The organism is Streptomyces caeni (assembly GCF_042678285.1).
Classification (GTDB): domain Bacteria; phylum Actinomycetota; class Actinomycetes; order Streptomycetales; family Streptomycetaceae; genus Streptomyces; species Streptomyces caeni.
The window spans coordinates 1-56,360 of the sequence record NZ_JBHUDX010000072.1 but is presented as its reverse complement, the minus strand read 5'-3'; the positions used below and the strand labels follow the sequence as shown (position 1 = coordinate 56,360).

Below are 56,360 nucleotides of genomic sequence, written 5' to 3'. Positions count from 1 at the left end.
GGAGGGCTCCGCCGTGCTCACTTGGCCTCTGGCTCCAGCAGCTCCCGGCCGCCCAGGTACGGGCGCAGGATCTCGGGCACCCGGACGGAGCCGTCCGCCAGCTGGTGGTTCTCCAGGATCGCCACGATCGTGCGCGGTACCGCGCACAGCGTGCCGTTCAGCGTCGCCAGCGGCTGCACCTTCTTGCCGTCCCGCATGCGGACCGACAGCCGGCGGGCCTGGAAGCCGTCGCAGTTGGACGCCGAGGTCAGCTCACGGTACTTGCCCTGGGTGGGGATCCATGCCTCGCAGTCGTACTTCCGCGACGCGGACGCGCCCAGGTCGCCCGTCGCCACGTCGATGACCTGGAACGGGAGCTCGAGCGAGGTCAGCCACTGCTTCTCCCGCTCCAGGAGCCGCCTGTGCTCGTCCTCGGCGTCCTCGGGGGCGACGAACGAGAACATCTCGACCTTGTCGAACTGGTGTACGCGGAAGATGCCCCGTGTGTCCTTGCCGTACGTCCCGGCCTCGCGGCGGAAGCACGGTGAGAAGCCGGCATAGCGCAGCGGCAGCCGCTCCGCGTCGATGATCTCGTCCATGTGGTACGCGGCGAGCGGGACCTCGGAGGTGCCGACCAGGTAGAAGTCGTCCTTCTCCAGGTGGTAAACGTTCTCGGCGGCCTGTCCGAGGAAACCCGTGCCCTCCATGGCACGCGGGCGGACCAGGGCCGGCGTCAGCATCGGGGTGAACCCGGCCTCCACGGCCTGCGCCATCGCCGCGTTGACGAGTGCCAGCTCCAGCAGGGCGCCGATGCCCGTCAGGTAGTAGAAGCGCGAGCCGGACACCTTCGCACCGCGCTCGACGTCGATCGCGCCGAGCGCCTCACCGAGCTCCAGGTGGTCCTTCGGCTCGAAGCCCTCGGCGCCGAAGTCACGGATCGTGCCGTGCGTCTCCAGGACGACGAAGTCCTCCTCGCCGCCGACCGGGACGTCGGGGTGCACCACGTTGCCGAGCTGGAGCAGGAGCCGCTTGGCCTCCTCCTCGGCCTCGTGCTGTTCGGCGTCGGCCGCCTTGACGTCGGCGGCGAGCCGGCCGGCCTTCTCCAGCAGTTGGGCCTTCTCGTCGCCGGCGGCCTTGGGGATCAGCTTGCCGAGCGCCTTCTGCTCGGAGCGGAGTTCGTCGAAGCGGACGCCGGACGACCTGCGCCGCTCGTCGGCGGAGAGGAGGGCGTCGACGAGCGCGACATCCTCACCACGGGCGCGCTGGGAGGCGCGAACACGGTCGGGGTCCTCACGGAGCAGGCGAAGGTCAATCACCCCTCAAGGCTACCGGTGCGGGGTTGCGGCCCACGACTCCGTATTTCGATCAGCGAGGCATGTCCGCTATGCGGCAATTACCCTGTATGTCAATGAAAAGGAGTGCTACAACCCGCAAGGGGGCGATGGCCGGGCGTCTCGTTGACCCGACTTTCCTGTGGGGAGCGGGATTTGGGGTGCGCTTGTCCACAGGCATCCACAGTCGACCCAAGGTTATCCACAGGCTGTGCGGAAGATCTGTGGACTGCGGAGTTGATCAATCCGAATGGCCCGCGGGGGGCGCAGAATTCCCGGTTCAAACCGCTATTACATGCACTTTCGGGTGGAAAAGGGTCGCCCCGAAGTGTTGGTCGAAAGAAACGGGTGGACAACTGTGACGGACGGGGTGATGGACGGGCGGAGGAGTCGTAGGGAGATTTGTCGACCTCGTGATGCCATGTTGTCGACTTGTCCCCAGGTCGAGAAGCCCACCTGTGGATAACTTCTGTGGACAGCGAAAATCTGCAGGTAGGACCGGACGCCCTGACGCTGACAGTCTAGAACCGGCCGTCCTGGCAGCGTGCCACCCAGTCCGCAGCCGACACGAACTCGTCGTCCGACGTACCGGGCCGCGGTGCCCGCGCGTCGCCCGGCCCGATGTCCGCCCGCGGGTACGAGCCGAGGAAGCGCACCTGCAGGCAGATCCGCTTCAGCCCCATCAGCGCCTCGGCGACCCGGCGGTCGGAGATATGGCCCTCGGCGTCGATGCAGAAGCAGTAGTTCCCGATGCCCGCACCCGTCGGGCGTGACTGCAGCAGCATCAGGTTGATCCCCCGCACGGCGAACTCGCCCAGCAGGTCGCGCAGCGCCCCGGGGTGGTCGTCGCGCTGCCACAGGACGACGGAGGTCTTGTCCGCGCCGGTCGGAGCGGCCGGCCGGGCGGGCTTGCCCACCAGCACGAACCGCGTCTGCGCGTTCTCCGCGTCGTGGATCCCGGTCTCCAGCGCCTCCAGGCCGTAGCGCGCGGCGGCGAACTCGCCCGCGAACGCCGCGTCGTACCGGCCCTCCTGCACCAGTCGTGCGCCGTCCGCGTTGGACGCCGCCGACTCCCAGACCGCGTCCGGGAGGTTGTCCTTCAGCCAGTTGCGCACCTGCGGCTGTGCGGCCGGGTGCGCGGTGACCGTCTTGATCTCCGAGAGCTTGGTACCGGGCCGGACCAGCAGCGCGAAGGTGATCGAGAGGAGCACCTCGCGGTAGATCATCAGCGGCTCGCCCGCGACCAGCTCGTCCAGGGTGGTCGTGATGCCGCCCTCCACCGAGTTCTCGATCGGTACGAACGCGGCCTCGGCCTCGCCGCCGCGGACGGCGTCGAGCGCGGCCGGAACCGACACCATCGGGACGAGCTCCCGGGTGGCGGCCTCGGGCAGCGTACGGAGAGCGACTTCGGTGAAGGTGCCCTCGGGACCGAGATAGGCGTAACTGGCTGGCATGACCTCACCCTAATAGGCCCGGCGGGCCTTGGCTCGCCCCTGTGGAAACCGCGGCCTGCCTGGGCACATGTCCCGCCGCGGTACCCGTGACGGCCGCGGGTCCGCCGGACGGCCCGCCGGCCTTTGTCCCGTCCGTCCTTCTCTCATCCCTCCAGCAGCCGCTGCCCCACGTACTCCCCCTTCGCGGCCCCGCCCGGAGCCGCGAACAGGCCGCTCGCCTCGTGGCGGATGAACCGCGACAGCGCATCCCCCCGGTCGAGCTTGCGCTGCACGGGGACGAAGCCGCGCAGCGGGTCCGCCTGCCAGCAGACGAACAGCAGGCCCGCGTCAGGGGTCCCGTCCGCGTCGAAGCCGTCATGGTAAGAGAACGGGCGGCGCAGCATGGCCGCGCCCCCGTTCTGGTCGGGCCGGGTGATGCGGGCGTGCGCGGTGAGGGGCACGACCGGTTTGCCGTCGGCACCGGTCCGCTCCAGGTCCATCGCGGTCGTCTCGGTGCCGCCGCTGAGCGGCGCCCCGTCGGACTTGCGGCGCCCGATGACCTCCTCCTGCGCCCGCAGCGGGAGCCTCTCCCAGTCGTCGAGGAGCATGCGGATGCGGCGCACCACGGCGTACGAGCCGTTCGCCATCCACGCCGGGCCGCCGGAGGAGGGCACGAAGACGCGCCGGTCGAAGTCGGGCTCGGCCGGCTTGGGATTCCGTGTGCCGTCGATCTGGCCCATCAGGTTGCGGGCCGTCATGGGGTGCGCGGTCGCGCCGGGGGAGCGGTTGAAGCCGTTCATCTGCCAGCGCAGCCGCGCCGCGCCGCCGGCCTCCTTCTGGACGGTGCGCAGGGCGTGGAAGGCGACGAGCGCGTCGTCGGCGCCGATCTGCACCCACAGGTCGCCGTTGCTGCGGCGGGGGTCGAGGCGGTCGGAGGAGAACTCGGGCAGCGGGTCCAGGGCGGACGGGCGCTGCTTCTCCAGCCCCGTACGGGCGAAGAAGCTGTTGCCGAAGCCGAAGGTGATCGTCAGGGACGACGGTCCGGCGTCGCGCGCGACACCGGTGTCGTCGTGCGCGGCGGTCTCGCCCGCCATCAGCCGCTCGGCGGTCGCCGACCAGCGGCGCAGCAGCGCGGCGGCCTCCTTGCGGCCCGCGCCCGCCGCGAGATCGAAGGCGATGAGGTGGCCGCGGGCCTGGAGGGCGTCGGTGATGCCCGGCTGGTGTGTCCCGTGGAAGGCCACCCGGTCCGTGCCGAGCGACGTCAGGGGGACGGTCTTCTCGGAGGGCGTCGCGGCGTGTCCGGCGACGGCTCCCGCGGTGCCCAGCACGATCCCGGTGGCGCCGGCGGTGCCGAGGAGCCGGCGCCGGGAGATCGCCCCTTGGGGGGAGGGAGCGCCTGCGGCGGTCTTTTCGGGGGTGCCGTTTGCGGGGGCGGCCTTCTCGGCGGAGTGCTTCTCGCCGGGACGGCCCTGGCTCTTCCGGGGACGGGCGTTCTGGGAGGACGCGGGGGGCGTGGACTGGTCAGCCATGGTGAGGTTCAGCCGATCTGCGCGTTCTTGTTCACGGTCACTTGGTCGATGTCGGACGTCCGCACGGTCACCGCGATCCTCCAGTCGCCCGCCATGGGGATCTGCACGCCGCTCGCCGACCAGTGGCCGGTGGCGATGTGGTCGGGCACGACGGGCAGCGGGCCGATGCCTTTGGCCCCGAGCGTGAAGGCGACCTTCACCTCGGGGACGTCGAAGGCCTTGTCGTTCGGCCGCACCACGTAGAGGTGCATCTCGTTGGTGCCGGCGCGGGCCGGGTCAAGGGAGAGTTCCACGGTTCCCTTGCCGTCCTGGCCGCCGGTGTCGAAGGGGAACTTCAGTGCCAGGGAGCCGGTGGAGGGCTGGGAAGTGGACGCGGTGGCCGCCCTGGCCGCCTCCTCCGTGCGTCCCGGTTCGGTGCTCGTGAGCGCGGTGGTGACGGCGAGCAGCACGATCGCCACCCCCGCCTCGGCGAGCACGGAGCGGCGCAGCCCCGAACGGACGGGGTCGGCGTCCCGCATCCGCCGGGCCCGCGCCGTCGCCACCGCGGCCTGCTGCCGGGCCAGCTGGGCGGCGCGCGTGGAGCGCCCGGACGCGCCGGAGGCCCGGCTCCCAAAGCCGCGTTGCTTGCCGGAAGCCCCGGCGCCTCCGTTCTTGGCGGAGCCCCCGCTCTTCGCGGACGCACCGCTCCTGGCCGGGGACTTCGCCCCCGCCGACTGCTTCTTCTCCGCGGCGCGGCGACGTTCCGCCGTACGCCACGCCGCCACCGCGGACGCCGACGCCTCCGTCAGCTGCGCCGTCCAGCGCCGTGAGACCCAGGCGAGGCCGACGAGCACGGCGACCAGGCCGACCTTGGCGAGCAGCAGCCGTCCGTACGTCGTTCCGGTCAGTGCCGACCACGACCCGAGCTGGCGCCATGCCTGGTAGACGCCGGTCGCGGCCAGCGTCACGACGCCGGCGAACGCGACGCGCGAGAAGCGCCGCACGGCCGCCGTCTCGATCAAAGGGGCCCAGTGAAGCGCGACGAGCAGGGTCGCGAGGCCGCCCAGCCAGACGGCGACCGCGAGCAGGTGCAGGACGTCGACCGGCATCGCGAGGCCGCTCTGGAGGCCGGTCGAGGCGTGCTCGGCCATGGCCCAGGTCGCCGCCAGCCCCGCCGCCACGACGCTCCCGCCGATGGCCAGCCCGAAGGTGAGGTCCCGCTTCTCGGCGGCGAGGTCGGCGTCCTTCTCAGAGGCACCGCCACGGGACCGGCCCTTCGTGCCACCGGTCCCACGCGGCTTGCCGCTGCCGCCGGTCGCCTCCTCGCCGTCCGGGTCCCGTTTGACGTAGGCCCCGAAGAGCACCGCGATGAACAGCGCCCCCGCGGCGAGGAGCAGCAGCCGGGAGACGAGGGCCGCCCCCGACTTGGTCTGCAGCACCTGCCCCATCAGGGACAGGTCGAAGATGTCGGCCACCTTCCCCGAACTCGTGTACGAGCCGCGCAGGAGCAGCAGCGCGAGTGTCGCCGAGGTGATCGCCAGCCACCCGGAGACCACGAGCCGCTGTACGGCCCGGACCCCGGCGCCCCGCTGCCAGCAGGCGAGCACGAAGACCGCGCCCCCGACCAGGACGATGAATCCGGCGTACGAGACGTACCGTGCGCATCCGTAGAGCCAGCCGACCACCCCTCCGCCCGCGGTCAGGCCGGAGACGGTGACCGTGGTCGCGGACGGGGCGCCGACGGAGAAGGTGAAGGCGCCGGAGACCGGGTGGCTGTCGGCGGACACCACCTGGTAGGTGACGGTGTAGGTGCCGCGGGGCAGCCCCGCGCGCACCTTCACGCCGTACACCGTGCCGCTCTGATTGAACGCCTTGCCGGTGTCGACGCGCTGCCCCCTGGGGTCGAGGACGCGCAGCGAGTCGCCGGAGAACGCGACCTTCTCGGAGAAGGTGAGCGTGACCTGGTCGGGCGCCTTGTCGACCACCGTTCCCTGGGCGGGGCCGCTGCCGATCAGCGCGGCGTGCGCGGAGGCGGGCGCGGCCCCGCCGAACAGCGCGCCCGCGACGGCGAGCAGCAGCGTCAGCAGCCCGCGGACCGCCCGGACCCGGGCTGTGGGGCCGGCGGCCGTGCGGACCCTCCTCCGGACGCGCTCTCGGACGTCCCCGCCGGGAGCGATGGCCTGCGTCACGGTGATGCCTCCCTCAGTGTCCGGTCATCGGCTGGTACGTCGCCGACTTCACCGGCATCTCGACGGTCACCGTTCCGGACCTGGCGAAGTGCAGCTGCACCGACACCTTCTCGCCCTGTCTGGGCCTGTGGCCGAGCTTTGCGAACATCAGGTGGTTGCCGCCGCTGCCGAGGACGAGCCTGCCCTCCGCGGGCACGGCGAACGACTTCTCCTCCCGCATCGCGCCACCCGTGGTGGAGTGCAGCGTGATGTCGTCGGTCAGGTCGCTGGTGACGGAGGTGAGGGAGTCGGCACCGCCGGAGTTGGTGACGGTGAAGTAGCCTGCGGCCATGTCGCCGGTGACGGGCTCCGGCATGTAGGCGCCGGTGACCTTCAACTCGGGCTTGGCCGCGGAGGAGCCGCCGGAGGCGTCCGAGCTCCCGCAGCCCGTGAGCATCAGTCCGGCCGCTATCGCCACGGCGGGGAAAAAAAGACGGCGGTTCACGGGTTCTCCCCCTTGATGATCTTCGGAAGGTCCTTGATGTAGTCGTCGACGGTGGCGTCCTGGCTGTACAGCACATAGCCCGCGTCGGTCTTCGGTGAGAACGCGACGACCTGGGTGCCGTGGGTGGACACGATCGTGCCGTCCTTTTCCTTCGTCGGCGGCTCGATGCTGATGCCGAGGGCGCGGGCGCCGGCCTGGATGGTGGCGAAGTCACCGGTCAGGCCCACGACCTGGGGGTCGATGCCCTTCAGCCACTTGGCGAGGGCGGAAGGGGTGTCACGGTCCGGGTCGGTGGTGATGAACACGATCCGCAGCGAGTCCTTCTGCGCCTGGCTCAGCCGCTTGTTCGCCGCCAGCTCCTTCTTGGCGACGGCGAGGTTGTTCATCGTCAGCGGGCAGACGTCGGGGCAGTGGGTGTAGCCGAAGTAGACGAGCGTGGGCTTGCCCTTGGTCTCCGCGCGGAGGTCGTACTTCTTGCCCCGGGTGTCGGTGAGGACGAGGTCCGGCTTCTCGAACGGCTGGTCGAGCACGGTCGCGGCCTTGTCCGAGCCGTTCTCCGCGGAGACCTGGACGACGGGCTTGTCTCCGCCGTCGCCGGATCCGCAGGCGGAGAGGGTGAGCGCGGCGGCGGCGAGGAGGCCGACGGCCGCGAGTTTCTTCTTGCGCATGAAAAACGTCCCAGAGGTAGGGGGTCTCAGGAGTCGGTGGTACGTCGGCGGCCGGCCAGAACGCCGTACGCCACGCCCACCGCGCCCACGGCGATGCCCGCGACGCCGAGCGCGCGGGCGGTGGTGTCACCGCCGCCGGAGGCCGCGGACGGGGTGTCCCCGGCGACCGACGTGGCCGAGGCGTTCTCGGCCGTGGCGCCGTCGCGGCCGGTGGACGCGGCGGTCAGCTCCAGCACCGGGGCGGGGTCCTGGGGCTCTTCCCGGCCTTCCTGCTGCGGCTCGATCCAGCGGACGACCTCGTTGTCGGAGTACGTCTGCAGGGCCTTGAAGACGAGTCGGCCGGTGTCCTGCGGGAGCGGGCCGATCGAGAGCGGGAAATTCTGGAAGTAGCCCGGCTCGATGCCCTTGCCGGTCGCGGTCCAGGTGACCTTGGTGACGGCCTCGTCGATCGTCAGGCCGTGCACCGCGACCGGCTTGTCCAGCTTCGACTTGGTGATCCGTACGGTCCAGCCCTCGACGGGCTGCGGCATCACCGAGGCGAGCGGATGGTCGGGCGGGAGGCTGACCTCCAGCCGGGTGGTCGAGGCGTTGTCGCGCTCGTTGGGGACCTGGAAGCCGACCGTCGTGTATCCGCCCTGGACGGCCTCGCCGTTCGGCTGCACGCTGACGTGCGCGGACGCGGGTGCGGACAGGACGAGGACGGCCGACGCGGCGGCGGCACCGGCCGCGGCGAGGCGTGCGATGCGGGACGACGCCTTCGGGGAAGCCGAGATGGCCTTCATGAAGAGCACTCCACTCCGAGTGAGAGTCGGTGGGGAAAGGGGCGCGTGCTCGGGGGGCGGCCACGGCCGTGGTGCCTCACGGGCACGCGCGCGTGCCGCACGACGGCATCCCCTCCGCACGGACGAGTGGAGTGGCGCGTCGCGTCAGGCAGCGAGCACGTACGGAGTGGGGGAGGGCGGCCCGCGCCGGATCACCGAGTGCTGCAGGGCGGACGCCGGCGGCTTCGGCGGTACGAGGAAGGCGGTGCGGGGGGCGCGCGGTCCGGTCCCGGGCGCGCCGGGGAGCCCGCTCAGCAGGACGCGCACGAGCGTGAACGCCGCGCGCAGGGACCGTACGAGCGCCCCCTCCGCGAGCTCCTGCGCCGACAGCCGCAGGAGCCCCAGAAGCGCGATGTCACCGCGGCGCAGCACCCAGCCCGCGGCCACGGCCGCGAGGACGTGACCGAGCAGCATGGGCACGGACGGCAGCATGGACCCGGGACCGGCCATCGTCGCCAGGGCGTCCGCCGGGTGGTGCACGGCGGACGCGTCCACGCCCGTGTTGAGCCGCGCGTCGGCGAGGATCTTCTGGGCCCGCGCGGGAGAGAGCGCCGCGGCGCTGGTTCCGCACATGATGCGCGCGGCCCGTTCCACGAGCGTGGCGTCGGCCGTCGGCGTCGCGTGCCCGCTCATCGGCACGGCACCCCAGCGCTGCCCGAGCTCGAACAGTGTGTGCAGCAGGGTCTGGCCCACCGCGAGGAACGCGACGATGCCCGGCAGGGTCCGCTCCCGCCCGGCGAGCCCGGCGGCGACGGCGAACACGGCGAGGAAACCGGCGCCCAGCGTCCACACCGGAACCGCGGCGCAGGAGGCGAGCCCGTGCCCCGTCGCGGCCAGCACGACGCAGACCGCGGCGAACACCGCGGCCCGCAGAAACCGGAGATCGTATCCGGTGCGCGCCGTGCGCGGGAGGGGGGCACTCATGGCGGCCTCATCATCGCACTGGCCCCGCGGGCGCCGTACGGCAGGTCCGCAAGGCGACATACATGCGGTAATCGGATGGGCGATCCGGAAGATCATGTTGTGGCGCGGGCCACCTCCGCATACACCCCGTGCGGCCCCGGCGCATCCGCCGTATGGGCGGGATCTCATGGATCCTGCGAATGCCCTCGGGCATGCGTGGCAATACGTAACGGTATGTCGAGCCGCGGCCAGGAGGCTGGAGCATGAGCATCTGGTGGTCACTCCATCTGCGGCGCGAAGCTGCGAGCGTGCCGCTCGCCCGACGGCTCCTGATGGGCACGATGGAGACCGCGGGCGTCGACCCGGACATCTCGTACGACCTTTCCGTCGCCCTCAGCGAGGCGTGCGCCAACGCGGTCGAGCACGGCGGCGACGGCGCACACGGCGGTACGTCCGAGGCGTACCGGGTCACGGCCTACCTCGACGGCGAGAGGTGCCGCATCGAGGTCACCGACGCGGGCCCCGGGTTCCCCTCCGGCAGATCCCGCCCCGCGCTGCGCCCGGCCCGCGTCGACGCCGAGCACGGCCGCGGCCTGTGCCTCATCCAGGAACTCGCCGACCACGTCCACATCGGCAACAAGCCGGGGCGCGGCGGGGCGGTGGTCAGCTTCGACAAGATCCTGAAATGGAGGGAAGACTCCCCTCTGATGGCGGTCTAGCACCGGCGGTGAGGGCCAAGGGGCGGGCGATTAGGGATGTGACCTGCTGAAACGGGTCGCGCCGTGGTGTGTGGGTACAGGCGCGCGCCCTGCTCCGGTGGCCGCAGTCAGGCTGCGCGGGCACACGCAGGGCACATGCCGGAAGGTTTCGCCTCGGGCGGTGTGCCCTCGGGGTCCGTGGGCGCGGTGGCAGCGGTCGCCGTTGTGCCCGCTTGGGCGAGCGCCGCATCCATCGCCTTGCGCGTACGCGATTCGCTGTTCGGCATCAAGTGCGTGTATGTCCGCAGCGTGAAGCCGGGGTTCGAGTGGCCGAGGTACTCGGACAGCGCCTTGATGCTCTCGCCCGCATCGAGGAGGACGGACGCGTAGACGTGGCGGTAGGCGTGCATGCCGTCCTCGGGAGCTGCCGCGAAGCGCGGGGAGCCCTTCTCGCGTGGCGGGATGACGCCGACGGCGGCGAGAGCACCTTTCCAGGTGTACTGGTCGAAGATGCTGCGGCGGTACGCGCGCTTCTGCTCGTCGGTGAAGAGCAGCCAAGACGTGCGCTCCTCGCCGTCGGGCTCGGCCCACGGCAGCGTGACCTCGACCGGCGGGAACTCCTTCATGCGGGCCTTGAGGGCCTCGGCGAGCGCGTCCGGCATGGGGACCGTGCGGAGCCGGTTGCCCTTGGGCAGGGCGAACACCATCGTCGAACGGACCAGCTTGAAGTCGTCCAGGGCCTGGCGGTTGAACGCGTCGATCTGCCGGTCGACCACACCGGCGCCCTCAAGGGTGGACGTCATACTCGCCCCTTTCTTTCCGAGGCGTCTGGGCCGCGCAGTGCGCGGGAGACCTCGTCGGGGGAGTCCGCCGAGATGTGGACCGTCGTCACTTCGACGGCGTCGCCGTCCGCGAGGTGGACGAGGACCGGCGGATCGAGGTGGATCCTGACGTTGACCGATCCGCCGACCGAGCAGGCGAGGGCCGAGGGGTCGTCGGGCACACGTCGCAGCCCTCTTCCCTCGATGGTCCGCATGCCCCGCGAAGCCGAACGGACCGACTCGCGGGGCAGCACGATGTCTCCGAGGAACCCCGTACGCAGGGCGACTTGTGACGACGAAATGCTGTGGGGATACCGGGCCATGGTCGCCAGGACGCTGAATCCCAGCAGGATCAGCAGGGCTTCGAGGACCGCGTGGGCCGGCCGCGCAGGCGGAGGGACCATCCGGGAGACGAGGAAGGCCAGAGGGATCTCCGTCAAAGTCAGGACCATGACCATCTGGCGGACCTCAGGCGAATGCCTGATCCGAACAGCCTCCCGGACTCCCGCCTCCAAGGGGCGCCGCAGGACCCACGCCGCGAGGGACCTCGACAGCACCACCGCCTGGTTCCGCACGGGAGGCTTCGGTGTGACACGGATTTCCGGCAAGTCGGGCACTGCTCGGCTCCCGTCCGTGGACTGATCCGCGCGAGTCATGTCCGCCCCCGCCCGTCCTCAACTTGTGTACTCACCGTGCGAGCCCCCATTTTCACCTGAGTCTAAACAGTCGCGTGGCGACAGTAACCCGCGCATGATCCGCGTGCAACTGAGATGAAGAGTGAGTACCGTGATGTTTCACCTCGGTGGGAAGCCGTGGGGACGTAAGAACATCGCAAGTGCGGTGAGGGCGGAGGCCGCGGTGGACGAAGAGCCGGACGAGAAGCTGGCCGACAGGCTCAATCACCTTTTCGCGACGGTGCGGGCGAAAGGTGGCCAGGAGTACAGCAACGAACAGGTGGCCTCAGCCATCAGGGATGCCGGCACACCCATCTCCCAGAGCTACATCTGGCAGCTGCGCAAGCGGAAGAAGACCAACCCGACCCTCAAGCACCTGCAGGGCCTCGCCAACTTCTTCGGGGTTCCCGCGGCCTACTTCTTCGACGACGAGGTCGCCCGCAACGTCGACAGCAAGCTGGACTCGCTGCTCGCCGAGCAGGCCCGTCTCGCGCAAGCGGTCGACAACGGCGAAGTCCGGCTGATGGCTCTGCGGGCCGGGGAACTGTCTCCCGCGCGACGCAAACAGGTGATGGAACTTCTGGACGTCGTCTACAGGTTGGAGCAAGCGGAACACGGGAACGCCGAAGAGAGCTGACCGACCAGTCAGCAACATGGCAAGGGGGAACTCCACTGCACTCGCCGCTCGCTGCGTGGGACGGATGGTTGAAGGAACGCCGACTGCGTAAGAACTGTCGACGCGATCTTCAGGCTCTGGGCATCCAGCCGCCACTCGACGTCAACGAACTGTGCACCCTGCTCGGCAACAGACGCGGACGGCCACTGCGGCTGGTGCCCTACCCGCTGCCCGTGCCCGGCCCCTACGGCGCCTGGGTCGCAACACGCAGCGCCGACTACATCCTGTACCAACAGGAGACCAGCAAGGCCCACCAGGACCACATCATCCTGCACGAGATCGGGCACATCCTCGCAGGCCACCGAGGAGAGTCCGCGAACGACGACACCGAGAACGAAGGCTGCGCGAACGACTGCAGGCAGGGCGACCTCGAGGGGCCCGGACCGGACGCCGTCCAATACGTCCTGCGTCGCACCTCGTACGACGAGGCACGGGAGCGCGAAGCCGAGCTGATTGCCACCATCATCCTGGAATGGGCCTCGGTGCTCGACCAGGTGGCCCCGCCTCCCGTCGCGCAGCCTGACCTGCGTCGAGTCCAGACCGCCCTGGGCGACCGGCGGGGCTGGCTGTGAACCTGCGGATCACCGCCGCCTTGGTCGTGCTCCTGCCGGCTGCCCTGTGGAAGCTGTACCAGCTCTACAAGGCGCCCAGGGACCGCTCACTCTTCGCGGTCACCGTGTGCGTCGCGTGCACCGGGGTTTCCTTCTGCCTGGGGCTGCCCTCCGTCAGGCTGTCGGTGGACGCCGCGCTGGGGGCGGGCATGGCCCAGCTGATCTCGACGGTGCTGCTGCTCGATACCGCGTACTGGCTCATGTGCTTCTATCTGTGCTCCAGCACGGACCGGCAGCGTGCGCGTCGCCGCACCCGACGTGAAGGCCAGCGGGTGGGGCTCGTCGTGGTCGGCATCACCTGGGCCACCCTGAAGACCCAGGGACAGGCACACGGTTTCTCCTACTGGACCCCGGACGTGCACGTCCCCGAGGCCACCGCCCTCTTCACTGTTGCCGACCTCTACCTCATCTACGCGCTCGGGACCGCGCTGCGCTGGACCTGTCGATTCGCGCGCATGTCCACCCGGTCGATGGCGACTGGCCTGCGGCTGACCGCGCTGTCACTGAGCCTTATGACGGTCGCCGTCGCACTCCGGCCGCTCGCAGTCGTGATCTCCCGGTCCGGCGCCGACCTCCCGTCCGGCACAGCCCAGGCGAGCACCGTCGTGCTGGCCCTCTCTCTGCCGCTTCTGGCGGTCGGGCTCAGCTACCCGAGCATCGTCACCAGGCTGACCGCGCTGCGCCTCTGGCAGCACCGTAGAGAGTCGTACCGGAAGCTCCGCCCGCTCTGGACAACCCTCCATGATGCCTTCCCCGAAAACGCACTCAGACGTACGGCGGGCGGCCCCGGCCGCGAAGCACTATGCGTCCGCTCGATCCACCGTCGCTACTACCGGCGCGTCATCGAGTGCCGCGACGGGCTGGTCACCGCCAGCCCCTACCTGGTGATGCTGGGGGTCAGCGAGGACGCGCCCCCCGAAACCGTCGCCCGCGTGCTGCCCACGGCGCTGCGCGCATGCGTCACCGACCCGGCCGGAGCCTCTCCCGCGGTCGCAATGGCGCTGCCGACCGCCAACAGCCTCGATGCCGACGCCCGGCAGCTCGTGGCCGTGTCGCAGGCGCTGGAGGCCGGGCGTTGAGTCGTCCGCTGTCTCATCGGCGAGTGCGTCGCCGCGCCCTCGGCGCTCGCATACGAAACCACCGTCGGCGCTGCGACTGCTGATCTGCAGGCGATAGCCGCCCTCACCCGCCCGAGGGCCTACGCGGCCTCATCACCGCGCTGACGGCCGAGGCCGATCACGGGTGCGTCCTCGTCACCCGTTTCTTCACGTCGGCCAGAGGCATCCCCCGAGGACCCGGTCACCTGCAGCTCTCATACCGCGCTCGGCCTCAACTGGTCGGCGCGACTTGGCCTTGTCGAGTGCCCGCCAGGGTCTCCAACCGCCAATCCGGCCGACCAGGAACGGCGAAGTGCGCTGCAGCGATGCGGATGCATGACGCAGGTACCCACGGTGGCTCGCCTCGACGAAGCTGCCAGTTGACGCCCATGTATGCGTCGCACCGGTCGATGCCTGTCCAGGGCCCGGCATCACCGGGGTCGCGTGGCCTGCCACCTTCCAGCCGGACTGTTCATCAGCCGGTGGGGGGTCCTGATCCCCCTCGCGCTGGCCCGCGACACGAAACGCCGGGGTGAGCTGCGCAAGGCGGTCGACGGCGTGGACGGCGACCACCCCGACGACGTGCATCCAGATCACCGACCAGGACATCCTTGGCGGGCACATCCAGGGCACAGCGCAACGGAAAACACCACGGACCAGTGAGAACTACCGAGCGTAGTTTTCCCTGGTCCGCAGTGTTTTCGCAGCGAACCCGCAGGTCACCGCCCACCCCCCTCCAATTGATCCTGAAGTGGAAGAAGGACGCCCCTCTGGTGGCGGTGTAGCGAAGCCGGCGGCCGTGCAGCTCACCGGCGGGGGGCCGGCCGAGAGCCGGCGGGCCGCTCGCGCGAAGGCCGGGTACCCGCCGTCGGCACCCGGCCACGCACCTGCCTGTCAGCCCTTCACAGACGCCTTCAGGGACGCCATCCACGCCACGACCTCGTCGGAGCGCCGCGGCAGGGCCGCCGAGAGGTTCCGGCTGCCGTCCTGCGTGACGAGGATGTCGTCCTCGATGCGGACGCCGATGCCGCGGTACTCCTCCGGAACGGTCAGGTCGTCCGCCTGGAAGTACAGGCCCGGCTCGACCGTGAGCACCATGCCGGGCTCCAGCGTGCCGTCCACGTACGTCTCCGTGCGGGCGGCCGCGCAGTCGTGCACGTCCATGCCGAGCATGTGGCCCGTGCCGTGCAGGGTCCAGCGGCGCTGCAGCCCCAGCTCCAGGACGCGCTCCACCGGGCCCTCGACCAGGCCCCACTCGACCAGCTTCCCGGCGAGCACGCGCTGCGCCGCGTCGTGGAAGTCGCGGTACTTGGCGCCCGGCTTCACCGCCGCGATGCCGGCCTCCTGGGCCTCGTACACGGCGTCGTAGATCTTCTGCTGGATCTCGCTGTAGGTGCCGCTGACCGGCAGCGTGCGGGTGACGTCGGCGGTGTAGTACGTGTGCGTCTCCACGCCGGCGTCCAGCAGGAGCAGGTCGCCGGAGCGGACGGGGCCGTCGTTGCGCACCCAGTGCAGCGTGCAGGCGTGGGGTCCGGCCGCGCAGATCGAGCCGTAGCCGACATCGTTGCCCTCCACGCGCGCACGGAGGAAGAACGTTCCCTCGATGTAGCGCTCGCTGGTCGCCTCCGCCTGGTCGAGGACCTTCACCACGTCCTCGAAGCCGCGCACCGTCGAGTCGACCGCCTTCTGCAGCTCCCCGATCTCGAACGCGTCCTTGACCAGCCGCATCTCGGAGAGGAAGACGCGCAGTTCCTCGTCGCGCTCGGCGGTCACCTTGTCGGTCAGCGCGGCCTCGATGCCCGCGTCGTGGCCGCGGACCACCCGGACCGGGCCGGTGGCCTCCCTCAGCTTCTCGGGCAGTTCGCGCACGTCCGCGGCGGGGATGCCGTGGAGCTGCTCCGCCTCGGCGAGCGAGTGGCGGCGGCCGACCCACAGCTCGCCCTGGCCGGAGAGCCAGAACTCGCCGTTCTCACGGTTGGACCGGGGCAGCAGGTAGATCGTCGCCCGGTGGCCGCTCGTCCCGTCCGCGGCCGTCACCGGCTCCAGCACCAGGACGCCGTCCTCCGTCTGGTTGCCCGTCAGGTACGCGTACTCGACGGAGGCCCGGAAGGCGTAGTCGGTGTCGTTGGAGCGGGTCCTCAGATTGCCCGCGGGGATCACCAGGCGCTCGCCCGGGAAGCGGGCGGAGAGCGCGGCGCGGCGGGCGCGGGTCTCGGCGGCCTGGGCGATGGGCTGCAGGTCGTGCAGCTCGGTGTCGGCCCAGCCGGACTTCATGTTCTCGGCCAGCTCGTCGGACACGCCCGGGTACAGGCCGTTCTTGCGCTGCTTGACGGGCTCCTCCTGGGCAATCTCCGGGGTCTCCGGGAGCTCTTCTGCCACGGTCATCCTCCTAGATGCGGCACTGGACCCCGTCCATCGTACGGTCGTACGGGCGGGGCCCAGGGCGGAAGAGGAGCTACCGGATGCGCGCGCCGAGGGGCCCGGCGGGTGCTTGGCGGGGCCCGTCGGTGGCTTGGCGGGTGCTTGGTGGAGGCTCGTCAGCGGCTCGGCAGGGCTCGACGGGGCGGTCAGGGATCACTCGAACCGCGCCGCCAGCAGGATCACGTCCTCCGCGCCGTCCTCCCCCGGCCGCGGCGCGACCCGGCCGGATCGCGCCGCCGCGACGGCCGGCTCCTCCGGCAGTATCGCCCGCAGGATGTGGTCCACGACCGCACCCGGGTCGGTGCGCACCGGCCTCGGCACGCCCGCGGCCGCCGCGTGCAGCCGGGCGAAGGCACGGTCCATCGGGTCCCCGGTGCGCCGCAGCAGGCCGTCGGTGTAGAGCAGCACGGTCTCGCCGGGCTCCAGGGCCACGTCGATGCTCGGTGCCTCCCAGCAGGCCAGCATTCCCAGGGGCGCCGACAGCGAGGTCTCCACGAACTCGGTGCGGTGGGGACCGACCAGCAGCGGCGGGCTGTGTCCGGCCCCGGCCAGTGTCACCCTGCGCGTCGCGGGCTCGCAGTAGGCGAACAGGGCGGTGGCGGAGCGGGCGGGCTCGGTGAGCCTCAGCAGCAGCTCCAGGTCCGAGAGGACCGCCACCGGGTCCTCGCCCTCCATCACCGCGTACGCGCGCAGCGAGGCCCGCAGCCGCCCCATCGCGGCCAGCGCGCTGGGCCCCGACCCGGTCACGGATCCGACCGCCAGACCGAGGGCGGCATCGGGCAGCGGCAGCGCGTCGTACCAGTCGCCGCCGCCCCGCGGATCGGTGCGGCGGCGCGCGGCGAGCTGCACGCCGGCGATCCGGGGCAGCCGGGCGGGGAGCAGTTCCTCGGCGATCGTCCTCATGCACGCGCGCGTGCGGTCGGTCTCCACGAGCCGCGCCAGATGCTCGGTCGCGTAGCGGGCGTAGCGGGCGGCGAGGTGGCGTTGGCGCTCGACCGGCTCCGCGGGCTCGTCGTAGAGCCACACGGCGGCACCGAGCCGGCCGGCCGCCTCGGTGGACAGGGGGAGTGCGTAGCTCGCGGCGTATCCGAGCCGGGCGGCCACCTCGCGGTGGCGCGGGTCGAGCCCGTCCTCGGAGAGCAGGTCGGGCTCGGCGATCTCGCGCTCGCCGCCCGGCAGACCGTCGAGGATCCTGCCGTAGGACATCGAACTGCGCGGCACGGTCTCGATGTGCCCGAGGTCGGCGCGGGCCAGGCCCAGGCCGATCGTCGTGTCGGGGCCGAGACCGTCGTGGGGCTCCAGCACGACAAGACCGCGCCGGGCGCCCACGAGGGCGGCTCCGGCGCGCAGTAGTTCCTGGAGCGCTTCGGCGAGTGAGTCCGTGCGTGCCAGGCGTTCGGTGAGTTCGTGGAGGGTCGTGAGATCCGAGACCCAGGCCGCGAGCCGGTCCTGGAGCAGGGTTCCCGGGGCGACAGGGGCGTGCGGGGTGGCCGGAGGGACGCCCGTGGCGGCAGAGGTCGGCGTGACAGTGTGTGCGGGCGGGGGAACCATTGAATCGATTCCAGCCACTTTCGGAGGGTGAGGGGCGTTCATGGTGACCGGCCTTCGGACCGGTGCGTAGTGCTCGATAGCATCGCAAACCCCCATGTCAATCTGCGCCGCTAGCAGTGTCTCCACATGTACACGCACTCGTGAGGAGATGTCCAGCATTGTCCTGCTGAGATTCCTGGTGTCCGCGGGGTTCCCTTACTCTCTTACGGAAAAGCAAAGTTGGCCTAAAATAGCCTCGGGTGTCGCCCCATTGCGGTCGACTGGCCTTGTTCGACAGAGCGTCACAGCGGTCGTGATGGGTACGTACTCGGTGAAGGCCAGGGGTGGTTGGGACCCATCCGGAACCTGGCGCCGGACCCGGGCGTCTTAGCCACCGACGGCCGAGCCCCATCCTCCTCCGATGGAGGCGGCGAGTAGGAGCGGGACTGCGAATCGCCAGGCGCCGCCACCCCACGCCATGCCCATGATTGTGGTGGGTGCAGTGTGGACGCGGACGCAGCCAACGCTCGGCCCAGAGGGGTTCCCCCTTGTCCAAGACAGGGGTGTGATGCGCCAGCAGGTACGCACGGTGAAGTGATCGACACATGGTGTGACATGGTCCTCGGTGTTGCCAGGCGTGCAACGGAAAGGAACGAGCGCTCATGCGCGAGATCCTCGGAAGGCGACGCAGGCTCCTGTCCAGGCGGAACGGCGGGAGGCCCGAGTCGATCAGCGCGGCCCTGACCTTCGCGACCGCGTGGCGGTGGCCCGTTCTCCCGGGTGTGGCGCCGGATCCGCAGGGGCGAGCCCGCTGCGGCTGTCCCGACCCCGAGTGCACGGTTCCCGGCGCGCACCCGTTCGACCCCGGGCTGCTGGCGGCCACCACGGACGAGCGCATGGTGCGCTGGTGGTGGACCAACCGGCCCACCGCGCCGATCGTGCTGGCCACCGGAGGCCAGGCGCCCTGCGCCGTGAGCCTGCCCGCCCTCGCGGCCTCGCGCGCCCTCGCCGCGCTCGACCGGAAGGGCATGCGCCTCGGCCCGGTCGTGGCGGCGCCGCACCGCTGGGCGATCCTCGTGGCGCCCTACTCGATGGAGCAACTGGGCGACCTGCTCTATGCCAAGGACTTCGTACCGGGATCGCTGCGCTTCCACGGGGAGGGCGGCTATCTGGCGCTGCCCCCCTCCGAGACCGGCCATGGGGAGATCCGCTGGGAGCGGGCGCCGCTGCCCGGCTCCGCCGCGCCCTGGGTGCCCGATGTGGAGGCCGTGGTGGACGCGGTCGTCGACGCCCTCACTCGTACGGGTGTGAGCGCGCCCGAGTTGTAGGTGTCGGGCGCGCGGCGGAACCGGGCGCCGGTGATCGGCGGATATCTTCGGCTCATGCTGATTCGTCCTGGGGGGCACGGGAAACAGGAGCAGGAGACGGGCGTGCCGGGCCAGGGCCGGCCCGAGCCGCACAGGCTGCGCCTGTTCGCGCTCATGGGCGTGGTGACGGTCGTGGCCGCGCTGCCGCTCGCCGTGGCCTCCGCCGGGCCGGTGGGTGACGCGGACCGTGACGCGATCCGCATGCTCCCGCACGATGACGCGAAACGGCCGACCTCCGCCCCCTCCGCGAGGCGACTGGGCCTCGGTGCGGCCACCGCGTTCCGCTGTGGTCCCCAATTGTCCTCCCGGGAAGGCGTCGAGGCGCAGACCTGCGTCATGACACAGGACCGGGAGACCTGGGCGCGCACGTACTACCGCAACGCCACCGGCGGCCGGCTGATCTCCGTCCTGAGCTTCATGGGGCCCGGTGGCCGCACCATCGAGATGCGCTGCCCGGTGGCCGCGGCGAAGGACCCGAAGACCTGTGAGACACCGCGGCAGCGCGTCGCGGGCGCACCGAGCGCGTACTCGGCGGTCGTGGAGTTCGCCCGCAGCGACGGGAGCGGACCGCTGATGCTGCGCTCCGGAAGCGACGCGACCGGGCCGAGAGGACGGTAACGGGGCGGCATCTCAAGACAGTTGATGTCTCAACCCGTTTCGTCCACATGCGTGCACATGGAAAGACCCGGTTGCTGGCGACGGGGGATGCACCAGCAACCGGGCTAGTGGAACGGTAACAAGAGATCGGCGGTTCGCAAATTCGATCTCGGCTATTCGGACACGGATTTACCTGTCGCAACGGGTACTTGTGACGGGAGTCACCCGTGGGGAGGCTCCCGTACCGGCTGACCGGTCGGTCGGGCGATCTCCGGAGGTCAGCTCAGCGTCACCTGTCGGTTGGTCAGCCCGCCACGGGCCCGGCGCTCCTCGGCGGTGAGCGGTGCGTCCGACGCCAGCGCGGCCGTGAGGCGCTCGGTGAACTCGGCGGCCGGCTTCTCGACATCCTCCGCGCTCATCGTGCTCGGCAGGTCCCAGACCGGCACCGTGAGCCCGTGCGCGCGGAAGGACCCGACCAGGCGCGTGCCCTCGCCGAGGCCCGACTGCCCGGCCGACTGCAGCCGCGCGAGAGCGTCCAGAAGCTGCTCCTCCGGGTACGGCATGACCCACCGCAGATGGTTCTTGTCCGGGGTCTCGCACCAGTACGCGGCGTCGACACCCCTGAGCTTCACGGTGGGGATGGCGGCGGCGTTGGCCCGCTCCAGGGAGGCGGTCACCTCGGGCGTCGCGTTCTCCACCTCGGGGACCCAGAACTCGAAGCCGCTGTGCACGACTGGCTCGAAGGCGCCTTCGGGGTCCAGCAGGTCCTGGAGGCGCGGACTGTCGGAGGGTGCGCGGCGGCCCTTGACCGGGGAGCCCGGTTCGGCGGTGAGGGCACGCTGAAGGGTGTCCGCGAGGTCGCGGCTGAGGTCGCCCGACGCCGTGTCGTTCTGCAGGCCGAGCAGGACCGAGCCGTCGTCGCGGCGCAGCGCGGGCCACGCCATGGGGAGGACGGTGGCGAGCGTGACCGACGGGACGCCGTCGGGGACGATGCCTTCCCTGAGCTTCAGCTCGACGGTCGCCGCCGGCACCAGCTCGCGCAGCGCCACCCAGTCGCACTCGCCGGGAAGTCCCTCGAACGGGCGCTGCACCAGCTCGGTCGCCGCGTGCGCTGCGGCCCGGCCGTGACATGCCTTGTAGCGGCGGCCGCTGCCGCAGGGGCAGGGCTCCCGGGCGCCGACGACCGGAACATTCCCCTCGGCACCTGCGACGCGGGCACCGTCGGTGGACTGCGGGCGCTTGGCCTTGGTCTGGGGTCGCTTCTTGGCCATCGTGGGTGTCTCCCGGTTACGGCTCGTTTCGTACGGGCGCGAGCCTAGCCGCTCGTACGACGGTCGACGGGACCCTGTGGACAACGGCACCGCGTCGTCTGTGTGAGGTGTCCGCCGACGGGGTTCCAAGCGCCCGGCGGCAGTGCCCGAGAGCGGGCAGGCGGGCCGCGGGCGCGGCGGTGCGGTGCGCAGTGGTGCGGTGCGCAGTGGTGCGGTGCGCAGTGGTGCGGTGCGCAGTGGTGCCGGGCCGGGACGGGCGGCGGAGCGCCTCCGGAATTCCGGCCGTCCGTGACGGCGGCGTTCGTACGGACAGCCGTATGCACGGGCAGCCAGCCGTATGCACGGGCAGCCGGATGCGTGGTGCTTCCGGCCGAGTCGCCGCGGCGGCCGCCCGCCCTGACGCCGATTCAGACGTACCGTGCCGGCGCGCTCGTGGCGCCCGGTCGGAAGCTCTGGCCGGGCGCCCGGCCCGGAAACCCGCTCGGCACCTTGCTCGGGGTCTTGCCCAGGCGGCCCTTCGTGCCGGTGCGTAAGGCACGCCTCGCCCAGGACCCGGTCAGTCCAGGTCGTCGAACGTGTCGGAGAAGTCCAGCCTCGTCATCTCCGACACGGAGGGTGCCGTCACGCGCGTGGCGAAGTCGTCGCGCCGGTTCGCCGAGGCGGCGTCGTCCTGGACGATGACCCACACCGTGACCTCACCGTGGACGTCGTCCCGTACGCCCCAGTCCTTGGCCAGTGCCGTGATGATGTTCAGCCCGCGGCCGCCGCGCGCGGTGACCGAGGGCGTCGACGGCACCGGACGGGTCGGTCCGCCGCCGTCCGTCACCTCGACCGTGACACGTCCGGAGACGTCGACACGCCACGCGGCGCGCACGTTCCCGTCCCCCGCCAGGCTGTCGCCGAGTGGTCGGCCGTGGCGACAGGCATTGCTGAGCAGTTCCGAAAGAATCAATACGGCATCATCGATGACCGATTCCGACACTCCACCGGTACGCAGTTGTTCGCGCATCCGGTGCCGTGCCTCCCCCACGCCTGCAGGACCATGGGGCACGGCCATGCTTGACGACGTGGGCACCTCCTGTGCCACCACCAACGCCACCCCCGAGACCTCCTTCGCCCCACGCCACGGTGTGAATGCCCCCCTGGACCGGACCGGAAACCGACCCCCGTCCCGCTGCGGACGCACTCACACCGGTCGAACGCGGAACGAACGCGCCGGTGCACTCCCCGTAGTCGAGTGGCTCGATTTCCCTGCTTATGTGGGGGAATAAGGGGCGGGTGGGCGCGGGTCGCTCAGCGGCCGAGCTGGCTCAGCACCGCCCGCGGACGGTTGGTGATGATGGCGTCGACGCCCAGTTCGGCGCAGAGCCGCACGTCCTCGGGGTCGTTCACAGTCCAGACGTGCACCTGGCGGCCGGCCTGCTTCAGGCGCGTGATGTAGGCCGGATTGCTGCGCACGATCCGCATCGAAGGGCCCGCGATCCGGACACCCGCGGGCAGCCGCCCGTCCCGTAGCCGAGGGGAGAGGAACTGCAGCAGGTAGACCGTCGGCAGGGTGGGGGAGGCGGCCCGCACGCGGTGCAGCGACCGCGCCGAGAAGCTCATGATCCGTACCGACGACGCACCCGGGGACTTTGGGGCGTCCAGGCCGAACCGCTTCAGCAGAAGCAGCAGCCGCTCCTCGACCTGTCCCGCCCAGCGCGTCGGATGCTTGGTCTCGATGGCCATCTCGATCGGGCGTCCGGCGTCCGCGACGAGTTCGAGCAGGCGCTCCAGGGTGAGGACGGAGGTGTGCTCGCGGTCCTCCGGGCGGTGCTCCCAGTCGGGTTCCTCGTCGCGGCTCTTCCAGGAGCCGAAGTCCAGGGCGGCGAGGTCGGCGAGCTCCAGGGCGGAGACCGCGCCGCGGCCGTTGGACGTACGGTTGACGCGTCGGTCGTGCACGCAGACCAGGTGCCCGTCCGCCGTGAGCCGGACGTCGCACTCGAGGGCGTCGGCACCGTCCTCGATCGCCTTCCTGTACGCGGCCAGGGTGTGCTCGGGGGCGTCTTCGGAGGCTCCGCGGTGGGCTACGACCTGGATCGGGTGCTGTCGTGCGTGGGTCACGGCGACATGGTGCCACCGTCAAGGGGAACGTGTGGGACCGGAGGGCGATGCAAGAGCGTCGGGAAGGTGTCGGGGATGGGGAATGTTGTTTCATCATGTCCGATATAAAGGGTGGTCCGGGACCCACAGCCGCCGCTTATGGTGCCCTGACGCCCGGTGGGAAAAGCTTGACGGCGTACACAAAGACGTGCACAGCCGAAACGCGCCCGGCGCCGCCCAGGACGGACGAGCGCGAGCGAGGGCGACCCAGTAGACCAGCCGTGGAATGAGGAGAAGAGCTGTGAGCACCGAGAACGAGGGCACTGCGGTACCCCCGGCCCCGTCTGCACCTCCCGTGCCGGTGGACGCTCCTGCTTCCGCGCCGGGGGCGGTTCCCCAAGGCCACGCGCCCTCCGCAGGGGCCACCGGCCAGGCAGCGGGGAGCACTTCGCCCGCGGGCGGCGCACCGTCCGCCCCGGGCGCTCCGCAGCCGGAAGGCGCGCCGACCGCGCAGCTCCCGCCCGTGCCTCCGGGACATCCCGGGGCCTCCCCGGCTGCCGAGGCGGGCTGGCCGCCGCCTCCGCCGGCCACCCCCGCGTACACGGGAGGCGGCGGAGCGGGCGGCGCCTGGGGCGCCTCGTACCAGGACCCCGCCCCGAAGCCGAAGAGGGGCCGCGGCGGGCTGGTCGCCGCGGTCATCGTCGCCGCGCTGGTCGCGGGCGGCGTCGGCGGCGGCATCGGCTACCAGCTGGCCAGGAACGACGACTCCACCGGCTCGACCACCGTCTCCGCCGCCACCAGCGGCGGTGATGTCAAGCACACCACCGGGTCCATCGCGAACGTGGCCGCCAGCGCGCTGCCGAGCACGGTGACGATCGAGGCCGAGAGCACCAGCGGCCGGGGCGGCACCGGCACGGGCTTTGTCTTCGACACGCAGGGACACATCGTCACCAACAACCACGTCGTCGCGGACGCGGTCGACGGTGGCAAGCTCACGGCGACGTTCCCCAACGGCAAGAAGTACGACGCCGAGATCATCGGGCACGCGCAGGGCTACGACGTCGCCGTCATCAAGCTCAAGAACGCCCCGTCGGACCTCAAGCCCCTCCCCCTCGGCGACTCGGACAAGGTGGCGGTCGGCGACTCGACGATCGCGATCGGCGCGCCCTTCGGCCTGTCGAACACGGTGACCACGGGCATCATCAGCGCCAAGAACCGCCCGGTGGCCTCCAGCGACGGCAGCGCCACCAGCAGGGCCTCGTACATGAACGCCCTGCAGACGGACGCCTCGATCAACCCGGGCAACTCCGGAGGACCCCTTCTGGACGCGAGCGGCGCGGTCATCGGCATCAACTCGGCGATCCAGTCGACCAACGGCGGCGGCCTGGGCGGAAGTGGCCAGTCCGGCTCGATCGGCCTGGGCTTCGCGATCCCGATCAACCAGGCCAAGTACGTCGCCCAGCAGCTGATCAAGACGGGCAAGCCGGTCTACGCGAAGATCGGGGCCTCCGTCTCGCTGCAGGACAGCACCAACGGGGCGAAGATCACCGACCAGGGCGTGGGCGGATCGGCCGCGGTCGAATCGGGCGGCCCCGCGGACAAGGCGGGCCTGAAGCCGGGCGATGTGATCACCAAGCTCGACAACAGGGTGATCGACAGCGGCCCGACCCTGATCGGCGAGATCTGGACCCACCAGCCCGGCGACAAGGTCACGGTCACCTACGAGCGTGACGGCAAGTCCCACACGGTCGAACTCACCCTGGGCTCCCGCGTCGGCGACAGCTGACCCTCGCGGCCGGTCCCCGGAGACCCGGGCGCCCATACGGCCGTTCCCTTCGTCCCCGTGCCCGCCGATCACGGCGGGCACGGGGCGGGCCGCCCGAGAGGCCTCAGCGGGCCCGGCGACATGGAACCGCATACCCGCTGGTCAGCGATCCTCTGGCGCCCGGGTCCACCCCGGCAGCCCGAAGGACCTTGGCCACGGTGATCGCCTCGTATGGGCAGCTACCCCGGTCGCCCTGGCGGGGGACGCTCGGAAGCCCCGGGATCCCCCGCCTGATCAGTACACCGGCCATGATGACCCCTCCCGTGATCATTGCTGAGAGTTGGTCTCCCATCGCGTTGGGCGGCAATGGTCGTGGTTGCTCGACCGACAGGTTGCGCTGGGTTCGTCCGGTAAAGATCTTCGATTCAGTGGGACCGTGATCGGCTGTTGTCCCTCCCTTGAGCGGGGCTCCTCGCCGGGCCCAGTGGCCTGGGTCAGTCGAAGAGGGCCAAGACTCCGATCACCCAGACCGCAAGGAACGCAGAGGCCCCCACCAGGCAGCCGATGCCTGCCAGCACACCGCTGACCGACCAGGGTCCGGAAGGCGCCTCGTACTCCTCCTCCAGGGCGTCCCGGTAGGAGGCGGGGTCGTCCCAGTCGACGGGGTGCCCCAGCTCCTCGGCGCAGGCGGTCCGCACCGTGACCAACTGCCCCTTTGCGAAGGAGGTGGCAGCCATCGCCTCCGGGCCGCGCCAGGCGAGGGCCTTCATCCGCCACCCGGGAGACCCGTACCGTGCCTCGAAGGCGGCGGTCTCGTCGGCGTCGCGGTCCTCTTCGAGGTACATCCAGCGTCCAGCCTCGGCGGCATCGCCGTAGAGCCGATACACCTCGGCCAGACGCCGGCGGAGCGTCAGGTCGTACGGGAAGGACGAGACGAGACCGCGCAAACGTTGGCGCGCGACGGGAACCCGGCCAGCGGCCAGGTCTGCATCGACTCGGGAAAGGGTCTCTCTCAGGGGCATGAACGCATGATCGAATACGGTGGTGACCGGTGTCGAACCGGTTTCCCCGCTCGGCACGCACTCGTTCTCGACAGTGCCGGCTGAGCCTCACTGACAGGACACCGCCATTCGCGGGACAGCCCTCAGACGCCCATGCGGCAGCATGGGGGCGCCAACCGCTGCGACCGTGACCGTCGCCCTCAGGAGCGGAGCAGGGCCAGTGGACCCCGTGCGGACCACTGACCCCGCGCGAAGCCCGAGGCCGGTACGCTGTACCCGCTCCGCCCCTGGTGGGCCGGGGCGCAGGTGGGTTGCCCGAGCGGCCTAAGGGAACGGTCTTGAAAACCGTCGTGGCGCAAGCCACCGTGGGTTCAAATCCCACACCCACCGCGCATGTGAACGGCTCCTGACCAGTACGTATGGTCAGGGGCCGTCGCCGTGTCCGCTGCCCGCCGGGCACCGCTGTTCCCCCTGGTTTCCCGCTCGATCGGGCACGGATGGGGCACGCCGGGGGCACGGGTCCGGAGGACTGTCCGGCCGCCGGTCCACGGCCCGTCAGCGGTTGATCGGGATCTCGTAGACGATCTCGCAGTGCGCGGCGGGTACCACGATGTCCGCCGTCTCCACCGGGCGGCCGTCGTCGCTGTAGTACGTCCGCCGGATGTGCGTGACGAGCCCGGCCTTCTGGATGCCGAGCAGGGATGCCTCCTCGGCGGTCGCCTGCCTCGGCTCCGGCTGCTCGACGGCGTGGCTGACGGTGACCCCGATCGCGGCCATGCGGTTCACGACCCCGGCGCCTGCGTGCGGTCCGCCCTCGGGGAGGACGACGAGAGAGCCCGCGGTGAGTTCGTACGGCTCCCAACTCGTCGACAGCTGCACCGGCCTGCCGTCCGCCAGGAACTCGTACGTCGTCCGGACGCACAGCTCGCCCTCGGCGATCCCGAGCCGCGCCGCGATGTCGGCGGGCGCCGGCACCTTGGCGTCGGTCCGGCTCTCCCAATCGCCGTGCCTGCCGACGGCCTTCATGTCCGCCCGGAACGGCGACCCGGTGGGCTGCTCACGCGCCGACGACCGCACAACTCGCACCCGTTCCCGGGGCTCCGCGACGTACGTGCCCGACCCGGCGCGGCCTTCCAGAACGCCCTGGGAGATCAGCAGCTCCTGTGCCCGGCGCACCACGTTCTCGCCCACACCGCACTCCTGGCCGATCTGGGCGCAGGAGGGCAGGCGGTCTCCCGGCTCCCACACGTGCTCCGCGATCCGCCGCCGGAGTTCGTCGGCGATGCGGAGATAGGGCGGCTGCTCAGGCATATGGAAAATCTAGTCCACTAGCTCTAATCTAGTTAACTAGCTTCACTCAAAGTGATCGCTCGTGACGGAGGCTGCCTGTGCCCGCTTCGGGAGTTAGCGCGGCGGCCCTCGCCGCCCGGCTGTCCGCCCTCGGGCTGTCCACACGAGTGGAGGAACACCCCCGGCACACGTCGGTCGAAGCGGAGGTGCCGGAAGCGCTCTCCGCCGACGCCGAGTTATGGCGGCGGGTCCTGGACGTGGTGGCTGAGGCCGACCGGTTCGGGCTCCTCGCCACCAGCTTGAACGGCCGCACCCTCTGGGCGGTCGTACGCAGAACGGTCCCCACGACGGGCGATGTCGGGGGACCGGGCCATCAGCGATAGGAGCTGACCAGCGTGCTCAACCGTATCCGCCGCGCCCTCTCCCTCACCAGGGTGCGGAACTGCTCCAAGGGCAGGCACCGCCGCCCCTTAACGCCCTGCCGGCCCTCGGGCTCTTCCCCAGCCTCTCCCACGTGCATGGGAGCGCCGTCGCTCCTCGCCCAAGGCCGGGGGCCCGTCGACGTCGCGGCTCACCGGTCCGTGCTCACGGGGGAAGACATCGCGCTCGTCCGCCCCTACGTGCTGGCATGGGAACGGCGGGTGCGCACTCGTTCGGTGGTCGTCGCCCCGCATCTGCCGACCGACGCCTGGTCGACCCACGCGGGAGCCCACTGATGCCCCCTCGCCGACAGCCGCACCTCACGGGCACCTCGTCCGCCCCCTACCGCTCGACCGCCTGCCGGATCGGCACACACCCCACCTGCGCGGAGTCCTCGCCGGCCTCGGCACCGGTCGACGTGCCGGTGATCTACGAAGCGTGCGACTGCCCGTGCCACTTGGCACCCGGCCGGTCCACGCCCGCGGAGGTGGTGCGGTGATCGACCGGACCCCCGTCGGCGCCCTGGTCGCCGACGCCGAAGTCACCGCAACCACCGTGCAACGCGGCGACATCATCCAACTCGGCGGCCGAGCCTGCCGGGTGAAAGACCTCTTCCAGCTCTCCCAGGGAGCGAAGCAACCGGTCTTCGAGTCGGGCGAGCTGCTGACCATACACACGCGTACCCGGCTCGTCGCCGTGCGGCCGCTGAGAAGGGGGTGAGCGGGTCCGTGCCTCCTCGCCACCACGACATCGCCGACGACCTCCGGCAGCAGATCACGACCGGCCGCATCCAACCCGGCGAACGCCTGCCGTCCGAAACCATCCTGGCCGATCGGTACGCGGTCAGCACGGTGACGCTGCGACGTGCCCTCTCGGCGCTCCAGGGTGAAGGTCTCGTCGAGAAGATCCACGGCAAAGGCAACTTCGTGCGCCGTCCCTTCCGCAAGATCATGTACGTCGGCGGCTGGGGCACGCTGGACCCGTGGACCGCCGCCGAGCCGGCCCTGCGCGTCACTGTCCGCAGCAGCACGGTCCCGGCTCACGCCCATCTGACGACCCTGTTGAAGGTGCCCGCCGGCAGTCCTCTCGCTGAGTTCTCCTGCCTCAGCCTCGAAGGGGAGAGCCCGCACGGCCTGGCCCACATCTACATGCCGCGCGACCTGGCGCCGGCCGGAGTGCTCGACGACGACTCCGCGTGCAGGCAGGCCTTCGCGAGATTCGCCGTCCTCGGTCCGCCGCCGGCCGCCATCCGGGAGACGGTGTGCACCCGCCCGTCGACGCCGGACGAAGCCTCGGCCCTCCGAATCGGCTCCACCTCATCCGTCCTCGCGGTCACCCGTGTCTCGACCGACTCCGCCGGCCGAGTCATGGAAGCGGCCCTTCTGGCGTTCCCCGGGGACCGAGTCGACGCGGTCTTCACCACCTTCACCACCCACCATGTGATCGATGAGAGGCAGACGCAAGCATGACGGCACCGAACGAATTGCGGCTTCTCCCGTGGTCGGGCCCGGAAGGCAAGCCCTGCTACCTGAGCACCGACGACCGGCGCGGCTACATGTCCCGCCTGGCCGACAACATCGAATCCGTTCAACTCGGCTCGGCAGCCGAGCTGCTGGAGCGAGCCTCCGAAGTGCTCGACGACCAGAACGCGGGCCCGGACGACATGCGGCGACTGGCACAGCAACTGACCGGCTCCCTGCGGGACGTCCTCCGCGTCGCGACCAGCCGCGGTGACCTCCTGGCGGTGAGCGACCCGCACAGCATCTGAACGACTGGGCGTGAGCGGTCCCCGCCCGTGATGGCCCTTCCAGACGGGGAGGGGAACCCGAACACCTGTCCGGGCTCCCTCCCCGCCGCGTTGCGCCAGCCCTGGTTGACGCGGCCGTGTACTGGTGCCGGACGCCTCCATGGGTCGGCTGCATGAACCTCGGCCGACGACAGTCAGCCACGACGGCGGGTGCGCCGACCGACCAGGCACGCGTATGCCTCGCTGCACCCCCACCGGCCTCAGCCACGTTGCCGACCGCCGACACGACCACAGGGGGTGCGGCGACCGGTCCGTCCGTCCCCCGTCGTTTCCCGCCGTTCTCTGCTCTATCAGGTGCGGTTGTGGCGCGGGCCTTTGGCCGTCCACGCCCTATCGCTGTCTATCGCTTCTGAGCCCTGTAGCGCTTCATTAGCGTGGTGATCCGTGCGTGGTCTGCCTGGCCGTTGAGCTCGGCCAAGAGGTCGTCAGGGCACAACTCGTAGAGATCGCCCCACCATCGACGTCCTTGGTTGTCCCAGAGCCGGTAGCCACCGGGCACACCCCTGGCCACGTAGCGTCGCCTGGTCATGGTCCCCCTGTTATCCGCAACGTTCGACGTCTCTGAGCGAGTCGTCCCCCGACGGCGTGACCATACGCACGCATCCACCGACTGGCGATGGAGTATCCAGCTGCCGACCCACACGCTTTCCAACTGTGGTGGTGGGGTGCTGGGCTGCGGGCGGGAGCGTTCACCTGCGTTCATGGGTGGTCGGCCGTTGCGGCGGGGGGCGGCTTCGGGCCTCGTCTGAACGACCGTGAACGGTGCTGAATGAGACGGAAAATGAGACGGACGGCGGTGCTGGAGCCGCTAGCCTCCTCGGTGTCGAGGAGGTGCCATGGCACTGGTTCGTAAGGGGTCGCGACGGATCGTCGTCGATGGGACGGTGTACCGCTGGCGGCTGCGGGGCAGGCCGACGTACGACCAGGGCTTGGCCAGGTCGCCGTGCACGTTCGCGGTCGAGCAGGCGGGCACCCCCGGGGCAACGCTCGTGGTGACGACCGACCAGCCGCATCCGAGCAACTGGTTCGGCCGCGAGGCTGAGCCGGTCCTGCCCTCAGACGTTGCCGCGGTGGTCCGGCTCGCTCTGAGCGAGGGGTGGATCCCGACGGCTCCGGGCTCCGCGTTCCACCTCGACCGGTCCGCCGGCTTCACGCCCTCGCCCTGAACGGAGCCGGGGAATGAGTCTGCATGCGTCCGCCGTTGTTCGTCACGGTCCGCCGTGGTTGTCACGCAGTTGGACACTCAGCTGCGTTAACGCGATCGATGCACTTGAACTGAGTGCCGAAGATCTCCGCTGGGCGTCGGCTTCGTGGCGTGCACAGCAGGACGCCATCCGGTACGCCCCTGAGCCCTCTGCGTATCCTCGGCTTGGCGCAGGGAGGGGCGGACATGTGGGACGGGCCGTTCTACCGGGTGCGACGCGAAGGCTACGAGATCTGTTTCGTGCCTGGCGCGGGTGAGGACCTGGCAGAGGTGGACGACGTTGACATGTGGGTGATCCTCGACGATGGCGACCGCTGGTCCGGCACTGTGTACACCCTGGATGTGGTGCGGCAGGACATGGACCGCTGGCGTGACACGGGTGAGTGCCTGGACGGCAGCTACTTCTGGGTCTGGGATGGCCTGATCGTCCGCGATCCGGGCATCCCCGCCATGGTTCGTGTCATCGACCATCTTGTGAGCACGGGCGAGTACCGTACGACGCTGCGTCACGTGGGGCCGGAAGAGGACCTGGACTGAAAAGACCCTGTCCGGGGCCAGTCCAGGGCCCTCCCACGGCAGAGTCATGCCTACTTCTTCTTGCCCTGGATCTTGCCGGGGATCTTGGTGACCTGCGTTTTCGCTGCTCAGGAGCGGTGGGCTCGTTCGCTTGGTGGTCGTTGTTGGTTGCCATTGACCACTGTCGAGCACCCTCGGACGGCCCAGAGACGGCCCAGCAATGAGGATTCGCTGCCTCCCACACCGAGCTATTGTGCCGCCGTGACTAGCGCGACGGAGCGTCCCTTCCTCTTCCCTGACGTCGATGGTCCGCTGATCCCGTTCGGGTCGTCGTCCGGTCACCCACAGGCCACAGTCGCTGACGCCTCGACGTCCGGCGGTCAGGGAAACCCACTGCTGACGCGACTCGACCCTCAGCTCGGATCGCGCCTCACCGCCCTGGGATGTCATCTCGTGTGGGCTACGACCTGGATGGAGGAAGCGAACGAGGTCGTCTCCCCACGCATCGGACTGCCGAGGCTGCCCGTGGTGGAGTGGCCGGCATCCTGCGCCGACGAGGGCCCGCGCGGCCTGCACTGGAAGACCCACCATCTCGTGGAGTGGGCCAACGGCCGACCCTTCATCTGGATCGACGACGAGATCAGCGCCATGGACCGCCTATGGGTCGACGCCAGTCATTGCGGGCCGTCATTGCTCCATCGCGTCGATCCGGCCAAGGGCCTCATGGACGCCGACTTTGCCGCGCTCACCGACTGGCTCCGTCTCGTCATACCGAGATGAACACCGCATTAGGAGTTCGATCCGGGCCCGCTCCGGCTTCGGTCGGCGACTGGGGCGACGGTCGGACAGGGACGCTGGGGTACCCCTGTGTCTGGCGTCGTTGATGTCAGCGGTGGATGTCAAACGTGAAGTTCCCCCGTCCCGCCCACATTGCCTGGGCGCGGAAGGGGCGTCTCGACGCTCGTCGTCGCCGCCGACAAACGCCTGCGCCACCAGCCGATGTAGCCGACTCGGCCATCGGGCCCTGTCCTGCCGCCCGGGGTGCTCAGCGCACCTTCGCGCCGGTGTGCCGTGGGCGGGCCGCGCCGGCAGGGCGTGCGCCGGCGAAGCGGGTGATCACGGGCCCGGCCACGGCGAGCAGGAGCACATAGGCGGCCACGAGGGCACCGAGCCGGTCATGGCGCACACCGACCAGGCCGACGATGACGATGGAGAACTCGCCGCGGGCGATGAGCGCGGTCCCGGCCCGCAGCCGTCCCCGGCGCCCCGCGCCCTCCCGTCGCGCGGCATACCAGCCGGACGCCACCTTCGTCACGGCGGTGACCAGGGCCAGAAGCAGAGCGCCGGGAAGCACCGGAACCAGCGAGCCCGGGCGGACGGACAGCCCGATGGCGAGGAAGAACACCGCGGCGAAGAGGTCCCGCAGCGGGCTCAGCACCTCCCGCGCCCGGTCCGCCGTCTTGCCCGTGAGCGACAGCCCGACGAGGAAGGCCCCGACCGCCGCGGAGACGTGGACGACCTCGGCCACAGCCGCGACGATCAGCGTCACACCCAGCACCCTCAGCAGCAGCTGCTCCGCCTCCGGGTGCGACAGCAGCCGTCCCAGGTGATGTCCCCACCAGTACGACACGGTGAGCGCGGCCAGCACCGCGCCGAGGGCCAGCAGCACTCCCAGCAGCGCCTGCCGCCACGTGCCACCGGCCGCGACGACGGCGAGCAGCGGAAGGTACGCGGCCATCGCGAAGTCCTCCAGCACCAGCACGGACAGCACCGCCGGGGTCTCCCGGTTGCCCAGTCGCCGCAGGTCACCGAGGAGCCTGGCGATGATGCCCGAGGAGGAGATGTAGGTCACACCCGCGAGGGCCAGGATCCCGCCGGCATCCAGCCCGAACAGCCATCCCGCCACCGCTCCGGGAACCGCGTTCAGCACCAGATCGACCACCGCGGAGGGCAGGTGGCGGCGCAGACTGACCGTGAACTCCCTCACGGTGAACTCAAGACCGAGCACCAGCAGCAACAGCACCACCCCGATGCCCGCCCCGGTCTCCACGAACGCACTGGCCGCCGGAACGGGGGCGATGCCTCCCTCGCCCAGCGCCAGCCCGGCCAGGAGGTAGAGCGGGATGGGCGACAGCGCGAAACGCCGCGCCAGCGCTCCGAGCAGACTCAGCACGGCCAGGATGATTCCCAGCTCCAGCAGCAGGGCGACCGAGATCGGCACCTTCTCAGCCCCGGACGATCTGTTCCACCGCGGCAATCCCGTCGTGGGTTCCGATCACCACCAACACGTCCCCGGCGCGCAGCACCTGCCCGGGCCCCGGCGAGGGGATCACCTCCTCGCCCCGCACGATCGCCACGATCGACGCACCGGTCCGCGTCCGGGCCCTGGTCTCCCCCAGCGGACGGTCGGCGAACGGCGTACCTGCGCGCACCTCGACCTGCCCGGCGCTGAGCCCGGGCACCTCCTTGGTGAGATCGGCGAACCGTTCGGCGATGCGCGGGGCGCCCAGAATCTCGGCGAGGGTGTCGGCCTCCTCTCCGGTGAGCCGGAGCACCGCCCGCGCCTCGTCCGGATCCACACCCTCGTACACCACCAGTTCGAAGTCGCCCGACCGCCGGGCCACGACACCGATGCGGTCGCCGTCATGGTTGACGAACTCGTAACGCAGCCCCACCCCGGGCAGCAGCACCTCGTTGACGTCCATCCACCCATCATCACCTCACCCCCGAGCCGTCACGCACATACACGAGGCGGGCGTCGAGGGTTTTGTCATGGGCGGAGGTCCAGTTTGTCGTGGGCTGGGCGGGTGGTTCCCGGCGTCCGGGCAGGACGCGGATCTCGGGGATCCAGCGCGTACCCCGGGCAGGACGGCATGCTCCAGTGACAGCAGGTTCGGGGCCGTTGCGTAGATCTGGAGCCGAGCCTCCAGCGACTGGCAGCGGACCTGCAATCGGCGTGTGTCCCCGGTGCGACGTGGCCGACCGCTGAAGGTGCGGTCGCGGGACGGACCGTGGGCGCGGACCGGCCAGGGAGAGGGGCCGGCAGTCGTGGCCGGTCGTGCGCCGCGGGGGCTGGAGGACGGTCACAGCACTATGCTTCGTCGTCGCCCGCCAGTGCCTGGTCCACCACCTGGCGAGGCGACGCGGCCTTCGAGCCGGAGCCCATCGGCCCCGCGGCTCTCGGCCACGCCGCCGCACGCCACCGCATCGAGATCCTCGGCCCGCCGCCGGACAGCCACACCCACGCGTAGCCGCATCGGCGCCGGTTCAGGCTGCGGGCGCTAGGAAGCAGCGCGGACGGAATCGCCCGCCGGACCGGGGCGGCTGCTTTCCAGGTGACCGGACGCCGCTGCCGATCCGCTCAAGGAGAACGATCCCGAGACGGCCTGAAAACCTTGCGCGCCACCGGTGGAGCCGATCAGGAGGCAGCCGCGTCCAGGACTCGTTCGAGTAGCCGGCTCGCGTCGTGGGCCACGGCTTGGGGAACGGTCCGGTTCCACTGGCGGGCCGTTTCCTCCACTGCTTCGGCGAAGACCTGGCGCAGGCGCCGACGGCGCAACAGGAGGCCGGCCGCGGCCACCGGACGCAGTAGGGAGCGTCCGCGCAGCGACAGGACGAGCCGCACCTCCCACCGGCCGTCGCCGTGTGGCCGGGGCGTCGCCCGCAAGGTGGCCCTGGCGAGACGGTGTCTGACACGGGCCTCGAACGGTGCGCCGGCCGGGCGCCGTCCCGTAGCCGCCTTCCACCAGGAACGCAGGTCGACGCGGGCGCCGCCGTTCGCACGCCTCAGCGACTGCCATCGGCCGTGGACCTGCACGGAGCCACTGATTTCGGTCTGGACGGGGCGGTCGACATCGCGCAGTGAGGCTTCCAGGACCACGATCACGCCCCTGCCCGCGAGCGCGTGTTCCAGGCGCAGGGCTGGGGCGCTGCCCCACTGCCGCACAGTGAGGCGTACGTGCTCCTGCTCGTCCTCCAACTCGTACACCGCGCCGGGCGACAGATGGCACCCCTCTGCCAGCCGCACATCGGGCACAGCCCGTCCGTCGGGAAGCAGTACCCGCCCGCCCTCGGCGCGGGTCTCCCGCGCCACGCCGTGCAGCACGCGGAGAGCCTGCTCGAACCAGAGTCGGGGCACGGACTCGACGACCACCGAGTGGCTGATGCGGACCATCGGTTCAGCATGGCCCGTCCGGCTCCGTGCGGGCAGAGGCCCGTGCTGCAGTTTCAGGACCAGGACATTGCCGCACACGGGCAACGTCGACGGGGCGTCCGCACCGCGTGATCCCCGGGTGCCCGAGTGTCCCGTCCCGATACCGTCCGGCTTCGTACCCGCCGGCACGCCTCTTCCGGGCGTTGCCGTCAGAGCTGCTTGGCGGGCCAGTCCAGCAGTCGGCGCCGATGACGGCGGTCTGGAGCGTGTAGCGGTGGGCCGGGTCGGCCGGGCCGGCGCCGGTGAGCTGGTGGATGCGTTCCAGGCGGTAGGTCATGGTCCGCGTGCTCCCCGTGGCCGGGGCGATGCACAGCAGCCGGCGTCCTCGGTGGTGAGCAGGACACTGCGGTTGCCGAAGCGGCCCGGCAGCGACTGCTCCACCTGCCGGGGCACCGCGCTGCCCTCGGCGTCAGCGACGGTGCCTTCGACGGCGACGGCGGCGACGGCGACGGCGTGGGTGGGGGACAGGCGCAGCCCGAAGCGTTCGGCTCGTACGACGGGCGGCCCAAGTCGCTGCGGCCGTAGGGGAGGTCGTCGATGGATCGGGAATCTCCGCGCGGTGGCCGGTCCAAGTGGCGTGATCGTGTGACCCTTTCTCCCGACGGCACACGGAACGAACCAGGAGCCGACCGTGCGGGCACGTGAGCCGGCGGTGGAGCGCGCGACCGTCTGCGTCGACACGGACGCCGTGGCGACGGCACGGCTGATGGCCGAAGAGAAGGTGCCCGCGCTCGTCGTCGACGAGGAGGGCGCGCCGACGGCGGTCCTGCCGGCCTCCCAGAGGATCAGGATCCTGGTGCCGGCGTACGTCATCGACGATCCGACGCCGGCCGCTGTGGTCGACGAGCGCCACGCCGACCGGCTGTTTTGGGTGCTCAAGGGCCGCACGGTGCGTGATTGCCTGTCGGGGAGCGTGCCGGCGCCACCGGTGGCCGAGTCCGATGCGACCGTGCCGGAGGTCGCCGCGCTGATGGCGCGGGCCCGCAGCTTGTTGGTGGCGGTGGTGGATGAGGACAGGGCCGGCAAGCGGCTGCTCGGCGTGATCACCGCCGTCCGCTTGCTGGATTGACGTCTGACCGCCGCCTCGTGAAGGTTTCGGAGGTGCCTGGGTTGCCGGATCCCGGCAATGTATGCCCCCGAGGGGTGCGGGTAACGGGCCTGTCAAAGACATATCAAGGGCAGGTAAGGTTCCTTCCGGTGTGCCGGGAAGCCTGGTCGGCGAGTTGAGGACAGTTCTCTCTTCCGATCGGGGCGTGGGCCATGGTGCTGGTGGTGGTGTTCGGCGTCGCGCTGCTGGTGGCGGTGTTGTTGTCGGGCCTTGCGGCACGGACGGTGCTGTCCACGTCCCTGCTCTTCCTGGTCGGTGGCGCGCTCGTCAGCGATGGTTTCCTCGGGCTGATCCACATCACTCCGGACAGCGGGATCGTGTCCGTGACGGCCGACCTGGCCCTGTTCGCGGTGCTGTTCACCGACGGGATGCACGTCTCGCTGCCGAAGCTGCGGGCCAACTGGAGGAACCCGGCGCGGGCCCTCGGCCTGGGCATGCCCCTCGCGTTCGTCTTCATGGCGCTGGTCACCCACTTCCTGGTGGGCCTGGACTGGACGACGTCGTTCCTGGTGGGCGCGGTGCTGGCGCCGACCGACCCGGTGTTCGCGTCGGCGATCGTGGGCCGCAGCGAGGTCCCGGCCAAGCTGCGTCAGCTGCTGAACGTCGAAAGCGGCATCAATGACGGACTCGCGCTGCCCGTTGTGATGATCCTCATTGCCGCAGCCGGTCCGATGGCCGCCGACCCGGAGGCGTCTCCCGGGGTGATCGCGGTGGAACTGATGCTCGGCCTGCTCTTGGGTGTCGCGCTGCCCTTGGCCGTCAACGGGTTGGTGCGCTTCCGGCTGCTGGGCGCGGAGCCCAAACTGCAGCCGCTGCTGCCGCTGGCGACCGGTATCATCCTGTACGCGACCTGTCACCTCACGCACGCCAACCCGTACCTGGCGGCGTTCTCGGCGGGCGCGGCCCTCGCGCACGTCTCCCCGGAGGCGCAGACGTCCTTCGAGCCGCTGGGTGAGGCGCTGGCGGAACTGGCGAAGTTCGCGGCGCTGCTGGTGTTCGGCGCGCTGCTGACCCCGCAGCTGTTCGGCGACCTGTCGCTCGGCGGGTACGCGGCGGTGATCCTGGCGATCTTCCTGATCCGTCCGGCCTCGCTGCTGCTGTCGCTGATCGGCACGCGCCTCTCCCAGCGGGAGAAGCTCGTGGCGGCCTGGTTCGGCCCGAAGGGCTTCGCGTCGGTGGTGTACGGGCTGCTGGTGCTGCGGGCCGGCATTCCGCAGGCCGAGGAGGCGTTCACCCTGATCGCCGTCTGCATCGCCTTCTCTATCGTCGCCCACAGCTCCACGGACGTGCCGATCGCCCGCGCCTTCGATGTGGAGGACCTGGCGGGCATCCCGGACGGACGCGACGACGCGGACGTCTCCCCGACCGCGGCCCCGTCGGCCCACGCAAAGACCGGAGGAACGTGAACGACTGGCACAGCTGGGCTGCGATCGTCGTCTTCGTCGGCGCCTACGCCCTGATCATCAGCGAGAAGATCCACCGCGTCGCCGTTGCCCTCGGCGGCGCGGGCCTGATGCTGGCGATCGGGGCGACCGACGACGTCTCGGCGTTCTACTCCGAGGACTCGGGCATCGACTGGAACGTCATCTTCCTGCTGATGGGCATGATGGTGATCGTCGGCGTGCTGAAGCGGACCGGCATGTTCGAGTACCTGGCGATCTGGTCGGTGAAGCGGGCCCAGGGCAGGCCGTTCCGGGTGATGGCCATGCTGGTGGTCATCACGGCCGTGGCCTCCGCGCTGCTGGACAACGTCACCACGGTCCTGCTGATCGTCCCGGTCACCCTGCTGGTCTGCGAACGCCTCGCGCTGCCCGCAGCCCCGTTCCTCATCGCCGAGGTCATGGCCTCGAACATCGGCGGCACCGCGACCCTGGTCGGCGACCCGCCCAACATCATCATCTCCAGCCGGGCCGGCCTCGCCTTCAACGACTTCCTCATCCACCTCGCCCCGCTCGCCACCGTGCTGGTGGCCGTGCTCCTCCTGCTCTGCCGGGTGATGTTCCGCAGGTCCTTCGTCTACGACGAAGACCGAGCCGCCGAGATCATGGCCCTGGAGGAGCGCGAGGCGATCAAGGACCCGAGGCTGCTCGTCCAGGGACTCATCGTCCTGGCCGCGGTCGTGGCCGGCTTCGTCCTCCATCCGGTCCTTCACTACCAGCCCAGCGTCGTGGCCCTGCTCGGCGCGGGGCTCCTCGTCGCCGTGTCGGCCGTCGAGACGCAGGAGGTCCTGGCCGAGGTGGAGTGGCCCACACTCGCCTTCTTCGCCGGTCTGTTCGTCATGATCGGCGGCCTGATCGACACCGGCGTCGTCAGCGAGGTCTCCCGGCGGCTGGCGGACGCCATCGGCGGCAACGAGCTGGGCGGCTCGCTCACCCTGCTCGGGGGGTCGGCGGTGCTGTCGGGCATCGTCGACAACATCCCGTACGTCGCCACCATGGCCCCCATCACCAGCGACCTGGTGCGCGGCATGGGCGGGGCGAGCGACCACGTCCTGTGGTGGGCGCTCGCGCTGGGCGCCGACCTGGGCGGCAACGCCACCGCGATCGGCGCCTCCGCGAACGTCGTGGTCCTCGGGATAGCCGAACGCAACCGGCAGCCCATCTCCTTCTGGCAGTTCACCAAGTACGGCCTCGTCGTGACCGGCGTGACCGTGGCCATCTCCCTGGTCTACGTGTGGCTGCGCTACTTCGCGTTCTCGTGACCGCCGGGTGCTGCCGTGACGGCCACTCCGACGCCGCCCGGCCCCCTCCGGCCCGACGCCGTCGAGGTCCGTGGCACCGGACGTCAGCCAACGCGGCGTTTGGCCCTCGGCGGAGCCGTCACAGGGCACTTCGGCGAGGACGACCATGTCGATGCCGACCGTGACAGCGGGAGGCGAGGACACCCGACCGCCTTTGCACCGCGGGGCCGTGCGGCGGTCCACCACCACACGCACCGGCCATGAACCATGGTGACCTGCCGGTACACCGAGGAGCAGGCCCGTACGACCTGCACCGGCGCCCGTCCCGGCGCCTGCACGAGCACATCCGGCGTCGGGGAGCCACGACGCACGGCGGGCGCGACCCCCGGCTCCCGCAACGAGCCAGACCGACCCGACAGGAGCCCTGGCACCCATGATCCGGTGGACCGGCCTCGTCCTCTTCTTCCTCACCCTGCTCCCCGCCGGCGTCGCCTTTCTCATTGGCCGCCCACCGCGGCGGCCGCATGCTCGTCCGGCCCCGATGCGCCCCTGCGGCGCATCGGTCTTGCCCGCCGTCAGCTCTGCGGCGCATCTCGGCACGATCCCCCGCCAGGCCGACGCCCCGCCCTTGAACACCCCGGTCGTCACCGCCCCCGCCGGGGGACCGACAGCCGCTGGGTGCGTCGTGCCGGTCGCCGCCACCCGGCGTACCAGGGCCACCGCCTCATGACCCGCCTCGCCCGCCACCGGCGGCTGGCCCTGTCGCTCACCGTCTGGTGGCTGCTGATCACCCTGGCCCTGTGGCTCCTGGGCCAGGCCCTGGATCAGCCAGCCGCCCCCACGGCATGTGCCGCTTCCGCCGGGTTGCTGGTCGCCGTCGGGGAAGCCGGTGACTGGCTGCGCCGTCGGTGGAGTGCCTATCTGATCGAGCGGAGGAGCCGGTCGTCATCCTCATGGCGCTGACCACAGGCGGACACCGGAGGGCCGCCGTGTCCTCATCTGCCGTGGCTGCCAGGCCCGTTCACGTACTGCGTCGCCGGCCGGTTCCGATCGTCGTTGGACCGGAGAGGGCGAGTGGCCCGACGATGCTGTGGCATCGCATCCTTATGGGGACCAAGGGGTAGGGGGCTGCGAGGATGAGTCGTGCTCGCCTGCGGCAGGGGAGGGTTTCGGACGAGATGTCCGCGAAGAACCGGCAACTGACCGTGCTGACCGTGCTGCCGTTCGCCATGATGGGCGTGGTCGCGCTGGTCGATGTCCTCGCGGGCTCCAAGGTCGGACTGCTGCCGATGGTGGCCGTGGGCCCGGCGTTCGCCTCCCTGGAGGGCGGCCGGCGGCGCGTCGCGTGCGTCGGGGCGATAGCACTGCTGCTCTGCCTGGGGCTGGGCTGGTACGACGACCTGACGGATGTACGACGCGCCTCCACGATCATCGCCTCGGTCGTGGGAGTCACCGTAGCGGGGTTCGTCGCCGTGTCCCTGCGCGAGCAGCGCGAAGAGGAACTGGAGAACGTCCGCTCGATCGCCGAGGCGGCCCAACGGGTGCTGCTCAAGCCGGTACCCCGTCTGGCCGGTGATCTCCGGGCGGCCGTCTCCTACATGTCCGCCGTCGCCGAGGCCCGTATCGGCGGCGACCTGTACGAGGTCGTCGCCGCGCCACAGGGCGTGCGGGTGATCGTGGGCGATGTGCAGGGCAAGGGTCTGGAGGCGGTGGAGACCGCGGCCGTGGTCCTGGGGGCATTCCGGGAGGCGGCCCTGGACGAGCCGGACCTGATCGGACTGGGCCGCAGACTGGACCGTTCCGTCGCGCGGCAGTTGGACGGGGAGAAGTTCGTCACCGCGATCCTCGCCGAGGTCAGGGACCGCGAGGTCACGTTCCTCAACTACGGCCACCCACCGCCGCTCCTGATCCATGCGGACGGGAGCGTGGCCTTGCCGGAGCCGCCCTGGTACACGCTGCCGCTGGGGCTGACGGCACACGCTCCCGCAGAACCCGCGCCGTTCCGGGCCGACTTCCACCCCGGCGACCAACTCCTGCTGTACACCGACGGGGTCACCGAGGCCCGGGACGACGACGGCCGTTTCTATCCGCTCGCCGAACGCTCCCATCTGCTGAAGGACGACGACTCGGAGGCGGCGCTCGAGATCCTGCGACAGGACCTGCTCCAGCACGTCAGCGGCCCGCTGCACGACGACGCGGCCATGCTGCTGCTCCGCTACCGCTGATGTGTGTGGGGGAGCGAGGCCGAAAGAGCGCGCCGAGAGAGCCGTCCGCCCGCGAGCGGCTGGCCGTTGGCCGGTGGGAGCAGCCACGGCACCCCTCTGGCGAGGGCGAACACTCCGGGCCGGAGGCAGTGGGCGAACTCTGGCGGCCGCACGGCATACCGGCCGGGCCGGCCTGGCGTGACCTGGACGGGCCGGGCAAGCCCGTAGAACCGGCCGCGCGTACCATCCCGGATCCGAGATCCGCGAAGTAGAGGCCGCTCACGGCCACGCGCACGCACTCCGTAGCGGCACACACGCGTGGGCGGGCGGCGTTGCGCCATCCGCCCGTCTCGTCACCCATCCCGGCCGGGCTGGGCCAACTCGCGGGCCTGGTCGTGACCGCCGTCGTCTCCGCCGTGATCGCCTCTGCCGAACGACACGGTCGAGGGATCGGAGCCTGACGGCACGCTGAGCCGTCCCCTGAGAACCGCCGCACAGAGCCGTCCCCTGAGAACCGCCGCACAGAGCCGTCCCCTGAGAACCGCCGCACAGAGCCGTCCCCTGAGAACCGCCGCAAAGAGATGGGCGGACCATGGACCTCGTCCTTGACCCGCCGGGTCATCGTCCTCGTGGAGCATGCCGCCGAGGACGGCACACCGGAGATCCTGCGCGAGAGCACTCTCCCGCTCACCGGCGAGGCCGTCGTCGACCGCATCATCACCGACCTCGCGGTCATCGACGTGACGGCCGTCGGCCTGCACCTTGCCGAGCGCGGGGCCCGCGTGCGGTCCGACGAGCTCAGGACGCTGACAGACGCGCCCGTGCACGGGCCGGTTCGCGCCGTGTCCCACGATCTGCGGCCGATGTCCAAAGCCGATGGAGCAGGCATGCCCCCTCGGCGATCCGGACCACGGCCGGTGGCCCTGCCGGCTCCGCGCGGCTGCCGCCTCGCGCTGCGCGGGTGCCGCCGGTGGCGCCGGCGATCGGCGCCGCCGGTGACGTGAGCGCGGGGCGAGGCGGCAGGATGCGTGCGGTCAGACGCGGCCCTTGAGCATGCCGTGCCAGTAGAGGGCGGGCAGACCGTAACGCTTGAGCACCCACATGTCGGTGCGCTCCTTGGTGGTGTTGACGAACGGCATGCTGGGGACGGGCTTCGGCTCGTAGTCGAACTCGGCGAGCAGCATCTTGTTGCGCGCCGTGACCAGTGGACACGAGGTGTAACCGTCGTAGCTCTTCGGGGCCCGGCTCTGGCCCTTCATCTCGGCCATCATGTTGGCGACCACGGTGGGAGCCTGCTTGCGTACGGCGGCACCGGTCCGCGCCGTGGGCAGGTTGGCGGCGTCGCCCAGAGCGAAGACGTTCTTGTAGCGGGTGTGCTGGAGGGAGTGCTTGTCGACCGAGATGTAGCCGACGGGCGTCCCGTCGGACAGCGGGCTGGCCTTGACCCAGTCCGGGGCGCTCATCGGCGGAACCGCGTGGACCATGGCGTAGTCGAGGGTCTCCTCGGTGCCGGCGGCGCGGTCGGCGATGGTCACCTGGCCGGCGGGGCCGTCGATGGCGACCATTTCAGAGCTGAAACGCACCTCGATGCCGTAGCGGGCTGCGACCTTTTCCAGAACGCGGCGCCAGACCGGCACCCCGAACATGACATCGCCGGGCAGCACGAGGATGACCCGGATGCGGTCGAGCACGCCCTGCTTGCGCCAGTAGTCGCAGGCCAGATAGGCGATCTTCTGCGGAGCGCCACCGCATTTGATCATGCCGGCGGGCTGGGTGAACACCGCGGTGCCCGAACGGGTCTTCTTGATGAGCTCCCAGGTGTGGGGGGCGTACTCATGGGAGTAGTTGCTGGCGACGTTGTTCTTCCCGATGGTCTTCTCCAGACCGGGGACCTTGCCCCAGTCCAGTTGCATCCCGGGGGCCATCACGAGGTAGTCGTAGCCGATGGTGCGACCCGTGGAGGTGGTGACGGTCTGCGCCTCGGGATCGACGGCGGTGGCTGCCTCGCGTATCCAGTTCACGCCCTTGGGCATGACCGAAGCCTCGGAACGGCGAGTGGTCTCCAGCGGGGCCTGGCCCCCGCCGACCAGCGTCCACAGTGGCTGGTACCAGTGGGTGTCGGTGGGGTCGAGCAGCGCGATGTCGGTCACGCCTGCGCGCCGCAGCCGGGCAGCGGTGGTGATGCCGGCGGTGCCTCCACCGACGATCAGCACGCGGTGGCGGTTCCGACCGGAGCCTGAGTCACGGGCCATCGAGGATTCCTTTCTAAACCACATTCCCAGTGCGGGGGCTCGAGCGCCTTATGGGGAGGGCCGAGCCTCCGCAGTATGAAGGGGAATCCCTCGATAAGCGTCCTTACGGTCGAGTATTTGCCTCAAAGGCAAAAAGCGGAAGATTATCGGCAGGCAGTTCGCTGGGGAGAAGCGGCCGACTGTTCGAGGGGAAAGCACCGCCTCGGCATCATCGGTCCGGCGCTCGAGCGGACACCGCCACCGACAGCGCCCAGTGGGCGCGGACCGCCCTATACGGGCCCGGGACCGGCCGACGGCTGATGTACCGGTGTACGAGAGGTGAGCCGGTTCTTGCCGTCATGCGCGTGCCTTCCGGCGTCACCACCGGTCGGCACCGCGCCGCACTCAGGGCCGCTGCCCGGTCATCCGGGCGGCCGACTCGATCGTCGAGCGGGCCTCGCGTTCCGTCAGGCCGGTGCGGATCGCCGCGTCGATCAGCGCGGGGGTCAGCTCGGGGCCGATCCCGTTCTCGTGCGCCCGGCAGGCGGCCCAGAAGAGGCGGGTGTTGCGCTGGCCCTCGTGTGCGGCGAGCACGAAGTGCACCAGGCCCCGGCCGTGCCGCCCCGTCGATGCGGGCGTGGTGTGACGGGCGTGGCGCGGCGGAGGCGTGAGCAGGCGCAGCAGCGCCGGCGGGCAGGGCGCCGGAGGCAGCTGGGCGGTGCCCGGTGCCGTGCGGTAGATGCCGTGTTCGGTGCGTGAACCGGGGCCGACCAGATATCCGCCGGCGCCCCGGACGTCGATACCGGGGGCCAGTCGGCTCGCCGAGTTGGGCACGACGACGTCCGGCGGGCCGCTCAGCCACAGATGGCGGCCGCCGCTCGGGGTCAGTACGACCACGGTCTCGGGGAGGGTGAACAGATGGCGCAGCGCGAGTTCGCGCAGGGCCGCGGAGGAATCGGTTCCGGACTTGGTGTCGAGATCGATGCCGATGAGGTGGTGGGGGTGCAGACCGCAGGCGATGCCGTAGCCGGTGGCCCAGGGCGCGGCGGAGAACAGCTCGCGAATGCGGCGCGGGTCGGTCGTCGCGTCGTACACCCCGTGCCCGGCGCGGCCGCATGCGCCGTGACAGGCGCGGGCCGACGGATCGGGGTCGTCGCGGTGGGGGGAGCGCAGGGCCGGCAGTTTCGTCCGGGACAGCGGGATCACCGCCAGTCCGTGCTCCGCGGCGGACAGCGCGTGGGCCAGGGCCAAGGTGGTGGCCTGCCGGTCGATGGTGGCCATGCCCTCATTTTCGTACGCACGTTCGAAAAAAGGAAGGGGTGGGGTGGTGGGGTGCTGAAACGCTTCAACCCTTGGTGCGCTTGGGGGTGTCGCCCCGATCGGGTCTGTATCTGCTATGTCCTATGGATTTGGGCGGTGAGCCTCGTCTAAAGGGGTTTATCCGTGTGTTCTCACGCTTGAGAGCGAATCGCAGCTTACGGGGTGATTCGGCGGGGACTGGTGGGCAACTCTGAAGGCGCGACGTCGTACACCGTCCAAGGTGGTCGGCCAACTGCCTTGGAAAAAGCGGTACTTCATGTACATCCCGGCGAAACAGGCCGGTCCCCCACCGGGTTCTGGAGGAATCACATGGCAAGCATCCGTACCGCCCGCGTCCTCGCCGCCGTCACGGCTCTGCCGCTCGCCGCCGCCCTCTTCGCCGGCGTCGCCTCGGCGGACACCGGCGCGTTCGCGGACGACGGATCGAACGCGGCCGTCGCGGGCGTGAGTCGCAGCGGGGTCGGGCACAACAACAGTGGCAATTCGTCCACCACGCAGCAGCAGGCGGTCGGCTCCGGTGCCTCGAACCAGAACAACACGGCCCAGGTGAACCGCTCCGGGTTCGCCTCCATCAACCAGAGGAGCGAGAACGTGGTCATCCACTTCACCCACCTGTGGTGAGCGAGGGGCCGATGCGCCGCCGTCGGCCCTGACGTCCGACATGCCCTTCCGGGGTGTGCTTTCCAGGTCACAGACGTCCGCGCGACGGTACTCCGGTGCCGTCGCGCGGACGCTTCTCGATGTCCGAGCCCGCGCGCGTGCCCGCGGACCATCAGGCGCGGAGGTCCCGGGGCGCGGGGACCTTGACAGCGACATGGATCTGACGGACAGTCAGAAACTTCTCCGTCGTTCGCGATCCCCTCGTCGTACGAGGTCCGGGAGGCCCCCGCCGTGCACCTCGCCCCCACCGAGCGCCAGCAGCGGCTGCGCGCCGAACTGCGCACCTACTTCCGCGAACTCATGCCCGACGGGCCGCCGCCCGCCGACGACGGCGCCCGCCGCCGGGCGCTGCTGCGCCGGATCGGCGCCGACGGTCTGCTCGGCCTCGGCTGGCCCGTCGCGTACGGCGGTCAGGGGCGCGGCGCGGACGAGCAGTTCGTGTTCTTCGACGAGGCGTACCGCGCGGGTGCCCCGGTGTCGATGGTCACCCTGAACACCGTCGGCCCGACGCTGATGGCGTACGGGAGCGAGGAGCAGAAGGCGTACTTCCTGCCGCGGATCCTCAGCGGTGAGACCGTGTTCGCGATCGGCTACAGCGAGCCGTCGGCCGGCACGGACCTGGCGTCGTTGCGGACCCGGGCCGTGCGGGTGGACGGGGACGGCGGTGCGGAGGGCCAGGGCGTCGGCGGTGCGGAGGGCTGGGGCGCCGGGACTGCGGCCGGTGGCGCGGTCGGTGGTACGGGCGGGGGTGCGGGCGGCGGTGCGGGCGGGGGTGCCCTCGGCGGTGCGGTCGGCGGTGCGGAGGGCCGCCCCGGTGGGGCCGGTGCGGGGTCCCACGACGAACGGTCCGACGGTCCGGAGGCGGGGCGGTGGCGGATCGACGGCCAGAAGATCTTCACCTCCAACGCCCAGCACGCCGACTGGATCTGGCTCGCCTGCCGTACGGATCCCGGCGCACCCCGGCACGAGGGCATCTCGATCCTCCTCGTCCCGACCGACGCCCCCGGGTTCTCCTGGACGCCGATCGAGACCGTGGGCGGGCTGATGACGACGGCCACCTACTACGACGGGGTCACCGTTCCGGCTGCGAACCTCGTCGGCGAGGAGAACGGCGGCTGGCGGCTCATCACCAGCCAGCTCAACCACGAGCGGGTGGCGCTCGCCGCGCTCGGTCTGCAGGCGGAGGACTTCTACGCGGCCGCGCTGGAGGCGGCGCGTACCCCTGATCCGGTGACGGGGCGGCGCCGGATTGACGAGCCGTGGGTGCGTTCCCGGCTGGCCGAGGTGCATGCCCGGCTGGCGGCGAACCGCCTGCTCAGCTGGCGTCTGGTGGGGGATGTGGGGGCCGGCCGGCTGGCGCCGGGGGACGCCAGCGGGGTGAAGTTCGCGGGAACGGAATCGACTGTCGCCACCTATCGCCTGTGTCAGGAGATCGTCGGGGCGCAGGCGCTGGTGCGGGCCGGCTCACCGGGGGTGTTCGGGGACGGCGAGCTGGAGCGGCTCAACAGGGCGGCACAGATCAACACGTTCGGGGGCGGAGTGAGCGAGGTGCAGCGGGAGATCGTCGCGACGATGCGGCTCGGGATGCGGAGGGGGCGGCGATGAGCGGCGGAGCGAGGGCGCAGGCGCAAGCGGAGGCGGAGTTCGCCGCTCGGCTGAAGACGTACGAGGGACGGCCGGCCGCGGTCGCGGGCGTCGGCAAGGACCGGGTCAACGAGCCGATGATCCGCCACTGGTGCGAGGCGATGGGCGACAGGCACCCCGCGTACACCGGCCCGGAGGCGATCGCCCCGCCCACCATGCTGCAGGTGTGGACCATGGGCGGCCTCTCCGGTCACGAGGGGCGCACGGAGGCGTACGGCGAGCTGCTCGGACTGCTCGACGAGGCCGGCTGCGTGTCGGTCGTCGCCACTGACTGCGAGCAGGAGTACCTGCGCCCGCTGCGGCCCGGCGACGAGGTCACGTTCGACGCGGTGATCGAGTCCGTCTCCGACCGGAAGCGGACGAAGCTCGGCACGGGGTACTTCGTCACGACCCGGATGGACGTCCGCGTGGGTGGGGAGCCGGTGGGGACCCACCGGTTCCGGATCCTCAAGTACGCGCCCGCGACCCCGGTCCCCACGACATCCGCAGCAGCGGCATCCGCACCCACGCGCGGGAAGTCCGGCGGCAGACGGCCCCGACCGGTGATCAACCGGGACAACGCGGGGTTCTGGGAGGGGGTCGGCCGCCACCGGTTGCTGATCCAGCGGTGCGCCGCCTGCCGGACACTGCGCTTCCCCTGGCTGCCGGGGTGCAACGCGTGCGGCTGTGGGGAATGGGACACGGTCGAGGCTAGCGGCGAGGGAACGGTCTACTCGTACGTCGTCATGCACCATCCGCCCTTCCCCGCCTTCGATCCTCCCTACGCGGTCGGCCTGATCGAGCTGGCCGAGGGCGTCCGGATCGTCAGCAACGTCGTCGGGGTGCCGTACGACAAGGTGCGCATCGGCATGCCCGTGCGCCTCGCGTTCGTGCGGTACGACGAGGAGCTGGAGCTCCCGGTCTTCCGGCCGGACGAGGCGCCGGAGACGCCCGGCCCCGGCTCTGGCCCCGTCCCCGGCTCCGGCCCCGGCCCCGGCTTCGGTCTCGGTCCCGGTCTCGGCCCCGTCCCCGGCCCCGGTCCCGGCCCCGGTTCCGGCCCCGGCCCCGGTCCCGGCCCCGGTCCCGGTTCCGGTCTCGGCCCCGGTCCCGGTTCCGGCCCCGGCTTCGGTCTCGGCCCCGGCCCCGGCCCCGGCTCTGGCCCCGGTCCCGGCCCCGGCTTCGGTCTCGGTCCCGGTCTCGGTCCCGGTCTCGGCCCCGGTCCCGGTCTCGGCCCCGGCCCCGGCCCCGGCCCCGGCTCCGGACCCGGTTCCGGCTCCGGTCCCGGCACGGGCGCATCGGCCGTGGCGCCCGGCCTCCCCGGCGGTGACGGGCGGCGGGGCGGTGGGCGCTGACATGGACTTCACGCCCACCGAGGAGCAGACGGCGGCCCGGGATCTCGCGGCGCGGATCTTCGGCGACCTCTCGACACCGGAGCGCCTGTCGGCGGCGGGCACCGGCAGCGACGCCGAGCTGTGGAAGGAGCTGTGCTCGGCCGGGCTGGTCGCGGCGGTGGCAGACGTCGGCCTGCTCGGCCTGGTGCTCCTCCTGGAGGAGCAGGGACGGACGACGGCGCAGGTCCCCTTCGCGGTGAGCTGCGTGTACGGGCTGCTGGCGGTGGCCGCGCACGGCTCGGCGGAGCAACGGCAGCGGCTGCTGCCGGGGATCGGGGACGGCGCGGTGGTGGTGACCGGGGCGCTGCCGTCCACCGGGGGCGTACGCGCGGCCGCCCGCGGGGAGCTGACCGGCACGGTGCCCCTCGTGCCCTGGCTGAGGGACGCGACGCATGTGCTCGTGGGGGACGGCCGGCGGCGGCTCTGGCTGGTGCGGACGGCCGACGCCCGATGCGAGCCGGTGGAGTCGACGGCGCCCTGGGCGGCGGGGCGGCTGACGCTGGATGCCGCCCCGGCGGAGCCCCTGGGGCCACCGGGCGCGTACGCCGACGTGCTCGCCACCGCGCGTACCGCCTTCGCGGGCCTGCAGGCGGGGGTGTGCGCGGGCTCGCTGGCGCGGGCCGTGGCGCACACCAACACCCGGGAGCAGTTCGGGCGTCCGCTCGCCGCCAAACAAGGGGTCCAGCTCCGGGCCGCCGACGCGTACATGGACACGGAGTCGATCCGCGTGACGGCGTACGAGGCGGCCTGGCGCCGCGACGCGGGCCTGCCGTACGCCACGCACGCGCTGACCGCCGCCTGGTGGGCGTCGGAGGCGGGCGCCCGGGTCGTGCACACGGGCCAGCATCTGCACGGCGGAGCCGGGGCCGATCTGGAGCATCCGGTCCACCGGCACTTCCTGTGGGGACGGCAGCTGGACGCCCATCTCGGGTGCGGGAGCGAAGTGCTCCAGGAGCTGGGGGAGTTGATCGTGAGCGGAGAGGAGGCGGTATGAGGGCCGGTGGACCGCAGGCCGGTGCGGTGCGGGCGGGGACCGAGCTGCCGCCGCTGGAGATCGAGATCACGCGCACGCTGATCGTGGCCGGGGCCATTGCGTCCCGCGACTACCAGGACGTGCACCACGACGCGGAGCTGGCCCGCGACAAGGGCTCCCCCGACGTCTTCATGAACATCCTGACGACCAACGGCCTGGTCGGGCGCTACGTCACCGACCACTTCGGCCCGGACGCTCTCCTGCGCAGGGTGGCCATACGGCTCGGCGCGCCCAACTATCCGGGCGACACGATGGTGCTGACCGGCACGGTGGAGGAGGCCCACGGGGACACGGCCATCGTGAAGGTGGTCGGGACCAACGGCATCGGCCGGCATGTCACCGGCACCGTCGTGGTCACCGTTCCGGGCGGAGGTGCCGGATGAGCGTGCGCACGAAGGACGCCCTCGGCCAACGGGCGGCGATCGTCGGGATCGGGGCCACCGAGTTCTCCAAGGACTCGGGGCGCAGTGAGCTGCGGCTGGCGGTGGAGGCGGTGCGGGCCGCACTGGACGACGCGGGTCTGCGGCCGGCGGACGTGGACGGCATGGTCACGTTCACGATGGACACCAGCCCCGAGATCACCGTGGCCCAGGCGGCGGGGATCGGCGAGCTGTCCTTCTTCTCCCGGATCCACTACGGGGGCGGGGCGGCCTGTGCGACGGTCCAGCAGGCGGCGCTCGCGGTCGCGGCCGGGGTGGCCGAGGTCGTGGTGTGCTACCGCGCGTTCAACGAACGCTCCGGCCGCCGCTTCGGCTCCGGGGTGCAGCACCGCGAACCGACGGCGGAGGGGGCCGCACTGGGCTGGTCACTGCCGTTCGGGCTGCTCACCCCGGCGTCCTGGGTGGCGATGGCGGCCCAGCGGTATCTGCACACGTACGGGCTGACGACCGAGGCCTTCGGTCATGTGGCCGTCGTGGACCGCGCGTACGCGGCGACGAACCCGGCGGCGTACTTCCACGGCAGACCGGTCACGCTCGCCGACCACGCCGCCTCGCGCTGGATCGCGGAGCCGCTCAGGCTGCTCGACTGCTGCCAGGAGACGGACGGGGGGCAGGCACTGGTGGTCACCTCCGTGGAGCGGGCGAGGGACCTGCCGCGCCCGCCGGCCGTGATCGCGGCCGCCGCGCAGGGCGCGGGCCGCGGCCAGGAGCAGATGACCGGTTTCTACCGGGGCGACCTGACCGGTCTGCCCGAAATGGGCGTGGTCGCCCGCCAGCTGTGGCGGACCTCGGGGATGGGACCCACGGACATCGATGTGGGAATCCTTTACGACCATTTCACCCCGTTTGTTCTGATGCAGTTGGAGGAGTTCGGGTTCTGCGAGCCGGGTGCCGGGGCGGACTTCGTGGCCGCGCGAAGCCTGCCGCTGAACACCCACGGAGGGCAGCTGGGGGAGGCGTATCTGCACGGGATGAACGGCATCGCGGAGGCCGTACGCCAACTGCGCGGCACGGCGGTGAACCAGATACCCGGCACAGCCCGCGCCCTGGTCACCGCGGGTACCGGCGTCCCCACCTCGGGCCTGGTCCTGACCGTGGACCGGTGAACGGACGCGGGGCGGCGGGCAGGCCGACCGTCCCGCCACGCGTCGTTCAGCGGCTCGTTCAGGGGCTCCTTCGAGGGTTCGTTCAGGGGCGGACTCCTCAGGGGCGGCCCCTCAGGGGTACGTGGAGGATCGTCCACCTCCAGTAGGTGGGGGCAGCCCCCCGCCTACAACCTGAGGCGGAGGCCGCTTCGGGACCTGCGGGCGATCCGCCGGAACACGGGGCGAACCTAGCGTGGAGCCATGACCACACCCGTCTGCACCAGCGCTTCGAACGCCGCTGCCTCGGCGAGGCGGACTCTTGCGTACCCGTCGTTCTCGTCGTACGTGAGGGCCCGCCAGCCGGTGCTGCTGCGCACCGCCCGGTCGCTGACCGCGAACCCGAGCGACGCCGAGGACCTGCTGCAGACCGCACTGGCGAAGACATACGTCGCCTGGGAGCGGATCGAGGACCACCGCGCGCTCGACGGGTACGTCCGCCGGGCGCTGCTCAACACGCGGACGTCGCAGTGGCGCAAGCGCAAGGTCGACGAGTTCGTCTGCGACGAGCTGCCCGAGCCGGAGGGCGCACCGGCCGCGGACCCGGCCGAGGAGCAGGCGCTGCACGACGCCATGTGGCGGGCGATCCTGAAGCTGCCCGCGCGCCAGCGGGCGATGGTGGTCCTGCGCTACTACGAGGATCTCAGCGAGGCCCAGACGGCGGAGGTGCTCGGCGTCTCCATCGGCACGGTCAAGTCGGCGGTGTCCCGCGCACTCGGCAAGCTCCGTGAGGACCCGGAGCTGGAGCCCGTGCGTTGAACATCACGTCACGAACGCTGATCGATCCCCTCGGGGCCTAGTGACATACCGCGTGGTATGTGCGCAGAATCTGCGCAACCCCTTACCACCGCGTAGGCAGTGTCGCCCCGGGAGGACACCGTGCTGAGCACCATGCAGGACGTACCGCTGACCGTCACCCGCATCCTTGTGCACGGTGTGCTGGTGCACGGGCAGTCCCAGATCATCACCTGGACCGATGAGGGCGAGCCGCGCCGCAGGACCTTCGCCGAGGCGGGCACACGCGCGGTGCAACTGGCCCATGCCCTCCACGACGACCTCGGCGTCCGGGACGACGACCGGGTCGCGACGCTGATGTGGAACAACGCCGAGCACGTCGAGGCGTACTTCGCGATCCCCTCCATGGGGGCCGTCCTGCACACGCTCAACCTCCGCCTTCCCGCCGAGCAGCTGGTGTGGATCGTCAACCACGCCGCCGACCGGGTGATCATCGTCAATGGCTCGCTGCTCCCGCTGCTCGCGCCCCTGCTGTCGAAGATGCCGACGGTCGAGCATGTCGTCGTCTCGGGACCGGGGGACCGTTCCGTCCTCGAGGGCGCCCACGCGCAGGTCCACGAGTACGAGGATCTGATCGCGGGCAAGCCGACGACGTACGACTGGCCGGAGCTGGACGAGCGCCAGGCCGCCGCCATGTGCTACACCTCCGGCACCACCGGCGACCCCAAGGGCGTCGTCTACTCCCACCGCTCGATCTATCTGCACTCCATGCAGGTCAACATGACCCAGTCGATGGGCCTGACCGACCAGGACACATCGCTCGTGGTGGTCCCGCAGTTCCACGTCAACGCCTGGGGCCTGCCGCATGCCACCTTCATGACCGGCGTCAACCTCCTGATGCCCGACCGCTTCCTGCAGCCCGCGCCGCTCGCCGAGATGATCGAGCGGGAGCGCCCGACGCACGCCGCCGCGGTTCCCACCATCTGGCAGGGGCTGCTCGCCGAGCTGACCGCCAGGCCCCGCGACGTCTCGTCCCTCACCCAGGTCACCATCGGCGGCTCGGCCTGCCCGCCCTCGCTCATGGAGGCGTTCGACAAGCTCGGGATGCGTGTCTGCCACGCCTGGGGCATGACCGAGACCTCCCCGCTCGGCACGGTGGCGAGGCCGCCGGCCCACGCGGTGGGCACCGACGAGGAGTTCGCCTACCGGCTCACCCAGGGACGCTTCCCGGCGAGCGTCGAGGCCCGGCTCACCGGGCCGGGGGGCGAGCGGCTGCCCTGGGACGGCGAGTCCGCGGGCGAGCTGGAGGTGCGCGGACCGTGGATCGCGGGCGCGTACTACAACGGCCCGGACGCCGAACCCCTGCGCCCCTCCGACAAGTTCAGCGAGGACGGCTGGCTCAAGACCGGCGATGTGGGCACCATCAGCCCCGATGGCTTCCTCACCCTCACCGACCGTGCCAAGGACGTGATCAAGTCCGGGGGTGAGTGGATCTCGTCCGTCGACCTGGAGAACGCCCTGATGTCCCACCCGGACGTCGCCGAGGCCGCGGTCGTCGCCGTCCCGGACGACAAGTGGGGCGAACGCCCGCTCGCCACCGTCGTCCTGAGGGAGGGCGCCAGCACCGACTTCACCGCTCTGCGCGCGTTCCTCGCCGAGGAGGGAAAGATCGCCAAGTGGCAGCTCCCGGAGCGCTGGACGGTCATCGAAGCGGTGCCCAAGACCAGTGTCGGCAAGTTCGACAAGAAGGTGATCCGCCAGCAGTACGCGGCGGGTGACCTGGACATCACGATGATCTGAAGCCGGGCATAAGGGAGTCGGGGCGGTGTTTCACGTGAAACACCGCCCCGACTCCCTTATGTGTTCTAATTCGTGCCGATACGGGCCAGCAGATCCACGATCCGCTCCTGCACCTCGGGGCTGGTCGAGCGCTCCGCGAGGAACAGGACCGTCTCCCCCGAGACCAGCCGGGGCAGATCGGCCTGGTCGACGGCGGCGGTGTAGATGACGAGCGGGGTGCGGTTGAGCAGGCTGTTCGCGCGCAACCAGTCGACGACTCCGGCCTGGCGACGGTGTACCTGCATCAGGTCCATCACCACCAGGTTCGGCCGCATCTGCGCGGCCAGCGTGACCGCGTCCGCGTCCGACGCGGCCCGTGCGACCTGCATTCCCCGCCGCTCCAGCGTTGCCGTGAGTGCGAGCGCGATCTCCGCGTGCTCCTCGATGAGCAGCACGCGTGGCGGGTGCTGCTCGGAGTCGCGCGGGGCGAGCGCCTTCAGGAGCACGGCCGGGTCGGCACCGTACGCCGCCTCGCGTGACGCCTGCCCGAGGCCCGCCGTGACCAGCACGGGAACCTCGGCGGCCACCGCGGCCTGGCGCAGCGACTGGAGCGCGGTCCGTGTGATCGGGCCGGTGAGAGGGTCGACGAAGAGCGCGGCCGGGAAGGCGGCGATCTGCGCGTCGACCTCCTCCCGGGAGTTGACGATGACGGGCCGGTAGCCACGGTCGCTGAGCGCCTGCTGGGTCGTCACGTCCGGCGCGGGCCACACAAGCAGCCGACGCGGGTTGTCGAGCGGCTCCGGAGGCAACTCGTCGTCCAGCGGCTGCGTATGGGGCTGGTCGGCGACCTCCACGGCACCGCCGGGACCGTCCAGGGGCTCGGGACCTTCGTCGGCGTTCTCGTCCGGAGCCCCGATGGCGTACGACCGTCCGGCGCCCTCGGAGACCGTGCTCAGAGGGGACTGCCCGGCGAGGGACGGCTGTGCCGGCAGCGGAGCCGACGCGGACTGCGGATGCGGGCGCGCCGCCGTCTCCTGGCGTTCACCCGCCGGCTCGGGGGGCGTACCGAGCTTGCGGCGGCGGCCCGCCCCGCCCGGCTGGTGCGGCGGAGGCGTCGAGGACTGCGGGCGGGGCTGGGCCTGCGGCTGGGCCGCCGCCTGACGGGCGAAGGGAACGCCCTGCCCGAGCGTCCGCACGTTGATCGCCCGTCCCTGCGTCGAGTTGGGGTCGACCGGCGCGTCCGCCTCGGCGGGCAGCGGCTGAGCCATCGGTGGCTGGGGGGTCCGTGGCCGGGCCGTCTGTGGCTGAGCGGGGTGCTCCGGAGGCAGCGGGGTGCCTGCCGATGGGGTGGGCCGCGGTACGGGCATACCGGCCCCGGAGGTGTCGGCCGCACCGGGCCATGCTTGCGGCTGCGCGGCCTGCGGGGGCGGGGGCATCGGAGTGCCCGGCGCGGGAGTGACCGTTCCGGGCGCCCCGCCGACGGGGGCGGCGGCCTGCGGAGGGACCGACTGCGGGCCCGGCTGAGCCGGCGCCATGGGCTGCGGCACGGCGGCGGGCTGTGCGGGCAGGGGCTGAGCGGGTGTGGCGGCGGGCTGTGCGGGCAGGGGCTGAGCGGGTGTGGCGGCGGGATCCGGCTGACCCGGAGCCGTTGCCACCGGCGCCGGCTGGGCACCGGGGACGGGCTGCGCGGGGCTGGGCTGCACAGGGGGAACGGGTGCACCGGGCTGTCCGGGAACGGGCCGGCCAGGAGTCGGCTGGGCCGGCACCGGCTGGGTCGGCACCGGCTGCCCGGGTGCCACCTGCCCGGCCGGTGCGGCCGGTGCGGCATGAACCGCAAGTCCCTGCGGAGGGACCGCCTGGGCTCCGGCCGTGGGCGCGGGCACGCCCTGCGCGGGAACGGGCTGCGCGGGAACGGGCTGCGCGGGCACGCCCTGCGCGGGAACGGGCTGCGCGGGAACGGGCTGCGCGGGCACGCCCTGCGCGGGAACGGGCTGCGCGGGAACGGGCTGCGGGCCGTGCGCGCCCTCCTGCGCGGGCACACCGGGGGCGGGCGTCGCCGGCGTCATCGGCCCCCCGGGCACACCCTGGGCAAGGGGCGTCCCTGTCGAGCCCGCCCCGTCCGGCCCGGCCGGCGGCTGCCCGGGCGCGGCGGCCGGGTGGGCGTGGCGGCGGCTCGCGGGCACCTCCACCGGATGCGGCTGCGGCGGCGTGTGGTCCTCGGCCGGGTCCTGCGGCACCGCGTCATGACGGCCCTCGTCGACCTGACCGGGAACGGGACCGGAGGCGGTGACGGGAGCGGGCGGCTGGGGTGTGCGGTCCGCCTCGGCCGGCGGCAGCGCGAACACGGTACGGGCACCGGAATCCGCGGCGGTGGCACGGTCGTTCGCGGCGGCCAGGGCCCGTCGGCGGCGCCCGGTCGGAGCTGCGGCGGTTCCCGCGCTCCCTGCGTTCCCCGCGCCCTCCGAGGACGGAGTGCCGGAGGCCGCGGGCAGCGCGGGCGGCAGCGCCTGCCCGTCGCCGACACGGCGGGCGCGCCGGCCGGAGGGTGCGGGCACCCCCTGCGGCGGCACGGTCTCTCCCAGCCCGGTGGCGGGCGCCCCCGCGGCGTGCTCGGCGGCGGTCACCACCGCGCCCTCG

The 56,360-nt window shown here is 71.3% G+C and carries 53 protein-coding genes, 1 tRNA gene and 3 pseudogenes (1 of these 57 running past the window's edge); 31 read left to right on the top strand and 26 right to left on the bottom strand.

The features are described from left to right. The 9 genes from ACFSL4_RS24755 to ACFSL4_RS24715 all read right to left on the bottom strand — a co-directional run. Positions 1-21 carry the start of an HAD family hydrolase gene (locus ACFSL4_RS24755; protein ID WP_381087016.1) on the bottom strand. Its footprint begins 795 nt before the window's first position, so 21 of the gene's 816 nt are visible here — the first part of the coding sequence; it begins with the start codon at positions 19-21; its stop codon lies beyond the left edge, outside the window. Continuing rightward, on the bottom strand, positions 18-1,295 hold the full coding sequence (serS, locus tag ACFSL4_RS24750) for a serine--tRNA ligase (RefSeq protein ID WP_381087013.1): 1,278 nt from the start codon (positions 1,293-1,295) through the stop codon (positions 18-20). Before serS ends, ACFSL4_RS24755 begins: the two co-directional genes overlap by 4 nt. A 536-nt stretch (positions 1,296-1,831) precedes the next feature. Continuing rightward, a complete protein-coding gene (gene pheA, locus ACFSL4_RS24745; protein ID WP_381087010.1) occupies positions 1,832-2,764 on the bottom strand; it encodes a prephenate dehydratase in 933 nt (310 codons plus the stop codon). Positions 2,765-2,907: 143 nt separating this feature from the next. After that, positions 2,908-4,272, bottom strand: coding sequence for an iron uptake transporter deferrochelatase/peroxidase subunit (efeB, locus tag ACFSL4_RS24740; RefSeq protein WP_381087007.1), 1,365 nt, complete (start codon positions 4,270-4,272; stop codon positions 2,908-2,910). A gap of 8 nt (positions 4,273-4,280) precedes the next feature. Then, positions 4,281-6,440, bottom strand: coding sequence for a copper resistance CopC/CopD family protein (locus tag ACFSL4_RS24735; RefSeq protein WP_381087004.1), 2,160 nt, complete (start codon positions 6,438-6,440; stop codon positions 4,281-4,283). Between the two features lie 13 nt (positions 6,441-6,453). Continuing rightward, the gene (locus ACFSL4_RS24730) at positions 6,454-6,924 is read right to left on the bottom strand and encodes a copper chaperone PCu(A)C (RefSeq protein WP_381087001.1); all 471 of its coding nucleotides are present in this window, start codon (positions 6,922-6,924) and stop codon (positions 6,454-6,456) included. Next, positions 6,921-7,592: an SCO family protein gene (locus ACFSL4_RS24725; protein WP_381086998.1), complete on the bottom strand. Its 672-nt coding sequence runs from the start codon at positions 7,590-7,592 to the stop codon at positions 6,921-6,923. Before ACFSL4_RS24725 ends, ACFSL4_RS24730 begins: the two co-directional genes overlap by 4 nt. 26 nt (positions 7,593-7,618) lie before the next feature. Next, positions 7,619-8,374: a YcnI family copper-binding membrane protein gene (locus tag ACFSL4_RS24720; RefSeq protein ID WP_381086995.1), complete on the bottom strand. Its 756-nt coding sequence runs from the start codon at positions 8,372-8,374 to the stop codon at positions 7,619-7,621. Between the two features lie 144 nt (positions 8,375-8,518). After that, a complete protein-coding gene (locus ACFSL4_RS24715; protein WP_381086992.1) occupies positions 8,519-9,337 on the bottom strand; it encodes a hypothetical protein in 819 nt (272 codons plus the stop codon). A gap of 242 nt (positions 9,338-9,579) precedes the next feature. Between ACFSL4_RS24715 and ACFSL4_RS24710 the strand changes: the two genes are divergently transcribed. Further along, positions 9,580-10,035, top strand: coding sequence for an ATP-binding protein (locus tag ACFSL4_RS24710; protein ID WP_381086989.1), 456 nt, complete (start codon positions 9,580-9,582; stop codon positions 10,033-10,035). A 107-nt stretch (positions 10,036-10,142) separates the two neighbouring features. Here ACFSL4_RS24710 and ACFSL4_RS24705 read toward each other — a convergent pair. Then, positions 10,143-10,763 (bottom strand): annotated as a pseudogene (locus ACFSL4_RS24705) (tyrosine-type recombinase/integrase); the annotation flags it as partial. A gap of 50 nt (positions 10,764-10,813) precedes the next feature. After that, positions 10,814-11,275 (bottom strand): hypothetical protein, encoded by a 462-nt coding sequence (locus ACFSL4_RS24700; RefSeq protein ID WP_381086986.1) that lies wholly within the window; start codon positions 11,273-11,275, stop codon positions 10,814-10,816. A 418-nt stretch (positions 11,276-11,693) separates the two neighbouring features. On the opposite strand from ACFSL4_RS24700, the gene ACFSL4_RS24695 reads away from it, so the two are divergent. The 3 genes from ACFSL4_RS24695 (at position 11,694) to ACFSL4_RS24685 (ending at position 13,875) form a co-directional block, all read left to right on the top strand. Next, positions 11,694-12,146: a helix-turn-helix domain-containing protein gene (locus tag ACFSL4_RS24695; protein WP_381086983.1), complete on the top strand. Its 453-nt coding sequence runs from the start codon at positions 11,694-11,696 to the stop codon at positions 12,144-12,146. Between the two features lie 68 nt (positions 12,147-12,214). Further along, entirely contained in the window at positions 12,215-12,757 is a 543-nt protein-coding gene (locus ACFSL4_RS24690) for a hypothetical protein (RefSeq protein WP_381086981.1), read from the top strand. Further along, positions 12,754-13,875 (top strand): MAB_1171c family putative transporter, encoded by a 1,122-nt coding sequence (locus ACFSL4_RS24685; RefSeq protein WP_381086979.1) that lies wholly within the window; start codon positions 12,754-12,756, stop codon positions 13,873-13,875. Before ACFSL4_RS24690 ends, ACFSL4_RS24685 begins: the two co-directional genes overlap by 4 nt. Positions 13,876-14,787: 912 nt before the next feature. Here the strand turns inward: ACFSL4_RS24685 and ACFSL4_RS24680 are convergent. Together ACFSL4_RS24680 and ACFSL4_RS24675 are read right to left on the bottom strand one after the other, a co-directional pair. Further along, the gene (locus tag ACFSL4_RS24680) at positions 14,788-16,278 is read right to left on the bottom strand and encodes an aminopeptidase P family protein (RefSeq protein ID WP_381086976.1); all 1,491 of its coding nucleotides are present in this window, start codon (positions 16,276-16,278) and stop codon (positions 14,788-14,790) included. A gap of 189 nt (positions 16,279-16,467) precedes the next feature. Beyond that, positions 16,468-18,024: a PP2C family protein-serine/threonine phosphatase gene (locus ACFSL4_RS24675; RefSeq protein ID WP_381086974.1), complete on the bottom strand. Its 1,557-nt coding sequence runs from the start codon at positions 18,022-18,024 to the stop codon at positions 16,468-16,470. A gap of 482 nt (positions 18,025-18,506) precedes the next feature. On the opposite strand from ACFSL4_RS24675, the gene ACFSL4_RS24670 reads away from it, so the two are divergent. Together ACFSL4_RS24670 and ACFSL4_RS24665 are read left to right on the top strand one after the other, a co-directional pair. Next, entirely contained in the window at positions 18,507-19,172 is a 666-nt protein-coding gene (locus tag ACFSL4_RS24670) for a bifunctional DNA primase/polymerase (RefSeq protein WP_381086971.1), read from the top strand. A gap of 54 nt (positions 19,173-19,226) precedes the next feature. Continuing rightward, a complete protein-coding gene (locus ACFSL4_RS24665; protein WP_381086968.1) occupies positions 19,227-19,829 on the top strand; it encodes a hypothetical protein in 603 nt (200 codons plus the stop codon). Positions 19,830-20,086: 257 nt separating this feature from the next. Here ACFSL4_RS24665 and ACFSL4_RS24660 read toward each other — a convergent pair whose 3' ends face one another. The 3 genes from ACFSL4_RS24660 to ACFSL4_RS24650 all read right to left on the bottom strand — a co-directional run bounded on the left by ACFSL4_RS24660 (position 20,087) and on the right by ACFSL4_RS24650 (position 23,182). After that, positions 20,087-21,079 (bottom strand): DUF5926 family protein, encoded by a 993-nt coding sequence (locus ACFSL4_RS24660; RefSeq protein ID WP_381086965.1) that lies wholly within the window; start codon positions 21,077-21,079, stop codon positions 20,087-20,089. Between the two features lie 556 nt (positions 21,080-21,635). Further along, positions 21,636-22,178 (bottom strand): ATP-binding protein, encoded by a 543-nt coding sequence (locus ACFSL4_RS24655; protein ID WP_381086962.1) that lies wholly within the window; start codon positions 22,176-22,178, stop codon positions 21,636-21,638. Between the two features lie 194 nt (positions 22,179-22,372). Next, a complete protein-coding gene (locus ACFSL4_RS24650) occupies positions 22,373-23,182 on the bottom strand; it encodes a glycerophosphodiester phosphodiesterase (RefSeq protein WP_381086959.1) in 810 nt (269 codons plus the stop codon). A 280-nt stretch (positions 23,183-23,462) separates the two neighbouring features. Here ACFSL4_RS24650 and ACFSL4_RS24645 point away from each other — a divergent pair, with 280 nt between their 5' ends. Continuing rightward, positions 23,463-24,947 (top strand): S1C family serine protease, encoded by a 1,485-nt coding sequence (locus tag ACFSL4_RS24645; RefSeq protein ID WP_381086957.1) that lies wholly within the window; start codon positions 23,463-23,465, stop codon positions 24,945-24,947. Between the two features lie 473 nt (positions 24,948-25,420). Here ACFSL4_RS24645 and ACFSL4_RS24640 read toward each other — a convergent pair whose 3' ends face one another. Further along, a complete protein-coding gene (locus ACFSL4_RS24640; protein ID WP_381086954.1) occupies positions 25,421-25,948 on the bottom strand; it encodes a DUF6584 family protein in 528 nt (175 codons plus the stop codon). 284 nt (positions 25,949-26,232) lie between these two features. Here ACFSL4_RS24640 and ACFSL4_RS24635 point away from each other — a divergent pair. Next, positions 26,233-26,317: transfer RNA gene (locus ACFSL4_RS24635), tRNA-Ser, on the top strand. 165 nt (positions 26,318-26,482) lie between these two features. On the opposite strand, the gene ACFSL4_RS24630 is transcribed toward ACFSL4_RS24635, so the two are convergent. Then, positions 26,483-27,238 (bottom strand): GntR family transcriptional regulator, encoded by a 756-nt coding sequence (locus tag ACFSL4_RS24630; protein WP_381086951.1) that lies wholly within the window; start codon positions 27,236-27,238, stop codon positions 26,483-26,485. A gap of 77 nt (positions 27,239-27,315) precedes the next feature. Between ACFSL4_RS24630 and ACFSL4_RS24625 the strand changes: the two genes are divergently transcribed. From ACFSL4_RS24625 to ACFSL4_RS24600, 6 genes are all read left to right on the top strand, one after another. Continuing rightward, the gene (locus ACFSL4_RS24625; RefSeq protein WP_381086948.1) at positions 27,316-27,600 is read left to right on the top strand and encodes a hypothetical protein; all 285 of its coding nucleotides are present in this window, start codon (positions 27,316-27,318) and stop codon (positions 27,598-27,600) included. A 135-nt stretch (positions 27,601-27,735) separates the two neighbouring features. Then, the gene (locus tag ACFSL4_RS24620) at positions 27,736-27,933 is read left to right on the top strand and encodes a hypothetical protein (RefSeq protein ID WP_381086945.1); all 198 of its coding nucleotides are present in this window, start codon (positions 27,736-27,738) and stop codon (positions 27,931-27,933) included. Further along, positions 27,933-28,136, top strand: coding sequence for a hypothetical protein (locus tag ACFSL4_RS24615; protein WP_381086942.1), 204 nt, complete (start codon positions 27,933-27,935; stop codon positions 28,134-28,136). Before ACFSL4_RS24620 ends, ACFSL4_RS24615 begins: the two co-directional genes overlap by 1 nt. Further along, positions 28,133-28,357, top strand: a complete 225-nt coding sequence (locus ACFSL4_RS24610; protein WP_381086939.1) for a hypothetical protein — start codon at positions 28,133-28,135, stop codon at positions 28,355-28,357. The genes ACFSL4_RS24615 and ACFSL4_RS24610 overlap by 4 nt, the downstream gene beginning before the upstream one ends. 8 nt (positions 28,358-28,365) lie before the next feature. Then, positions 28,366-29,106 (top strand): GntR family transcriptional regulator, encoded by a 741-nt coding sequence (locus tag ACFSL4_RS24605; protein WP_381086936.1) that lies wholly within the window; start codon positions 28,366-28,368, stop codon positions 29,104-29,106. After that, complete coding sequence (locus ACFSL4_RS24600; RefSeq protein WP_381086933.1) at positions 29,103-29,405, top strand: hypothetical protein; 303 nt, start codon at positions 29,103-29,105, stop codon at positions 29,403-29,405. The genes ACFSL4_RS24605 and ACFSL4_RS24600 overlap by 4 nt, the downstream gene beginning before the upstream one ends. A gap of 379 nt (positions 29,406-29,784) precedes the next feature. Here ACFSL4_RS24600 and ACFSL4_RS24595 read toward each other — a convergent pair whose 3' ends face one another. Continuing rightward, entirely contained in the window at positions 29,785-29,973 is a 189-nt protein-coding gene (locus ACFSL4_RS24595) for a hypothetical protein (RefSeq protein ID WP_381086930.1), read from the bottom strand. Positions 29,974-30,280: 307 nt separating this feature from the next. On the opposite strand from ACFSL4_RS24595, the gene ACFSL4_RS24590 reads away from it, so the two are divergent. From ACFSL4_RS24590 to ACFSL4_RS24580, 3 genes are all read left to right on the top strand, one after another. Next, on the top strand, positions 30,281-30,610 hold the full coding sequence (locus ACFSL4_RS24590) for a hypothetical protein (RefSeq protein ID WP_381086927.1): 330 nt from the start codon (positions 30,281-30,283) through the stop codon (positions 30,608-30,610). A 224-nt stretch (positions 30,611-30,834) separates the two neighbouring features. Continuing rightward, complete coding sequence (locus ACFSL4_RS24585; RefSeq protein WP_381086924.1) at positions 30,835-31,185, top strand: hypothetical protein; 351 nt, start codon at positions 30,835-30,837, stop codon at positions 31,183-31,185. A 240-nt stretch (positions 31,186-31,425) separates the two neighbouring features. Then, positions 31,426-31,944 (top strand): HAD domain-containing protein, encoded by a 519-nt coding sequence (locus ACFSL4_RS24580; RefSeq protein ID WP_381086922.1) that lies wholly within the window; start codon positions 31,426-31,428, stop codon positions 31,942-31,944. A gap of 265 nt (positions 31,945-32,209) precedes the next feature. On the opposite strand, the gene ACFSL4_RS24575 is transcribed toward ACFSL4_RS24580, so the two are convergent. The 4 genes and pseudogenes from ACFSL4_RS24575 to ACFSL4_RS24560 all read right to left on the bottom strand — a co-directional run. Next, complete coding sequence (locus ACFSL4_RS24575; protein WP_381086919.1) at positions 32,210-33,385, bottom strand: cation:proton antiporter; 1,176 nt, start codon at positions 33,383-33,385, stop codon at positions 32,210-32,212. A 4-nt stretch (positions 33,386-33,389) separates the two neighbouring features. Beyond that, complete coding sequence (locus ACFSL4_RS24570; protein ID WP_381086917.1) at positions 33,390-33,869, bottom strand: cation:proton antiporter regulatory subunit; 480 nt, start codon at positions 33,867-33,869, stop codon at positions 33,390-33,392. Between the two features lie 713 nt (positions 33,870-34,582). Beyond that, a complete protein-coding gene (locus tag ACFSL4_RS24565; protein WP_381086914.1) occupies positions 34,583-35,338 on the bottom strand; it encodes a hypothetical protein in 756 nt (251 codons plus the stop codon). Between the two features lie 188 nt (positions 35,339-35,526). Beyond that, positions 35,527-35,916 (bottom strand): annotated as a pseudogene (locus ACFSL4_RS24560) (helix-turn-helix domain-containing protein); the annotation flags it as partial. Positions 35,917-36,008: 92 nt separating this feature from the next. Here ACFSL4_RS24560 and ACFSL4_RS24555 point away from each other — a divergent pair. From ACFSL4_RS24555 to ACFSL4_RS24530, 6 genes are all read left to right on the top strand, one after another. Beyond that, positions 36,009-36,446 (top strand): CBS domain-containing protein, encoded by a 438-nt coding sequence (locus tag ACFSL4_RS24555; protein WP_381086911.1) that lies wholly within the window; start codon positions 36,009-36,011, stop codon positions 36,444-36,446. 191 nt (positions 36,447-36,637) lie between these two features. Continuing rightward, the gene (locus ACFSL4_RS24550) at positions 36,638-37,891 is read left to right on the top strand and encodes a cation:proton antiporter (protein WP_381086908.1); all 1,254 of its coding nucleotides are present in this window, start codon (positions 36,638-36,640) and stop codon (positions 37,889-37,891) included. Then, complete coding sequence (locus ACFSL4_RS24545; RefSeq protein WP_381086905.1) at positions 37,888-39,186, top strand: ArsB/NhaD family transporter; 1,299 nt, start codon at positions 37,888-37,890, stop codon at positions 39,184-39,186. Before ACFSL4_RS24550 ends, ACFSL4_RS24545 begins: the two co-directional genes overlap by 4 nt. Positions 39,187-39,891: 705 nt before the next feature. Beyond that, complete coding sequence (locus ACFSL4_RS24540; protein WP_381086902.1) at positions 39,892-40,128, top strand: hypothetical protein; 237 nt, start codon at positions 39,892-39,894, stop codon at positions 40,126-40,128. 215 nt (positions 40,129-40,343) lie between these two features. Continuing rightward, positions 40,344-41,390, top strand: a complete 1,047-nt coding sequence (locus ACFSL4_RS24535; RefSeq protein ID WP_381086899.1) for a PP2C family protein-serine/threonine phosphatase — start codon at positions 40,344-40,346, stop codon at positions 41,388-41,390. Between the two features lie 584 nt (positions 41,391-41,974). Then, positions 41,975-42,373: a hypothetical protein gene (locus ACFSL4_RS24530; RefSeq protein WP_381086896.1), complete on the top strand. Its 399-nt coding sequence runs from the start codon at positions 41,975-41,977 to the stop codon at positions 42,371-42,373. Between the two features lie 30 nt (positions 42,374-42,403). On the opposite strand, the gene ACFSL4_RS24525 is transcribed toward ACFSL4_RS24530, so the two are convergent. Both ACFSL4_RS24525 and ACFSL4_RS24520 read right to left on the bottom strand, forming a co-directional pair. Further along, positions 42,404-43,621: an NAD(P)/FAD-dependent oxidoreductase gene (locus ACFSL4_RS24525; RefSeq protein ID WP_381086893.1), complete on the bottom strand. Its 1,218-nt coding sequence runs from the start codon at positions 43,619-43,621 to the stop codon at positions 42,404-42,406. Between the two features lie 384 nt (positions 43,622-44,005). Next, the gene (locus ACFSL4_RS24520; protein ID WP_381086890.1) at positions 44,006-44,881 is read right to left on the bottom strand and encodes a bifunctional DNA primase/polymerase; all 876 of its coding nucleotides are present in this window, start codon (positions 44,879-44,881) and stop codon (positions 44,006-44,008) included. A gap of 348 nt (positions 44,882-45,229) precedes the next feature. Here ACFSL4_RS24520 and ACFSL4_RS24515 point away from each other — a divergent pair, with 348 nt between their 5' ends. The 8 genes and pseudogenes from ACFSL4_RS24515 to ACFSL4_RS24480 all read left to right on the top strand — a co-directional run bounded on the left by ACFSL4_RS24515 (position 45,230) and on the right by ACFSL4_RS24480 (position 53,744). Then, positions 45,230-45,541, top strand: coding sequence for a hypothetical protein (locus tag ACFSL4_RS24515; RefSeq protein WP_381086887.1), 312 nt, complete (start codon positions 45,230-45,232; stop codon positions 45,539-45,541). A gap of 270 nt (positions 45,542-45,811) precedes the next feature. Continuing rightward, a complete protein-coding gene (locus ACFSL4_RS24510; protein ID WP_381086884.1) occupies positions 45,812-47,185 on the top strand; it encodes an acyl-CoA dehydrogenase family protein in 1,374 nt (457 codons plus the stop codon). Further along, positions 47,182-48,141: pseudogene (locus tag ACFSL4_RS24505) on the top strand (bifunctional MaoC family dehydratase N-terminal/OB-fold nucleic acid binding domain-containing protein); the annotation flags it as partial. The gene ACFSL4_RS24510 and the pseudogene ACFSL4_RS24505, both read left to right, overlap by 4 nt. Before the next feature lie 415 nt (positions 48,142-48,556). Beyond that, complete coding sequence (locus ACFSL4_RS24500; protein ID WP_381086881.1) at positions 48,557-49,588, top strand: acyl-CoA dehydrogenase family protein; 1,032 nt, start codon at positions 48,557-48,559, stop codon at positions 49,586-49,588. Continuing rightward, positions 49,585-50,010, top strand: a complete 426-nt coding sequence (locus ACFSL4_RS24495; protein WP_381086878.1) for a hotdog family protein — start codon at positions 49,585-49,587, stop codon at positions 50,008-50,010. Before ACFSL4_RS24500 ends, ACFSL4_RS24495 begins: the two co-directional genes overlap by 4 nt. After that, positions 50,007-51,173, top strand: a complete 1,167-nt coding sequence (locus ACFSL4_RS24490) for a lipid-transfer protein (RefSeq protein ID WP_381086876.1) — start codon at positions 50,007-50,009, stop codon at positions 51,171-51,173. The genes ACFSL4_RS24495 and ACFSL4_RS24490 overlap by 4 nt, the downstream gene beginning before the upstream one ends. Positions 51,174-51,413: 240 nt before the next feature. Beyond that, entirely contained in the window at positions 51,414-51,968 is a 555-nt protein-coding gene (locus ACFSL4_RS24485) for a SigE family RNA polymerase sigma factor (RefSeq protein WP_381086873.1), read from the top strand. Between the two features lie 99 nt (positions 51,969-52,067). Continuing rightward, the gene (locus tag ACFSL4_RS24480) at positions 52,068-53,744 is read left to right on the top strand and encodes a long-chain fatty acid--CoA ligase (protein ID WP_381086870.1); all 1,677 of its coding nucleotides are present in this window, start codon (positions 52,068-52,070) and stop codon (positions 53,742-53,744) included. A gap of 65 nt (positions 53,745-53,809) precedes the next feature. On the opposite strand, the gene ACFSL4_RS24475 is transcribed toward ACFSL4_RS24480, so the two are convergent. Beyond that, a partial coding sequence (locus tag ACFSL4_RS24475; RefSeq protein WP_381086867.1) for a response regulator occupies positions 53,810-56,360 on the bottom strand: 2,551 nt, incomplete at its 5' end.

Coding starts and splice junctions, on each gene's coding strand:
- pheA (WP_381087010.1), bottom strand. CDS start 2,764: ATGCCAGCCAGTTACGCCTATCTCGGTCCCGAGGGCACCTTCACCGAA.
- efeB (WP_381087007.1), bottom strand. CDS start 4,272: ATGGCTGACCAGTCCACGCCCCCCGCGTCCTCCCAGAACGCCCGTCCC.
- ACFSL4_RS24725 (WP_381086998.1), bottom strand. CDS start 7,592: ATGCGCAAGAAGAAACTCGCGGCCGTCGGCCTCCTCGCCGCCGCCGCG.
- ACFSL4_RS24720 (WP_381086995.1), bottom strand. CDS start 8,374: ATGAAGGCCATCTCGGCTTCCCCGAAGGCGTCGTCCCGCATCGCACGC.
- ACFSL4_RS24715 (WP_381086992.1), bottom strand. CDS start 9,337: ATGAGTGCCCCCCTCCCGCGCACGGCGCGCACCGGATACGATCTCCGG.
- ACFSL4_RS24710 (WP_381086989.1), top strand. CDS start 9,580: ATGAGCATCTGGTGGTCACTCCATCTGCGGCGCGAAGCTGCGAGCGTG.
- ACFSL4_RS24680 (WP_381086976.1), bottom strand. CDS start 16,278: ATGACCGTGGCAGAAGAGCTCCCGGAGACCCCGGAGATTGCCCAGGAG.
- ACFSL4_RS24675 (WP_381086974.1), bottom strand. CDS start 18,024: ATGCTGGACATCTCCTCACGAGTGCGTGTACATGTGGAGACACTGCTA.
- ACFSL4_RS24670 (WP_381086971.1), top strand. CDS start 18,507: ATGCGCGAGATCCTCGGAAGGCGACGCAGGCTCCTGTCCAGGCGGAAC.
- ACFSL4_RS24665 (WP_381086968.1), top strand. CDS start 19,227: ATGCTGATTCGTCCTGGGGGGCACGGGAAACAGGAGCAGGAGACGGGC.
- ACFSL4_RS24660 (WP_381086965.1), bottom strand. CDS start 21,079: ATGGCCAAGAAGCGACCCCAGACCAAGGCCAAGCGCCCGCAGTCCACC.
- ACFSL4_RS24640 (WP_381086954.1), bottom strand. CDS start 25,948: ATGCCCCTGAGAGAGACCCTTTCCCGAGTCGATGCAGACCTGGCCGCT.
- ACFSL4_RS24630 (WP_381086951.1), bottom strand. CDS start 27,238: ATGCCTGAGCAGCCGCCCTATCTCCGCATCGCCGACGAACTCCGGCGG.
- ACFSL4_RS24620 (WP_381086945.1), top strand. CDS start 27,736: ATGGGAGCGCCGTCGCTCCTCGCCCAAGGCCGGGGGCCCGTCGACGTC.
- ACFSL4_RS24615 (WP_381086942.1), top strand. CDS start 27,933: ATGCCCCCTCGCCGACAGCCGCACCTCACGGGCACCTCGTCCGCCCCC.
- ACFSL4_RS24600 (WP_381086933.1), top strand. CDS start 29,103: ATGACGGCACCGAACGAATTGCGGCTTCTCCCGTGGTCGGGCCCGGAA.
- ACFSL4_RS24595 (WP_381086930.1), bottom strand. CDS start 29,973: ATGACCAGGCGACGCTACGTGGCCAGGGGTGTGCCCGGTGGCTACCGG.
- ACFSL4_RS24590 (WP_381086927.1), top strand. CDS start 30,281: ATGGCACTGGTTCGTAAGGGGTCGCGACGGATCGTCGTCGATGGGACG.
- ACFSL4_RS24585 (WP_381086924.1), top strand. CDS start 30,835: ATGTGGGACGGGCCGTTCTACCGGGTGCGACGCGAAGGCTACGAGATC.
- ACFSL4_RS24570 (WP_381086917.1), bottom strand. CDS start 33,869: ATGGACGTCAACGAGGTGCTGCTGCCCGGGGTGGGGCTGCGTTACGAG.
- ACFSL4_RS24565 (WP_381086914.1), bottom strand. CDS start 35,338: ATGGTCCGCATCAGCCACTCGGTGGTCGTCGAGTCCGTGCCCCGACTC.
- ACFSL4_RS24550 (WP_381086908.1), top strand. CDS start 36,638: ATGGTGCTGGTGGTGGTGTTCGGCGTCGCGCTGCTGGTGGCGGTGTTG.
- ACFSL4_RS24540 (WP_381086902.1), top strand. CDS start 39,892: ATGACCCGCCTCGCCCGCCACCGGCGGCTGGCCCTGTCGCTCACCGTC.
- ACFSL4_RS24535 (WP_381086899.1), top strand. CDS start 40,344: ATGTCCGCGAAGAACCGGCAACTGACCGTGCTGACCGTGCTGCCGTTC.
- ACFSL4_RS24525 (WP_381086893.1), bottom strand. CDS start 43,621: ATGGCCCGTGACTCAGGCTCCGGTCGGAACCGCCACCGCGTGCTGATC.
- ACFSL4_RS24520 (WP_381086890.1), bottom strand. CDS start 44,881: ATGGCCACCATCGACCGGCAGGCCACCACCTTGGCCCTGGCCCACGCG.
- ACFSL4_RS24515 (WP_381086887.1), top strand. CDS start 45,230: ATGGCAAGCATCCGTACCGCCCGCGTCCTCGCCGCCGTCACGGCTCTG.
- ACFSL4_RS24500 (WP_381086881.1), top strand. CDS start 48,557: ATGGACTTCACGCCCACCGAGGAGCAGACGGCGGCCCGGGATCTCGCG.
- ACFSL4_RS24495 (WP_381086878.1), top strand. CDS start 49,585: ATGAGGGCCGGTGGACCGCAGGCCGGTGCGGTGCGGGCGGGGACCGAG.
- ACFSL4_RS24490 (WP_381086876.1), top strand. CDS start 50,007: ATGAGCGTGCGCACGAAGGACGCCCTCGGCCAACGGGCGGCGATCGTC.
- ACFSL4_RS24485 (WP_381086873.1), top strand. CDS start 51,414: ATGACCACACCCGTCTGCACCAGCGCTTCGAACGCCGCTGCCTCGGCG.